This is a genomic window from Pseudomonas sp. SAS7 (assembly GCF_052112345.1).
Taxonomy (GTDB): Bacteria; Pseudomonadota; Gammaproteobacteria; order Pseudomonadales; family Pseudomonadaceae; genus Aquipseudomonas; species Aquipseudomonas putida_Q.
Genome location: NZ_JBEGGO010000015.1, coordinates 113909 through 168125 on the forward strand (window position 1 = coordinate 113909; position 54217 = coordinate 168125).

The following is a 54217-nucleotide window of genomic DNA, read 5'->3' on the forward strand; positions in this document are numbered from 1 at the left end:
TGCGGATTGCCAAGTAGTCCGTTGAGACCGCGAATGTTGAAATGTTCGACCACCGTCTCGGCGGTCTCGGCCCCGAGCGAGGCACTTAGAAAGGTTGCTGCGTCAGTATCATCAAAGGGCTCAAGATGCAGCTCCAGCGGCTCCTCTGGATATTGCTCGCGAATAGCCTCTAGCCCAGTGGCGCTACGCCAGTCCGCGACACGGCACGATAGAACGAAGTGAGGGCAGCCTAGTCGTCCGAGCTGGCGTAGCACTAGGTCCACCGCATCGCCCTCCTTTTGGGCGCTCACTTCATCAAGCCCATCAATCACCAGAGTCGTGGCGTCACCTAGTAGTGTTCTCGGGTCATGACGATTGATCAGCTGACGAGCGGTGCAGCGTGCATGGCCTGGAGCATTTGCAAACCATTCAAGCAGATACGACTTTCCCATGCCCGCTTCACCGAGAATGAGCAATGGTTCGGTCCGTTTTCGCAACTCGCCCTGAGCCAGTTTGGTTCGGCCATTTTCGGTTTCACACCATAGCGTCCGCTCAATCATCTCGTGCACCAACAAATTTGCGCATTCACTCACGTCTTACCGAAGCCTCACTTGGAGCCTGCCTAGCTAGCCAGATACTATCCTGATGAAATCTAAAATTCTCCACTGAGCAGCCTCAGTATCGCGCACGACCGCCCTTAGCTGATAGCTGCCGGCGCAGCATTGCGGGCACCTCCGAAGGCGCTTGCCACCTGGGTTTCGCATGGCGCGCCCTTTCTCATTGTCCGCTATCGTCGACTGAGTTAAACGTACGTCGGCGCTGATAGACTGTTTCTTTTACCTGGCAATAGGCTCGAGTGAGATGGATATCAAAGAGTTTTGCATCGCTCATAAATTTGACATGAGCAAGTGTGAGATCGCGTTGGGCGGTGGCAGTTTTGGAATGGCTGACTTGAAGACTTCACCGGCCGAGTTCCTATCATTGGCGGAGGACGATTTTGAACGAGGCGGCTTGGCGGCTCTTGTCAACGCAACGACCAATGCGAAACGTGCCATTGTCAGCCAGCTCGATCAGTTGTTGATCTCTTTTGGCTACCAGCCACTTAGATGGAACGTGCCCAAAAAAATAGAACGTATCAGAGCGCTCGGGCTAATGACACCAAGCTTGTTGCGCAAAGTCGTCGACATGAGAAATATTCTTGAGCATGAGTACGCAACGCCTGAGCTTGGAAAAGTTGAAGAAGCATTAGATATCGCGAGTCTCTTTGTGATGTCCGCTTCGGCTATGTTTATTCCGTTTGACGACGTCTTGGAGTTTTCACATCCTGACTCAACTGTGATGACTGGGACCGTCACACATATCACTGCGGGATTGAACCGTGAGTCTGGCAGGGTTTTCTACACAGTCTACGCGTACGAGCCTGGTGAGTATGGCGGACGTTGCGTTGGTCAATGTGAGATCGAATCAGGGCATGTCTTATTCGAAGCGATGGTGAAACTTTCTGCATCGCTGATGCTTCGATACAAGGTAAACCAGGCGCTCAGTGATTTTGAGTCCGCCTTTGCGTAACCATGAATGCTCGTTAGCTCAGGGGCTGAGCTGCGAGAGACAGCTATCGATCCAAAGTGGACGGTCAACATAGGCAGAAGCCGGCCAAGAGCAGACAACCAACTACACTTTATTGAAGATCTCGCTACAAGCAATATTTGACCCTAGCGCCGTATCTTGTTAAGCAGAATAAGTAGTTTCCTTTTTTGAGCCGACGGATGGAATATTCATGACGCAAGAGAAGCACGGAATCCAAATCTTTGATGAGAAGGGACGCCCTGTCCTAGAAATTGGACCGCATCTCGTTCGAGAGAATTCTGAGTTTGCTGAGAAAATAGGCATAATCGCCGCATCATGGGCACAGGTAGAGGTTAATTTGAATTGCCTATTCGCAGTCCTATTAGATACAACTCCCGACGAGGCCGCGAATCAGCTCAAAAAATACAGAAGCGCAGCGAGAACGGCAGTTGGAGCAAGGAAGCTCGCTGCGGAATACCTGACAGGAGCAGAGCTTGAGTCCGTCACAAAAGCTCTTAACTAACTCGATTTGGTACGATTACGACGTAATCGAGTGCAGCATGACGTATGGGCTAAGAAAGGTGACGACAATCAAACAATGTTTGCCATTCACTCGGATCAATACCTCGCTTTCACTACCAACGTTGTAGCGACAACAGAATTAGCGATCCCTGAAGGCAAAAAAAGTGAGAGGGTCATAAATCTAGCGAACGAGTTCGCAGCAACAATAACAAAAGGCCACACCATTAGAGACCTTCAAGAAATCGACCAAGAGTTGAACCTTGCAAGCAAGACTCTCATGGAGGCGATGTTCTTCCGTATATCCCAGCGCTTGAAGGAAAAAGGTGCTGCGCTCAGTCAGCGTTAAATGCTCGACGACAGTCCGCTTCTGGCCGGTGGCTGCCTGTCGCGACCGGCAGCTATGGGTCGTCAGCGGCCACGCGCGAAGGGCTGCTTTCGACCCTTTGCAGACGATCGGGCCCGTTTACAAAACGCAGTCTATTGTTCTGACCATTGGCGATTTTTAACGTATGTCCAGCCCTCGCCCCCACGTGCGAGCGTGAAGCCTCGAGCCCCAATCTCGATTAATAGACGCCTACATTCTTCAGGCTCGGCACCTGTGACTCTAGAAAGAGTCTCAAGTGAGCGTCCTTCTGGGAAATTGGAGTTATCAAGCATTTGTCTTAGCAGGGTTTTTCTTAGATTGTCCAGAGAGTTAGCTCTACGATTTTGATACCAATGGAACACAAGGTTTCCCGCTATTGACAGAACAGAGCCAACTACTACACCAATAAAGCCAACAAGTGCCGCCCAGAACTGTGCGTCGCTTGCAATTTTTAGTGCAGCTTCCTGTGCAATTTGTTGGTCGAGCATACACACTGATCCTTAGTCTTCGGAATAGACGTGTCCGAATATAAGCGAAAAGTCATCATGCCGCCTATCCCTTGGATAGTCGTTGCACTTTTAGATCTGTCGCATGCCAACTACAATCCGGTCGCCCATGAATTCCTTGACCTCTTGGACTGCTCTTCTTATTTAAAAAGCCAACAAGGTGAAGGGCCGCATCTGGCCGATTTCTGCCCTTCGCCAATGGTTCGGGTTCAGAGCGCTCATCCACGACCGGCACCTATCGACCCTCAGCGGACAGCGCCAGCAAGGTTTCATGACTACGCGTCACCGCCCGTTGCAGGCGTTGGTACTCCGCCAGGTAGCTTCGAGCTGCGCGGGGTGATCACGCAATGCCGCTTCCTATTCGTCCTCCAATTGCCGCACTTGGGCCTGCGAGCGGCGATCATTGGGTCCTGCCGCGACCCGCCGTAACGGGAAACTGACCTGCAGGCTGACCATGTTGCTGAGTTCAGGACTGCGGCGTTGGTAATCAACTTGCCAGCCCCCAATTTGACTTTTCTCGGCGATGGCCTGCTGCACCTGAGCTTGGGCTTCACGGGTCATGGCCCCGTAGGCGGCCAGCTCCGGATGAGCGAATTACAGGCTTATTTGGAATCGTCCTCAAACGAATGTGCACCAGGGCGTGAGGTAGCTGTCATATCGCGGCCATGATGGCATACTGACTTCATCTGGGCTGAGTAGAAGGAGCTGGGGGATGAGTTTTTTCAAGGGAAAGTTTGAGTCCCTGTCCAATATGGTCTCGGACGCCGTAGCTACCGGCAAAGAAGCATTGAGCGAAGCGAAAGATAAAAGTGTTGAATATTCTCAGAAGATGTCTGAAAGTGCTGTCGAGGCATATTCGTCGACTAGACAGTCCCTGTCTGAAGTTGTAGAGACCGCTTCTAGTAGTGCGCTTGTTGTTGCTACAAAAGAAAAAGTTACTCTGGTGTCGGACGGGACAGTAGCGGTATACGAAACGGCTAGTTTTAATATCGGTCTGGCCTACAACAGTTCAAGCGAAGCATTTGGCTCTTACATTGGCTTGAGCTCAGAAAGGGTCTCGTCCTACTTTAAAAGATCAATTGAGGTGGACAAAGATACCGATCAAATAATTGCTGAGATCCAAGGCCGGCTTCCTGCACGGCCAAAAGATGTTGATCATATTTTTGAACAAACTAAATAGGAAGCTTTGCGCAGGGCTATCTCGTCGTTTTGTCTGGTTCCCCTAGTGTCCGGCTTAGATGAGCGTAACGAGGAGAAATACTCTGATCTGTCTGTTGAGTACAAAGATCATCCAGCACCTCATCGATTGACTGCCCACATAAACTTCATGGAGCTGAAGAAGCAAAGGGATAGTGCAAAGGTTGCCTGGGCAATGCTGGAGAATGGTTACGATACCAGTCGCCACAATACTTTATTTCCCACAGAGGCGGATATCGAACATATCATTCCAAAGAAGGCCATATACGACGATCTGATTCTTCGGATTGCAAATAACGATAAGGGTATCGTCGATGCAATGAACTTCAAGCAGAACCTTATGTTTGCGGATGAGCCGTTCAATGGATCTAAAGGTGATACGGATCTCCTAGAGTATATAAAGCAGAACGGGACGCCTGATCCAAGTGACCCAGATAAAATAGATTTTGTAATCGGTGTGCATAAGAAGTCAGTGCGAATTAGTAAAAGTGATGCAGAGGAAAAGTACGAGGCAGCACAAAAAGAACTTGCGGCCATCAGGCGTGAGGCGATGAAAGAAATTGGGTTTAGTGTTGCTAATGCTGGTGCTCGCATGGCGGCTCAGCAGGTAGTTGGAGTAATAGTTGGGGAAACAGTCGATATATTTGTAGATGAGATTAAGGATATTACTCAGCGGGGCCTCATTACGGATAAGCAGGGGGTGCTGGACGGCTTAGAAGAGCGTAGCGCAAATTTGTATTCAAAGCTAAGTTCGCGCTTTGAAGAGCGAAAGCTCGTGGAGCAGGCTAGAGCCGCTGGCGTGGAAGGCGGGATTGCCGGCGTTCTTAGTGCGATCCCTCAGATACTGATATCTATGCTTGTGAAGTTGCCAGCGCTTGTTCTCTCGATTATTCGTGAGTGTACACTTTCAACTGTCCGATGCGTGAGAGTTCTATTAAGTAATGCGGAGGACAAGTATGATAAAGTTTCCGTTGTGTTGTTCGGCGCTGCGAGTACTGTCATAGGTCTATATGTTGCAAATTTCCTCTCTAAGGCGCTGGTATCAGTGCCGCTGCTCAATTTATTCAATCACTCTGTAGCTGATGTATTAACGGGTGTTCTTGTGACAGCTGTGCCTCTGGCTGCCATTTATGTTTTTGATCAGAACAAAACTAAGTTTATTTTTACAAAAAAAGATGAACATCTAAGTCCGGATGAAGATCCAGAGCCTATCTTGTCACCAGCATGAACAGGGAATGTCTCTTGTGGTGTGGAATGAGTAAAACACCATAAGAGACATTTGAATGTCCGTATCAACTAGAACGCTGCGCTGCCAAAAATATTACGATGATCGAGAGTTAATCAGGGCTGTCCGAGGCGGCACCGAGACCCTTCGAGCCGCAGGAACGAAATACCTACCCAAGGAGCCAGGTGAGTCAGCAGGGTCATACCGCAGGCGCCTTGCCCGACCGTTCCTCACAAACTACACCGACAAAACGGCCTAAACCCTGGCGACCAAGCCGTTCACGCGCCCCATTGTCGTCACAAGCGAGTGTTACCAGAAGTTGGCCGATGAGTACGTCAAGGCAGTCGATGGCAAGGGCACAAGCCGAGTGGCTTCTGTCGTGACTCCTATGCCACGACGGACTTGTTCGGCCACACCAAAGAAATCACTCAGGTGGAACCAGACCTTCTGACTCCTGACAGCATTGACATGCTGATCCATGAAGTGAAGCAGGAAAGAACTAGCTTTGGAAAGCTGAAGTCGAGCATTACCCTGGACAAGCTCGCGCAGGTGAGTGAAGGTTCTGCAGAGCCTGCAAAGGACTTGATCTTGAAGCTGAGCGCGGAGCTTGCTGACCTGCAGCGAGATGGCGGTCTAACAGGTCTGAAATTTACTGGGAGCGTCGCACAGGAAGCCCGTGCTCCAGTTGCTCGACGAAGCCCCCGAGGTGCCAGGGAAGCTATAATGCCAAACGGGCGTGCCAGTCTGCGAGAGTTCTTAGGCGTAGCAAAGCGTCATCCTCACTTCACTCCACATATCCTTCAATGAACGCGATGTTGGCTGGTCACGATTAAGAACCCTATGCAACTTCCAGGTAACGCCATGCTTGTCAAAGCAGGGGAAGTTATTTGCTTGTATTCGGGCATAATTGAGAGCTATGCACGAGAGGGCCCCTTTGTAGCAAGTTTGGTTTCGACTTTGATGCTTTTATTGCGTAGGCAGTGGTCCCTTGCACCAAAACATGGGAGGTTTCAAGCTTGTTGGGGGGAATGCCAAATTTGCTTCTCCAAGCCGGCCTAGTTACCAAACTCCCGAGTAGGAGCATCTACTTGGGAGCAATGGCAGAAGTCGACATTAGGGAAAAAGGGGCGATTGGGGAAGTGATTAGCCTTCCAACGGCTGAAGCAGGTCACATAACTGGATAAACAAGTCGACAGAGGTGTGCGAAAATTGTCGTACATCAGTCGCAAAATTCATTCCCATTACTAGCTCTTACAGGGGGTTAGGTGGGCCGTAGGTCAGTGTAAGCCCATTATCGCTGTCACCGTAGCTCGTAACGTAGTCGAATTGCTTACGCCACGCTTCATTATCCCATCTCTCATTTATCTCGCTCTGGATGTTGAAGCCGATACGTGCCGGGCGTGCAGCGCTGTGATAGATTAGCCTTGCTACTGCCTCATCATCAGGGTGTCGAAAACGATTGCCGTCTGTTGAAATGATCCAGTGATCGCACACAACGCTCTGAACTAACTCGCAGGAGACATTTTTGCTGCTGCCATGATGAGGAAGTTTGAATGCATCCAGTTTCATAGGCTCCGTTGCATTAATGCTTTGGATTGCTTCCACTAAGTCTGATGCAAAAGCATCTCCGCCAAGTAATACCCGGCCACCTTCATATTCAATCAGCAATGCAATACTGCTACCGTTTGCTCGACTGTTGTCTGATTTGGTTCGCTTGTTGGCGAGTTTTATTAGGCTTAAGGTGTCTGTCAATGTGAGTTGCTTAGATGCGCCTAAGGCCTCAAGTTCGCAATCTTCATCGTCTTCTTTGTCATTGTATTTGGCAAGCGCCTCCCGCCATTCTTTTTGCCAAGTCGGTAGCAGCTGCTTGAGGCGCTGTTGCGTAGGCCCTAACACCGTAACCTTCAGTCCGTCCGCTAACTCTACCACCGGGGCCGCTTGGTTAGGATCTCTGCATACCGGCCTGCCACCAAATTGCAAATTCCATGGTTTGTCTTTGAGCCACTCACTTAGCTTTTCACCTTGCACTGCACCCAATTTCTCAAGCGGACCGGAACTAGTGGTGTATTCGAGATGAGCTAAGCCATTGAACCAAAAATCTTTTACAGACATGCCTGGAATAGGGGCACTGTCAACCAGTGCTGAAAGTACGCCATTGATGTGATCGCAATCAATGTGGGTGATGACTACAAGCTCAAAATTTCGCCTGTCTTCAGGAAGGGCTTCTAGCCGCTTACGTAGCGAAAGTCCTGTTTTCGCCGTTCCCATATCGACCAGTATTTGGAAGGCCAAATCCTGTCCCCATCGTAGCCAGATCGAATCACCTTCACGAGCCGGGAGGAATTGAATCTCAAGCATTGCTATTGTCCGTGAAGGTTTTGCACAGGTAAATTGAACTCCAATCTACTTCGGGTGCTATTTTGGCAATGTTCGTTAGCGCTTTTTTGCAAAGGGCACTGTTCTCAGTCTCGGGTGCGTAACGAAGCAGGCTCATCAGTATGGAGAATGATTCGGTGTAAAGAATTCGCTCCTGGCTTGCCTCGTAAGCCAATTGAATGGCCCTTTCGCGCTCGCATGGTTTCGCCATCAAGATGCTGGAAAGTAATATTTTGGCGTCAGGTAGCCAGGAAAATTGAGCGATGATTTGTTCTAACTGACTCTGGTACAAACCAAGCCTTCCAGCTTTTTTTAGTACGAGCGCAGCTAGTATGGCACCAGTGGGATCTACATATCTTTTCATTAAGGTCGTGACTGCGCTGCCTGCAAGCCTTGCGGCAGAGCCGATCTGCCCAGAAATGAACATGCTTTCCAAGGCTGCCGATAAACTTCTGCTTTGGGAGATATTTATCTGCAACTTTTTGTTAGGGTACTGAGTGGACGTTTTAATATGGCAGGTAACGGAAAGATGGTGGTCGCCGGCGCTAATTGGAAGGCTTACGTCGTATACATCTTCACCTTTTTGAATGATAGCATATGCTACCTGCTCCATTTCTTCCCGGTGACGGACGATCCAAAAACCATTTTCAGGGTAGATTGTAACATTTCGACTGGCACGAACTAACTTGACATCTTCGGTCGGACTTTCAAGGCTCTGTAGTTTTTCAGCTGACATAAAGCTGAAAGCTAATGCTGGAGCCGCTGGCTGGACAGACAAATTTGGCTTGAGCGAAACATTAGCGGTCTTTGATTCGGTAACTTCCACCGTATGTTTCTGTCGATTTCCATCTTCAAGTACGGCGCTCACTTCGTAGATGCCTACGGGAAGGTCAAAAAGACGCTGATTGGGTGAAGACTCAATCAATACGAGCTCGTCATTCCTAATTTCGATTGGGGTAGCCGTTCCACCATAGTTGACCTTTGAAAAAACATCAACCTTTAGCTGTCCATATTTTGTGCTCTCGGAGATCATTGTAAAGGTAGCTCCATCTCGCTAGCAGGTGGCTCAATGCTATAGGGATCCATTCGAATGTCTGGCGGTGAAGCTGTAGTTACCTTGACTAAATATAACCCAGCGCGAACCTTTGTTTTGGTAGGCCAGCTTGTTAACGTGTGGCCTATTTTATTTCCTCTGAAACTGAGTTCGGCTGAGTAGTTGCTTGGGTTCTTGGTTTGACAAATGGTAACAGTGAGATCTACGTTGGGAGGAGAAAGGCATTCATGGAGGCAGGAGTTTATAACCCGGCCAGTAACATCGACTTTTTGTAATCTTCCATGTGCGGTGGCCAAAATTTCGACAGCGGATGGTAGATACTCTATAAGGCTCGTAGTGGATACGCGCCATGTTGGGTCGTTTGGCTTGTCTGTTTTTGCAGCGTAACCTTCCTTTAGTCCTACCATCAATGCTTCATTAAAGAGCGTGACTTTATTAGGCCTGCCGTAGGCGGTTTGACCACTGGAGGAGGACAAAAACATGGGCGAGGTATTAGTCGGCTCGCCTCGGTTTATATCTAGCTCGAATATTCCGCCTAGTTTGTCGTAGTCTTCGGTGTCTGGTGCTAGACCCCGGCACAAGTCCAAGAACCAGAACTGCGTATTTGCGTTACCCTCATAATTCATCGCTTTATGGATCGCGGTCATGTCAACCGCACCGGCATATTTGCTACGTTTGTGGCTCGGGCTTCCGAAGTCGCTCAGCAGTAATACGGCACCTTCGTTCGTAAACTGAACGCCATGTCCAGCGACATAAATAATTGCCATGTTCTCGGAATGGCTCTCGGTAGCATTCATGAAGTCGAGAATGGCTTGTTCAACGTTCGCACGGGTTGGTGCGTGATAGCCTTTCATCAGGCTCTGAACCGCAGGGTGGATGACTTCACCCGGCGCTGGTGCAAGGAGCACCCTCAGGCTGCGCAAAGGAAGCTCAGGCATATTGTGGCCGTCCAAGAGCCAGCCCGCGAACTCCGACGCCGAACGGGCGCCAGACGATAGCTGCTTTAATCCTAGATGTGCGTTATCGGGGTTTACGTCGTCACCGCCTTCCAGGAACTGGTAAGCGCTGATGCCGATCACCAGGGCGTGGGTGCCAGGCTCCGTCAGATCCTCAGGTATTAACAACGGCATGTGGAAGCTCACTCATCCTTAGATGCCACAAACCCCCATCATATCAAACAGCTAGCATCATTAGGAGTTGCTTCCACGCACCCTCGCTGCAGTTGGCTTCCGCTGAACCAGGAGGGCCTCAGGGAGCGTTACGAGTCTGGGCGCGCTCCGCCATCTCCGAGAAGCTCATAAGTAGCAAACCTAGGGCAGCCAGGAAGCTAGCAACCCAGCCGGTCGAGGCACCAGTCGGCGGCGATAGGGAGACGATGCGGTTGGCGAGCGTGCCTGTAGATGCCAGTTGGGGATGCGGCGCGAAGTAACAAGCCAGAGATTCACAACTCGGATCGACGATCTCTGGACGGTCTATTGCACATAGCGCGGTAGCATCTGGCAAGGCTAGGTTTTTAATTTCTCTAGCTCTGAGCAGCCATAGAGGTTGCCTTCAGTCAACCCGCTATATCCGGGTGGTCGGAAATGGTCAGGCTCCATTCTTCGTTAGCGTCCAGCGAACTCACCTTCCGAACTCCCGCTTCAAGGGCGATGGTGTCCGCGTACTTTTAAGCGGACGCGATCGCCCTTATCGCCAGGATTTCCATGCGCACAACCTAAGCAATTGTGCAGCCCTATCATTCAGAGGGGCGGTTTTGGGCCAAATGCAAACCTTGGCGAGGGTCTGCTTTGGGTCCAGGCTGTGTGAAAACGTTCGACTGGATCCGGTTGGTTAGAAAACGACCAGTATTCCGCGCTCCTGCGCGAAATCTGTGTTAGCTGAATAACCAAGCCATTACAGATTTCACGTACGCTCGCGCTCTTCAGCGATCCGTTTGCGTTTTCACACAGCCTGGATCGAAAGCAGTCGTCCGCGACAGACCATTATCGACCGAAAGCAGACGTTCTGGTATGGATGCCTGAACCACAGGCAGTTCTTCATTAACAGCATTTCCTAAACCTAGGTTGATTCACTAGATATCCGGGAGGCAAGCGCGATTCTCGCTGCCTCGTAAAAGCATACCTTTGTCCGATCGTTCGTAAGCTGAAACTCCCAAGGCTTGGTGTCACAAGCCTCAGGAAAATTGGCGTTAGTTTGAATTTCACATGCTCTACTGAAGGGGCATCGGGTTTCTGGGATATCAGCTGTGGGGACGATTGCGTTAATTGTAAAGTGCTGCTGCACATAATGAACTGCTGCTTGAAGGACGCTGAATGCTTGCAGCTTTTCATCTGATTCGTCAGCGATACTACCTTTCAAGCCTATCCAAGAAATGACGCTCGCTGAACCTGGCTTTTCTTGGCAGACTTGTCGCTCGAGTATGTTCAATGATTTCCTAAGAAAATCTTCCGCTGTCATTTTGGACTGAATAAAAACCCCTTCCACGATTGGGGATTTCTGGCGATTTTCGAGAGACTTTTTAATAAGCTTGCAGTAGATTTCTACGCCAGTAGACAGCGTCTTGGATTGGGATAGAATTTTCGATATAGCCGGAAGTTGATCTTCAATTATGCCATTCGCATATTTTCTGAAGTGGCAAAGTGCCTGGTTTAAATAGTTCGAAAAACCACTCCTTAGACCTTCTTGGAGCTCCATTCTTACCACGCTACAAGCTTTGATCAAACCTTCAGATGGTGAATGGTCAAGCAGTGCGAAAGTGCCTAGAACTATGCGTTCTTCAGCCGTGCTTGGTTGACCGATGAGGAAATCTATCAGAGGGCGGAAGGTTAAATAAGGATAGCTGGGAGTTTGGTGATCCAAAAAGTCATCAGGTATGCCTGCATGTCGCCTGATCTCGCGCTCAATCTCGTACGCTACGCCCTCGGATATGAAGTCAAGACCGGGCTGTATCTCAATATCCAGTGAGTGGTCGTCTGAAAAAACTGCTCTAGATTTGATAGTAAATACGTTTACCTTGGCCACGATTTCGGACGAATGAGTAACTTCGTGAATAGCTAAAGTTGGCTGTTTGAAATCCCAAGACCTCACAGATGGCCAGGAATAGCCCTTGGGTATACCTCGAGTTACTCCTCTCATGACATTCATAACCTTGAATGCGGAGATTACATCGTCGTCAACTGCCGACTCACTAGACACCAATATCCGAGCATTTCTATCAGCATTTTTTATGAACGGATGTATGAGCCAAAAGCTGCTCACCAAAGACATCGCTCCTGCGTTCGTAGAGAGGTTGTGCAGGTGATGTGTGTATTCGTGAGCATGCAGCGCTACCGCGCCGGGAAGGGGATCGCCATATTCTGGCTCCAGATCACCTTCTGAGCTTATCCGTGTGAATAGTGCGTTGGGGCGGTAGGTGCCCATGGTTCCCGCTTGGAGAGTTTCCTGGATGTGGTGTTTAGACATTGGTCGTCCTAATGCTGATCTATACAAGTATATCGGCATCCGGCGGACATTGATGAGTGTGAGATGCTCCAACCCCTCGAACTGAGGCGCAGATAGAGGTACCAACGCCCAGTTCGCAAAGTGAATGGCTGCTATTGGCCGATAGCTGCCCCTCGCGACCGTCCGCTATGGGTCGAAAGCGGTCAGTCGCGACTATCTATCTGATCTTAGTTTGGCATTTGAGGATCCACGGCTTTTCTAAACGACGAACTAGCAGCCGCACCGTCAGCAGGTAGTAATATCGAGTTGCCTTGCATCGCCTCGCTAGTCGGTGGTCGAGAAACCAAACAACATGCTTTCTCTGCCAAGCCCACGGTAACTCTCGCTGCCAACGCTGTGCGATTTCTGCTTGGATGATCTTCGCCTGACGTACATGGCGTTGCCGGGTTGCGTGCGAGCCGCTCAGAACGCCAGCCAAGAACAGGTCCATGTCAAAGCGCTTGCTCATAACCGTCCTCCAATGTATGCAGCGACCACGTCGATACGACCGTGCCCCAGCTCATAGCTAATTTGCCTCCGGGCCTCGCGATCAAGGCGCTCAGCTACTTGGAAGCATTTACCGCCGTTGACAGGCGCGCGGTGATGGGTGATTTGCTGATAGCGCTCACAAGCGTAGGCCGCTCGTAGTTCGTGGAAGCCTTTGAGGTTGTGGCCATGCAGGATGTCCCGCGCAGGACGGAGGATTTCCTGCAGAAAATTCCGGCAGCTTTCGTTTGGCGCAATCAGGTTGCGGCTACCCGTAGGCGACACCTGCCGTGCAAACTCAAGTGCACTTCGAACATGGTCATCCACTGCAATCCAACGGGGCGCCGAGGCGCCGGCGCGGCCGCCTTTGGTGCCATCCTGAATGTTAATCCTACCTAGATTGCTAGCCTCACGGCTCAACCGTGGCAGGTCAGCCAAGATGGCCTCACGCAAGCGCATACCGGTGGCTCGCGCCAACAGAACAATCGCGGCAGCCCGCAGCTGATGACGGCTGCAAAGCGCATCGACGATCTGCTTAACCTGTTCGCGGTCTTGGCCTTGCGGCACCAATTGGCGAACCCCTGTGCGCTGCATGCCCAGAGCTTTGCTCGGGCTGGACAATTTCACGCACTGATCACCGCGAAGCGCTGCCATGGTCCTGTTAACACTGGATAGCCGATTTTGTGCGGTGCTGACGGCGAGGTCACCGCGCCTAACCACGTCGCGCAGATACGCCGCATAGTCCGCCAATACCTTCCGATCAATCTGCCGCGCATTATTGATACCGGGCCCTTTTTCGGAGCGGCACCACTTCACGAATGCCTGCCACCGATCACAGTGCGCCTTGACCGTGCCGTAATGGCCACCGCCAAACATGTCTTTCAACGCCTGGGGTCCTGCGTAGCTCAATTGCCTGCCATAGCCGAAATTACGACCATCGCGTCTACCCACCAGTGCCATGTCGGTCACCTCATCGTCCGTTCTCCGATCCTCGCCCCACGTCATCCCGCCAAGAATGCTGAGTGTTATCAGGGATCAAGGCCCCTGCGACCTGTGGGGAGTGTCCTCTACGCGGGACTGGCGGCTCCTTACGACCGGGAGCAAGGGCATCTCATGATCTGGCCTCCTGAACACCGTTACCGGTGGGCGGGTGGAGGCAGCACTGGCTGACGAGACCAGCGCCTGAAGATCCTGAGCCATGTGCAAGCAGCAATGCGATGACCGGGGCATGCCTGACTGTCAGTCAGGTGCAGTCCATTCCCTGGTCTGCGGCACCATCATCTACATGGCTGTTGCTGGTGACATCGGCGTTTGTCACGCCGATTGTCACGAGGGGGAATGCCGCAAAGCCATGTGCGATCAGGGCTGCAGCAGTTGTAGAAGTGCCCGTCTCTTTTCAGGAAAAGAGACGGGCACCAGTTGGCGCAAGATTCGGCCAAGCGGATAGGTTGCTGCAGGGCAGCGAGGTACGGTGTATCTGGCGCACGAGCGCTATATGTGTAAGAGCATCCATCACATGGGTAGTGACCGGGAGAGCTGCCGGACGCGAATCGCCCTTGGGGAGAACCACCGCGAGAGCGGCGTGACCTTGAAGGCTCGGGTCACCTGGGTGCTGTCAACGACAGCCTTTGCACTGTCTTTTCTACGCCCGCAATCCGAGAGGGTCAAGCGACTCGCCCGCGGGATTTTGCGGTTTAAAATGGCATTAGGCGTGTACGGAATCCGGTGGTTTCCAGTAGCCGATTGGGTGCTTTTGATTTTTTAGGTGAGGTCCATCCAAACAGGGCGGCTTTGCAGCCCTGTTTGGATGGACCCGCATGGAAAGCGGATTACCGAAATATCAAAGCCGTGCGCTCACTCGACTGCGCCACGCCTCGCTCTTAGGCTAGAAACGTTTGCCCCGGTCTGATTCGCGAACTCATGCGGCGAGATATGCTCCTGCCGGTTCGCTTCGAGGTAACGGCTCCACCAACTCATGATCATTCGCCGTTCCTCCAGGAACTCGGCCTTGTGGATATACGCCGCCCGAACGTTGTTGCGCTCCCTGTGGCTCATCTGCCGCTCAATAGCCGTCTCTGACCAAAGTCCGGATTCGACCAAAGCACTGCACGCCATGGACCGGAAGCCATGCCCGCAGATTTCGGTCTTGGTGTCGTAGCCCATGTTCCGCAGAGCGCTGTTGACCGTGTTTTCGGACATAGGCTTCCACGAGCGAGCGTCGCTGGTGAACACCAAATCGAAGTACCCCGTGATCGCATGAATCTGTTCGAGCAACGCCACCGCTTGCGGTGACAGAGGTACCAGATGGATGTCGCCCGCCATCTTCGTGCCTCTGGTCGAATACGGGACGCCGTCCAACGCAGGCCGCGTGTCAGGTATCTCCCATATTCCGCGCTTCAGGTCGAATTCACTCCAGCGTGCGAAGCGCAATTCGCTGGACCGGACAAACACGTGCAGCGAGAGCATGACTGTCAGCCGAGTGAGCGTGCGTCCCTTGTAGTTCTGGATGCGATCCATCAACTCAGGCAGACGTGACAGTGGGAGTGCAGGCCGGTGCGTAACCCGTGGCGCGCTGATGAAGCCCTCAAGGTCATATGCAGGGTTCACCGTGATCAACCGCAGTCGTTTCGCCTCACGCATGATGCTCTGAAGGTAGTTTTGTACCCTTAAGGCCACATCGATCGTGCCGCGCTTCTTGATCGCCTCAAGCGGCTGCATGAGGTCGAAGGTATCCAGATCAACGACGGCGCGTGCGCCGAGCAGCGGGAATACGTGAGTTTTCAAACGACTGAGCACGGTCCTCGAATGGCCAGGCGCCCACTTCACGGACATTTCCTTATGCCAGTCCAAGGCAACGCGCTCGAATGTGTGGCCTCTGACAACCGCCTCTGCCTTGGCCTGCTGCTTGGACGCAATCGGGTCGATGCCCTCAGCCAGCATCCGCTTAGTCTCCAGACGCTTCTGCCGAGCATCTGCGAGACCAATGACGGGATAATTGCCAAACGAGGTCAGCCCCTCTCGCCCATCCGGCTTCACATACCGGAAGCGCCAGCCTTTGCGGCCATTGGGGTAAACGAGGAGGTAAAGACCGTCACCGTCGAAAAGCTTGTAGGGGCGGTCAGTAGGTTTGGCCGATCGGCATGCGGTGTCGGTCAGGGGAGCAGTAGTACGAGCCATAAGGGTAAACCCCTTTATCGAATCGACTTTATTCCAAACATTACCCCTAAATCGGCTGGCAGCTGTCGGATTCCGACGGAACGCCATAACGAAAAAACCCGCCAGAAGGCGGGTTTTACGGGGATTCCAGAGATTTTGGTAGCCTTCGCTGGAACCTGAACTGGTGCCGGAGACAGGAATCGAACCTGCGACCTTCGCGTTACGAGTGCGCTGCTCTACCGACTGAGCTACACCGGCGTGTAGCGCAACGTACCACTGCTCACACCCGCAACGCAAACCCCTGTTTCCGCTAGTTTATTGCCCTACCCTCAAGCCCCCTTGCACCCGTTGGGCGCCAGGTCTTCCTCGATGTCGGTGGTGCACGCCCAGCCGTTGGCCGAACGGGTCAGGGTCAGTGCCTTGCCCAGCACGTTGGCCGGCGCATCCACCAGCGTGCAGGCAATGCTGCCGCTGCCATCTGCCGCCTTGCCGCTAGCGGTGATCGCACAATGCGCCGTTGCCGGCTGGCCGCCCAGTTCGGCCACGGCCGCTACGTCTTTCCCGTCATTCAACCGCAGGTCCATCGCCGTTTTCAGCGCGCTGATCTCCAGCAGCCCGGCTGCGGCCTTGGAGCGTGCCTGGTGGTTGGTGTACATCGGTAAGGCGATGGTCGCCAGAATGCCGATGATCGCGACAACGATCATCAGTTCGATCAGGGTGATACCGCGTTGCCCTTTCATGAACATCTTTCCTTTTTGATTCGCTTACACATTGAGGTGGGTTGCGCCCCAACCGGCAGCGGCGCAGTAGGCCTGAACAGACACCTTTTGTCACCCCTGCCCGCTTGGGCGTCATCTTCGCTGAACTACTCTAGTGAGCATCACGGACGCGTGCCCTTGCATGGACGCGGCAAGCTGTTTCCAGGCTTGTCGCCGGGGCAGAAAAAGGACCTTTGCATGACTTCAACTTCACTGCTTTACCGCTGGCACGGCACCGACGCCAACGGCACGCCGGTCAGCGGCCAAACGCCTGGGCGCAGCCCGGCTTATGTGCGCGCCGGGCTGATTCGCCAGGGCATCACGGTGGCCAGTTTGCGGCCGGCCAGCGGGCTGGGGTTCAGTTTGCCGAAGCGGCGGGTGAAGGCGGACCCGGCGGGGTTCAGCCGGCAGTTGGCGACCTTGCTCAAGGCCGGGGTGCCGCTGTTGCAGGCGTTCGAGGTGATGGGGCGCAGTGGTTGCGATGCGCCGCAGGCGGCGTTGCTGGATAGATTGAAACAGGATGTGGCCTCGGGCCTGGGGCTGGCGGATGCGTTGCAGCGCCACCCGGCATGGTTCGATGCGTTGTACTGCAACCTGGTGCGGGTAGGTGAGCAGTCCGGCACGCTGGACCGGCAGCTGGAGCAACTGGCGGGCATGCTGGAACAGCGCCGGGCGCTGGGCAAGAAGGTGCGCAAGGCGATGGTCTATCCGCTGCTGCTGTTGCTGACTGGGCTGGGGGTGTCGGCGATCTTGTTGCTGGAGGTGATCCCGAAATTCGAGAGCATGTTCTCGGGCATGGGCGCGGAGTTGCCGGCATTTACCCAGTGGGTGATCGACTTGTCCACAGGGCTGAGCCGGTTTGCGCCGCTGTTGCTGGTGATGGGGGTGGTGCTGGGTTTTGCCGTGCGCCAGCTGTATCGGCAGCATGCGCCAGCGCGCCTGTGGATATCTCGGCGGGTGCTGGGCTTGCCGGTGTTCGGCAAGTTGCTGAGGGAGGCGGCGTTGGCGCGGTTCGCGCGTAGCCTAGCAACCTCGTACGGCGCCGGGGTGCCGTTGCTGGATGCGCTGGGCACGGTGGCCAGGGTGACGGGGGGCGAGCTGCATGAGCAGGTGGTGTTGCGGCTGCGCCAGGGGATGGCCAACGGGCAGGGGCTGAACCAGGCGATGGCAGGCGAGTTGCTGTTCCCACCGCTGCTGGTGCAGCTGACGGCCATCGGTGAGTCCAGCGGCACGCTGGACCAGATGCTGGAAAAAGCCGCCAGCCATTACGAGGAACAGGTCAGCCAGGCGCTGGACCAGTTGACCAGCCTGCTGGAGCCGGCCATCGTGCTGATCCTGGGCCTGCTGGTGGGTGGCCTGGTGGTGGCGATGTACCTGCCGATCTTCCAGTTGGGTAGTTTGATCTGAACATGACTTTATGGAATTTGCTGGCTGAGCAGCCGGCGTACTTCCTCACCCTGGCCACGGTGCTCGGCCTGCTGGTGGGCAGCTTTCTCAACGTGCTGGTGTATCGCTTGCCGATCATGCTGGAGCGCCAATGGCAGCGTGAGGCGCAGGAGGTATTGGGGCTGCCGCTTGCGCAGCACGAACGGTTCGACCTGTGCCTGCCGGCATCCCGCTGCCCGCATTGCGCGCATCAGATTCGCGCGTGGGAGAACATTCCGGTGCTCAGCTACCTGGCCTTGCGCGGGCGGTGCTCAGCTTGCAAAGCCCGTATCAGCCCGCGCTACCCGCTGGTCGAGATAGCCAGCGCGCTGCTGTCGCTGGTGGTGGCCTGGCGCTTTGGCGCTTCGGCCGAGGCGTTGCTGGCATTGCCGCTCACCTGGTGCCTGCTGGCCCTGAGCCTGATCGACGCCGAGCACCAACTGTTGCCGGATGTGCTGGTACTGCCGATGCTGTGGCTTGGGCTGATCGTGAACGCCTTTGGTCTGTATGTGCCACTGGCCGACGCGCTGTGGGGCGCGGTGGCCGGGTACCTCAGCTTGTGGACGGTGTACTGGGTGTTCAAGCTGGTCACCGGCAAGGAAGGCATGGGCTATGGCGACTTCAAGCTGATGGCGCTGATCGGGGCGTGGGGCGGCTGGCAGGTGCTGCCGTTGACGCTGCTGCTTTCGTCGGTGGTGGGGGCGCTGGTTGGCCTGTGCCTGCTGCGTTTGCGCCGGCATGCGATGGGCACGGCTATACCGTTTGGCCCTTATCTGGCGATTGCGGGGTGGATTGCTGTGCTCTGGGGTGATGAAATGTACGCCTCATACATGCAACTGCTTGGATACTGATGGCCACTGCAGCCTTTACCCCCTGGATTCTCGGCCTGACCGGCGGCATTGGTAGCGGCAAGAGCGCCGCTGCCGAGCGTTTTGTCGAGCTTGGCGTGCACCTGGTCGACGCCGACCAGGCGGCGCGCTGGGTTGTCGAACCTGGCCGCCCGGCCCTGGCCAGCATCGTCGAGCGCTTCGGCCCGGGTGTGCTGCAGGCTGACGGCCAGCTTGATCGCGCCGCCCTGCGCCAGCTGATCTTCGCCGACCCGGCGCAGCGCAAATGGCTGGAGCAACTGCTGCACCCGCTGATCGGGCAAGAAATTTTCAGCTACCTGGCCAAGGCGCAGTCGCCGTATGCGGTGTATGTGTCGCCACTGCTGATCGAATCGGGGCAGTACCAAAAGACCCAGCGCGTGCTGGTGATCGATGCGCCGCAGGAGCTGCAAATAGCCCGTACCCTGGCGCGGGACAACACCAGTGCCGAACAGGTGCAGGCGATTCTGCAGGCCCAGCTGGCCCGTGAAGAACGCCTGCGCCATGCCGATGATGTGGTGGTCAACGACGGCGACCTGGCCGCGCTGCATGAGCAGATTGACCGCCTGCACCACTTTTACCTGACTTTGAAAGGAGGCCAGCCATGAGCCAGCCGTTGACCGTCGATTGCCCTACTTGTGGCGCACCTGTGGAATGGGCCGAAAAAAGCGCGTTCCGGCCGTTTTGTTCGGACCGTTGCAAACTGATAGACCTGGGGGCCTGGGCAGCCGAGGAGCACAAGATTGCGGGGTCGGAAGAGTCCGAAGATGAGCTGTATTCGGGGGACCTGGAGCCGCGGCACTGAGCTGATTACAAGTTGGCTGCGCCGGCCCTTTCGCGGGTGAACCCGCTCCCACAAATACGGTGTGGGCCCGAAACCTGCGCAGTACCTGTAGGAGCGGCCTTGTGTCGCGAAAGGGCTGCGAAGCAGCCCCGGCATTCTTTGAGTTAACACCGAATCTGGGGCCGCTTTGCGGCCCTTTCGCGACACAAGGCCGCTCCTACAGAGATCGCGTCAGGTTTTAGAGGTGATGGCAGAGCCGCCGCATGATCACCGCTCATCCTCCTTCCAGGGCGCCTGCAGATACCGTGTGCGGTTGAAGGTTTCCAGCCATTCCGGGCAAAACACCACCAGCGCACTGATCACCATGCCGTTGATGAACGCCTCGGGGAACATCATCAGCCACAGGTAGCCGACAAAGTCGCTTAGCCACTCCGGCAGGGCAAAACGCCCGTCCAACCACAACAACCCTAGCGCCGCCGGTACGCAAATCAGCACGGTGAGCGCTGCCGGGAAGAACCCCGAACAGAAGATATAAACGAACAGGTTTCGCGGCTGGGCACGCTCGACCACTATCGCGCACACCTCGGTAATCAGCACCGGCAAGCCAATCAGCAACAAGCCATTCACCCCCAGCGCCGCCAGGTCCTGGCGCCCCAGTGCCAGCAAACCAAGCTGGGCCAGGAACCCGCCCAGCACCGCCAGCGGCCAGTCCAGCAACAGGGTGACCGCCGTCATGCCAATGAAGTGGTACGACACCCCGGTATCAAAATCGCGCCTCACCAACCACAGCGCAAACAGGCAGAACACCGTGCCAAACAGCAGATGCTGGCGGCGCCGGTCGGTGAACAGTTCAACCCAGCGAACCCGGCTTACCGCCCAGATCAGCAATGGCACATAACCCAGCCAGCCAAGGCTTAACGTGGTACCGGACAACACCTGCGCGCTGATCACCTGAACAATACCCATTGCACCCATGTGGATAAGATCGAGTCTACACCCATTCTCCCTTTCCTTCGGCAGCGGTGGGTTGGCGCCCTCATTCCATACAGCAAGCATCGGTCATGCCGGAAGAAATCGGGCGCACCTGTGCAAGCGTTGCCGATACTGCGCTGATTCCCACGCTTAAACAGCATCTTACCGTCATCGATTAGCGGCTAAGCTTGTCTGCATGGATGACTCAGACTACCTGCGCCTGCTTACCATCCAGGCCGAACAAGCCAATGCCTTTCTCTCCAACGCCCGCAAGTGGGAGCGGGAGCGTTGGGTGTGCCAGCGACTGTTGCAGGGGTTGAACATCCCCTACCGCAGCGAAGACTTCACCCCGGCCGGGCAAGAGCCGCCAGATGTACTGTTCCGCGATGCGGCTTTCGAGGTGTTTTTCGTGCTCGACGAGGGCCGTCGGCTTAACGATGAGTGGCGCGAAGAGCTACAGCGCCGGCGCAGTGCGTTTTCCCTGGCACAACTGGTGCGCCGTGAAGCGCGCCCGCGGCGCATCAGTGCCACCGAGCTGCTGGCGCGCCTGGCGCCGACCTTGCGCAAGAAAGCGCACAACTACCGGGAACGCGGGCTGGAGCTGAACGAGCTGGACATCATCGCCTTCGCCAGCCTCAAGCGCGAAGTGCTCGACCTCAACACCCACTTCCCGCCGCCCACCGAATACCTGCGCCAGGGCTGGCGCTCGTTGTCGCTGGTGGGCCCGACGTTTGCCCGGGTGCTGTTCGCCCACCCCGATGCGCCAGACTTCCTGCGCGGCAACCTGGGGCGCAGCATTGTTTTTGATGTGGGCATCAGTCTTTGATCCAGTGCAGCGAGTGTTTGCGATGGCGTACACTCGGCGCCAGAGATAGAAAGCATTATCATTTGTTTCAAAGCGCCTGTACGAACGCTGTAGCGTTTGCGCAGTCACAAACGTCTACCTGACGAGGCCCACCATGACCAGCCGCCTGAACCCGGAAGATCAGCGTCGTGTCGATGAGTATCTGCGAGCCCCCCAGCACCAAGTCGAGCGCAGGCCCTTCCGGCCGTGGCTGCTCCTTGTGCTGGTGGTGGCCGTGACCATCGGGTTGGGTCTCATCAGCCGCCTGCTGAGTGGACTGGTGCTATGAGCTGCTTCGCGCTCGCCCTCCCCTCGTGCAGTTTGCGGCCGGCCCCCAGGGCCACGAATTCCGTAAACCTTATGAGATATCCCCATGACTCATCGCATCGTGATTGTCGGCGGCGGCGCCGGCGGCCTGGAACTGGCGACCCGCCTGGGTAAAAGCCTGGGCAAGCGCAAGCAGGCCGAGATCACCCTGGTCGACGCCAACCTCACGCACATCTGGAAGCCACTGCTGCACGAAGTGGCCGCCGGCTCGCTGAACTCCTCGGAAGACGAACTGAACTACGTGGCCCAGGCCAAGTGGAACCACTTCAACTTCCAGCTGGGGCGCATGAGCGGCCTGGACCGTGAGGGCAAGCAGATTCAACTGGCCGCCACCCTCGATGATGAGGGCCGCGAGCTATTGCCTGCGCGTACCTTGGGCTACGACACGCTGGTGATTGCCGTGGGTTCCAACACCAACGACTTCGGCACCTTGGGCGCGGCGCAGCACTGCCTGTTCCTCGACACGCGCAAGCAGGCCGAGCGCTTCCACCAGCAGTTGCTCAACCACTACCTGCGCGCCCACGCCGGCGACGTAGCCAGCGAGCAGATCAGCGTAGCCATCGTCGGCGCCGGTGCCACCGGTGTGGAACTGGCGGCCGAGCTGCACCACGCCGCCCACGAACTGGCGGCCTATGGCCTGGACCGCATTCAGCCCAAGGACATGCACATCACCATCATCGAGGCAGGCCCGCGCGTGCTGCCGGCGTTGCCGGAGCGCATCAGCGTGCCGGTGCACAAGACCCTGGAAAAACTCGGGGTGAAGGTGTTGACCAACGCTGCCGTCAGTGAAGTGACCGAGGACGGCCTGAAAACCAAGGACGGCGAGGTGATCCAGGCCAGCCTGAAGGTGTGGGCGGCGGGTATCCGTGCGCCGGGCTTCCTGAAGGACATCGATGGGCTGGAAACCAACCGCATCAACCAGCTGGTGGTGCGCCCTACCCTGCAGACCACCCGCGACGACAACATCTTCGCCTTCGGTGACTGCGCTGCCTGCCCGCAACCGGGTAGCGACCGCAATGTACCGCCGCGTGCCCAGGCGGCGCACCAGCAGGCTTCGATGCTGGCGCAAAGCCTGAAGGCGCGGCTGGAGAACAAGACGCTGCCGACCTACGAGTACAAGGACTACGGCTCGCTGGTGTCGCTGTCGCGCTTCTCGGCGGTGGGCAACCTGATGGGTAACCTGATGGGCAGCGTGAAGCTGGAAGGCTGGCTGGCGCGGATGTTCTACGTGTCGCTGTACCGCATGCACCAGATGGCGTTGTACGGGTTCTTCCGCACGGCGTTGATGATGCTGGGGAGCAAGATTGGCCGGGGTACCGAGCCACGCCTGAAGCTGCACTGACAGGCACCCGCTCCTGCAGGCCATGCATTGACCTGTAGGAGCAGCCTTGTGCTGCGAAGAGGCCATTACCCGCAGAGAAAATCTTTTACCGTACCGGCCCTTTCGCAGCACAAGGCTGCTCCTACAAGGGCCTGTATTGCGGTAAGAGGTGGGTTAAATTTGAGGAAAAAGAAAAAGGGCATCTCTTTCGAGATGCCCTTTATTCATGGTGGGTCGTGTAGGATTCGAACCTACGACCAATTGGTTAAAAGCCAACTGCTCTACCAACTGAGCTAACGACCCAAAAATGGTCGGGGTGAGGGGATTCGAACTCCTGACATCCTGCTCCCAAAGCAGGCGCGCTACCGGACTGCGCTACACCCCGGGTCTTTCAAAAAAAAGGGCATCTCTTGGAGATGCCCTTCTTTACATGGTGGGTCGTGTAGGATTCGAACCTACGACCAATTGGTTAAAAGCCAACTGCTCTACCAACTGAGCTAACGACCCGGAAAATGGTCGGGGTGAGGGGATTCGAACTCCTGACATCCTGCTCCCAAAGCAGGCGCGCTACCGGACTGCGCTACACCCCGAGATGGCTCCGCGACCTGGACTCGAACCAGGGACCCAATGATTAACAGTCATTTGCTCTACCGACTGAGCTATCGCGGAACTGAACTTCGGTACAACTTACCGATTTGCTACTCCGAAGGCTGTGTTCGCTTCGGACTCTTTAGCTTCTTAGCTTACGCTTTGTCGCTGCTGAGGCCGGCTATTCTACATTCTTCGTTTTGCTTGTCAACCACTTTTTTTCATTCAACTTACTGATTTGTAAGTTGTTTTGCGGTCACCGGTGTTGCTGGTGATTCGCTTAGTGCCTGACAACGCGGCGTATATTAGGGTCACTCGAATTATGATGCAAGCAAAAATTTCAAAAATTTCAGCAAGTTACCCTGAATCCCCCGAAAGCCCCGGTTTTACTGGGCTGTGCCAGCCTCTTCGCGGGTAAACTTGCCGCCACAGGAGCCCGACAGCGCCTGTGAGAAAGCAAAAAAAAAGCCCCGCAAAAGCGGGGCTCATGGTGAAACACATTACCCAAAGACGATTTCGTCGCCTTCCACCGTGGCGGTAATCGACGTACCCGGCACAAACTGGCCTGCCAAAATCAGCTGCGCCAGCGGGTTTTCGATCCAGCGCTGGATAGCCCGCTTCAGCGGCCGTGCGCCGTACACCGGGTCGTAACCCACGGCAATCAGCTTGTCCAACGCTTCCGGGCTCAGGCTCAGCGACAGTTCGCGCTCCAGCAGACGGCTGCGCAGGCGGCCCAGCTGGATCTCGGTAATGCCGGCGATCTGCTCGCGGCCCAGTGGCTCGAACACCACCACTTCGTCGATACGGTTGATGAACTCCGGGCGGAAATGCGCGCCCACTGCATCCATCACCGCCGCACGCTGTGCCTCGCGGTCGCCTACCAGCTCCTGGATCTGCGCCGAGCCCAGGTTGGAGGTCATCACGATCACGGTGTTGCGGAAGTCCACGGTGCGCCCGTGGCTGTCGGTCAGGCGGCCGTCTTCCAGCACCTGCAGCAGCACGTTGAACACATCCGGGTGGGCTTTCTCCACCTCATCCAGCAGCACCACCGAGTATGGCTTGCGCCGTACGGCCTCGGTCAGGTAACCGCCCTCTTCATAACCTACATACCCTGGTGGTGCACCGATCAGGCGAGCCACGGAGTGTTTCTCCATGAACTCGGACATATCGATGCGCACCATCGCCTCTTCGGTGTCGAACAGGAACTCGGCCAGCGCCTTGCACAGCTCGGTCTTGCCCACACCGGTGGGGCCGAGGAACAGGAACGAACCGCTTGGCCGGCTCGGGTCGGACAACCCTGCACGCGAGCGGCGCACGGCGTTGGCCACGGCGGTAACCGCCTCGTTCTGGCCGATCACGCGCTGGTGCAGCAGCGCTTCCATTTTCAGCAGCTTCTCGCGCTCGCCTTCCAGCATCTTGGACACCGGGATGCCGGTCCACTTCGACACCACTTCGGCAATTTCTTCCTCAGTCACCTTGTTGCGCAGCAACTGGTTCTCGGTCTTGCCGTGCTGGTCGACCATCTGCAGGCTGCGCTCCAGGTCGGGGATTACCCCGTACTGCAGCTCGGCCATGCGGCTCAGGTCGCCTTTGCGACGGGCGGCTTCCAGTTCCTGGCGGGCCTGCTCGATCTTTTGCTGGATCTGCGCAGAGCCCTGCACTTCGGCCTTTTCCGATGCCCAGATTTCTTCCAGGTCGGAATATTCACGCTCCAACCGCTCGATTTCTTCGGTCAGCTTCTCGAGGCGTTTTTTCGCCGCTTCGTCTTCTTCCTTCTTCAGCGCCTGCGATTCCACCTTCAACTGGATCAGGCGGCGATCAAGGCGGTCGAGTACTTCCGGCTTGGAGTCGATCTCCATGCGGATGCGGCTGGCCGCTTCGTCAATCAGGTCAATCGCCTTGTCAGGCAGCTGGCGGTCAGTGATGTAGCGGTGGCTGAGCTTGGCGGCTGCGATAATGGCACCGTCGGTGATGGCCACCTTGTGGTGCACTTCATAGCGCTCTTTCAGGCCACGCAGAATCGCGATGGTGTCTTCCTCGCTCGGCTCCTCTACCAGCACCTTCTGGAAGCGGCGCTCCAGGGCGGCGTCCTTCTCGATGTACTGGCGGTACTCGTTCAGCGTGGTGGCGCCGACGCAGTGCAGTTCGCCGCGCGCCAAGGCTGGCTTGAGCATGTTGCCGGCGTCCATGGCGCCTTCGCCTTTACCGGCGCCGACCATGGTGTGCAGTTCATCGATGAACAGGATGATCTGGCCTTCCTGCTTGGACAGCTCGTTCAGCAGCGATTTGAGGCGCTCTTCGAACTCGCCGCGGTACTTGGCACCGGCAATCAGCGCGCCCATGTCCAGCGCCAGCAGGCGCTTGCCCTTGAGGCCATCAGGCACTTCACCATTGATGATGCGCTGGGCCAGGCCTTCGGCGATGGCGGTTTTACCCACGCCAGGTTCACCGATCAGCACCGGGTTGTTCTTGGTACGGCGTTGCAGCACCTGCACGGTACGGCGGATTTCGTCGTCACGGCCAATCACCGGGTCCAGCTTGCCTTCTTCGGCACGCTTGGTGAGGTCGACGGTGTACTTGTCCAGCGCCTGGCGCGACTCTTCGGCGTTGGCATCATTCACTGCCGCGCCGCCACGCAGGTTGTTGATGGCGTTTTCCAGGGCTTTCTTGCTCACGCCCTGGCTCAGCAGCAGCTTGCCGAGCTTGCTGTTCTCGTCCATGGCAGCCAGCAACACCAGTTCGCTGGAAATGAACTGGTCGCCCTTCTGCTGGGCGAGGCGGTCGGCCTGGTTAAGCAGGCGTGCCAGGTCCTGCGACATGTTCACGTCGCCGCTGGGGTTCTGGATTTTCGGTAGCTGGTCGAGCTCTTTCACCAGTGCCTGGCGCAGGCTGTTGATGTCGAAGCCAACCTGCATCAGCAGCGGCTTGATCGAACCGCCCTGCTGTTCAAGCAGTGCCTGCATCAGGTGCACGGGCTCGATGGCTGGGTGGTCCATGCCAACGGCCAGGGATTGAGCATCGGATATTGCTAATTGCAGCTTGCTGGTCAAACGGTCTATTCGCATGGTGTACCTTCCTTTAAAGGGCAGGTCGGAGCGATGGACAGCGCCTGTTTATAAAGAAACCTGCCTGAGATGACCTTATAGATAAGGCTGATTCTGGAAGATTCAAGCGTAGCGGGGTTGACCGGGGTCAGCTTTTGGAATGCTGGGGCCGCTGTGCGCCCCTTTCGCGACACAAGGCCGCTCCTACAAGAGATCGCATTCCCCTGTAGGAGCGGCCTTGTGTCGCGAAAGGGCCGCACAGCGGCCCCAGTTTCTTGAATTCAGCGAGGTTGCAGCCACACCAGGGATGCAAACCGCCCACCCTGCGGGGTACGGCGATAGGAGAAGAACCGCGCATCACTGACCGTGCACAAGCCACCGCCATAAACAGCAGTCACCCCACGGGCAGCCAGGCGAATACGCGCCAGCTCGTAGATATCCGCCATCAGCTTGCCTGGCCGTTCGCCGTCGACGAATGCCCGAGCGGCTTGCGGGTGCACGGCGGTAAAGGCATCACGCACTTCCAGCCCTACTTCGAAAGCCTGTGGGCCAATGGCCGGCCCCAACCACACCAGCACTTCTTCAGGCGGCAGTGCCAGGCGGTCCAAGGTGGCTTCCAGCACGCCGCCCGCCAACCCGCGCCAGCCCGCATGCGCCGCCGCCACGCGAGTACCGGCCCGGTCGCAGAACAGCGCAGGCAGGCAATCGGCGGTCATCACGGTACAGGCAATGCCAGGCTGGTCGGTCCAGCTGGCGTCGGCCTCGGCCACCACGGCCGGGTCGGCATCCGCCACCACCAGCCCATGCACCTGCTTGAGCCAGGCCGGCCGGATGGCGAACGTGTCGCTAAGGCGACGGCGGTTCTCGGCAACGGCAGCAGGGTCATCCCCTACGTGGTCGCCAAGGTTGAAGGTTTCGTAGGGCGGCAGGCTGACGCCGCCCTGACGGGTGGTGACACAGGCGCGAACCGAGGCCGGGGCAGGCCAGTCGGGAAACAGCAGCGACTGCGTCAGGCCACTCATCCGATAAAGCTCTCGCGGTCTTCGCTCAGCAGCGACAGCAACCAGAGGAAGTCATCGGGCAGTGGCGACTCCCACTTCATGATTTCACCGGTGATCGGGTGAGCCAACGCCAGGAAGCGCGCATGCAACGCCTGGCGCGGGAAGGTTTTCACCGCCTCGACCATGGTCGGGCTGGCAGCCGGTGGAATGCGGAAGCGCCCACCGTACGTCTGGTCGCCGACCAGCGGGAAGCCAACGTGGGCCATGTGCACACGAATCTGGTGGGTACGGCCGGTTTCCAGCTTTACCCGCACGTGGGTGTGCGAGCGGAACCGCTTGAGCACCCGGTAGTGGCTGACCGCCGGCTTGCCGCCGTCGGTGACTGCCATGCGCTGGCGCATGCCGCCGTGGCGGCCGATCGGGGCATCGATCTTGCCACCGGAAGTGACCACGCCGATCACGATGCATTCATAAATGCGGCTGACCTTGCGCGCCTGCATCTGCTCGACCAGCTTGGTCTGCGCCTGCAAGGTCTTGGCCACCACCATCAGGCCGGTGGTGTCTTTATCCAGGCGATGAACGATACCGGCGCGCGGTACGTTGACGATGTCTGGCACGTGGTGCAGCAGCGCATTGAGCAGCGTACCACTGGCATGGCCGGCGGCCGGGTGCACAACCAGCCCGGCAGGCTTGTTGATGACCATGATGTGGTCGTCTTCGTAGACGATATCCAGCTCGATATCTTCTGCGATCCACTCGCCCTGGGCCTCTTGTTCGGCCTGCAGTGCTAGCAGCGAGCCACCATAGACGGTGTCTCGAGGGCGCACAACGGCGCCATCGACCGTCAGGCGGCCCTCTTTGATCCACGAAGTAAGCCGCGAACGCGAGTACTCAGCGAACAATTGGGCGGCGACCTGGTCGAGGCGTTGGCCGCCCAGTTCGGACGGTACCTCTGCGCTAAGTTGAATGATCTCGGACATGCTCGATTCGGCGGGCGCACAGCCTTTGGTTTCGGCTGCGAGCTTGTGGTTAAATACGGCTTCTTTTGTCCCGGGGTTGGCCGGGGCGCTCATCATAACAGGACGGCACCGCCCAAGACAGCGGCCGTCAAAGGGACGCAAGCCGCCATGCAAGTGAAACACCTGCTGCTGATCGCCATCCTCGGGCTTACCGCGGCCTGTTCCTCTAATAAAGAGGTCATTGACGAGAACCTCAGCGAAGCCGAGCTGTACCAGCAGGCGCAAGCTGACCTGGACAACTCCAGCTACACCAGCGCCGTGAACAAGCTCAAGGCCCTGGAATCGCGCTACCCGTTCGGTCGCTATGCCGACCAGGCGCAGCTCGAGCTGATCTACGCCAACTACAAGAACTCCGAGCCCGAGGCTGCCAAGTCGGCTGCCGAGCGCTTCATCCGCCTGCACCCGCAGCACCCGAACGTCGACTACGCCTACTATCTCAAAGGCCTGACCTCGTTCGACCAGGACCGTGGCCTGCTGGCGCGCTTCCTGCCGCTGGACATGACCAAGCGTGACCCAGGTGCCGCCCGCGACTCGTACAACGAGTTCGCCCAGCTGACCAGCCGCTTCCCCAACAGCCGCTACTCGCCCGACGCCAAGCAGCGCATGATTTACCTGCGCAACCTGCTGGCCTCGTATGAAATTCATGTGGCCGACTACTACCTGAGCCGCCAGGCCTATGTGGCCGCCGCCAACCGTGGCCGCTACGTGGTAGAGAACTTCCAGGAAACCCCATCGGTCGGCGACGGCCTGGCGGTGATGGTCGAGTCGTACCAGAAGATGCACCTGGACGAACTGGCCGCCAGCAGCCTGGAAACCCTAAAGCTCAACTACCCGGACCACCCGAGCCTGGCCGATGGCGAGTTCCAGCCCAAGCAGACCGAGTCTGACGGGCGCGGCTGGCTGTCCAAGGCCACCCTGGGCCTGATCGAAACCGATACGCCGCTGCCGCCGGGCGAAACCCGCGCCAACCAGGACGTGGTCAAGCAGTTCCAGGACGCGCGTGACGAGATGCCGCAAGAGCTGCTGCCAAAAGACGAAAACGGTGATCCGATCGTGCCGGAAGGCCCGAAAGAAGCCGAAAAAGACCGTTCCTGGTTCAGCTACATGACCTTTGGTCTGTTTGATTGACCCACAGCGGTACATGAAAGGGAGGCCTTGGGCCTCCCTTTTTTATTGGCCGCGCCCTAGACTGTCAGCTTCTTCAACCGACAAGCTGGACACCATGGTTCGCCTACTTTTCTGGATCGCCCTGATCGCCGCCGCGTTCTGGCTGTGGCGCAAGTTCAAAGTCAGCCAACAGTCGCACCCTGAGGCGAAACTGGACGCGCCACTGCAGATGGTGCGCTGCGCCCATTGCGGCGTGCACCTGCCCAACGACCGGGCGCTGCAGCAGGGCAAAGAGTGGTACTGCAGCCAGGCGCACCTGCAACAGGGGCCTGGCCGACAAGGCTGAACACAGCCCCTGTAGAAGCGGGTTCGCCCGCGAATGCATCGATAGCTTCAGTGCAGCATTCGCGTGCAAACCCGCTTCTACAGGAAGCGCGGTGATTTGCTTTGCCACATATCCCTGCCCGACCCTTTCACTCCATTTACGACCCCTCTCCCACCGCCAGCATTGACCCACCCGGGCAAAACTCGCTAAATCCTATTTATCCGCATAAATATGAAAAATAGCGAAATGCTCAAACCCAAACGCAAGCGCCAGAAGCTGTCCGATGTGATCGTCGAATCGGTCAAGCGCTCGATCGTCACCGAAGCGCTGCATCCCGGTGACCGCCTGCCCACCGAGCGTGAGCTGATGGAGCATTTCGAGTGCTCCAAGGGCACCGCCCGCGAAGCGCTCAAGGCGCTGGAGGTGGAAGGCCTGGTCAGCACCCGCACCGGCCCGGCCGGCGGCGCCTACCTGAACGAAGTGGGCACCGAGCCGGCCAGCCGCGCGCTGCGCAACTACCTGCACTTCCAGCATCTGGACGGCGAGCAGGTGTACCAGCTGCGCAAAGTCATCGAGGTAGAGCTGGCAGTGTCGGTGATGGGCAAGCTGAGCGAAGCCGATTACGCCGCGCTGCAGGCCAACATCGATTTTTGCAGCGCGCCGGAGGACAGCGAGGAAGGCCAGCGGGAACAACGCCTGGCGGAGCTGGAATTCCACACCCTGCTGGCCGATCGCTGCAGCAACCCGTTGTTGCGTTTCATGGCGGTATTTCTCAACGACCTGCTGCGCGATCTGGTGGTGCTGAAGAAGGCGTACCTGCCCAAGCGCCAGCAGTTCGCCGCCGCCAACATCGCTTACCACAAGCAACTGCTGACAGCCCTGCGCGCCAGCGACGAACCCGCCGTACGCCGGCTGATGCACGAGCACATGTGTGACGCCGAGCACCACATGACCGCGCTGGAAGGCGAGGTTGCCCGTAACTTCCTGCTGGAGTTCGACCACCACCACTGATGCCCCTGGACAGAGGCCTGCACACAGGCCCGGCCGTACCCGCTTTGTCATTGCCACTCCTGCCTAATAACCACAACCAAGGAGTTACTCATGCAAAGACGTACCCTGCTCAAGGCAGGCCTTGCCCTGGGTGCCTTAGGTAGCCTCCCCTTGGGGGCGCACCGGGCATTCGCCGACCAACCGCTGACCTTCTATGGGCTCAAGTCCATGTCGGGCGCCTTCGCCAGCTACGGCAAGTACGCCGACATGGGCTCGCGCCTGGCCATCGCCGAGTACCCACAGTTGCTCGGCCACCCGCTCAAGTACAAAGTCATCGACACCGAAGGCAACGCCGGCAAGGCGGTGCGCAAGGTACAGGAAGCCATCGGCCAGGATGGCGCACGCTTCTTCCAGGGCTGCACCCTGTCATCCTCGGCACTGGCAGTGTCGAAGGAAATCCACAAGGCCGGCGGCGTGTTCATGACGCCCGTGGGCGCCGACGAAATCACTGGCAAAGACTGCAATGCCTCCACCTTTCGCTGGTCGGTGCCCACCTACGGTGCCATCCGCGAAACCCTGGTGCCGATGATTCGCCAACTGCCCCAGGCCAAGCGCTGGTACACCATCACCCCGCAGTACGTGTTCGGTGATGCCCTGCTGGACAACGCCCGCAAAGTGTTCGCCGAGCTTGGCGTAGAACACATCGGCAACAGCTACCACTCGCTGCAGGAGCAAGAGTTCTCCGGTTACCTGACCAACGCGATTGCCGCCAAACCCGACGTGCTGGTGCTGCTCAATTTCGGCAGCCAGGCCTCCAACGCCCTGCGCCAGGCGGTCAATTTCGGCATCAAGGACCGCATGAAAGTGCTGATGGTGTGGTCGGCCGGCCTCGACCAGTTCCAGGAACTGGGCAGCGACGTGCTCGAGGGTGTGTACCTGGGCGCGCAGTACTGGCACCAGGTCGACACCCCACTGAACAAGCAGCTGGTGGCCGCCACCCGCAAGGCCTATGGCATCAACCCCAACTACCCGCTGGCCGCCGATTACATCGGTACCAAGGTCATGCTCGAGGCCATCGTCAAGGCCGGCAGCCTGGACGGTGCCGCCGTGTCTGCCGCATTGCAGGGCATGCGCTTCCAGGGCCCGACCGGCGAAGAACTGATCCGCCCGGGTGACCACCAGGTACTCAAGGATTACTACCTGCTGCGCGGCAAGCCCCAGGGGCAGATGCGCGATGAGGACGACCTGGCCGAAGTCATCAGTTCGGGCCGCTCGTTCGTCGAGGTCGACCACACCGGTTGCGCCCTGGCCTGAAGCCACGGCGTTAGTCACCAACACTCGTACAGGCAGCCGCCCCGCGCGCTGTCGAGGGCACGCTCATGCTCGATTTGTACCTGTTCCAACTGCTCAACGGCCTGGGCCTGGGGATGATCTACTTCCTCATTGCCGTTGGCCTGACGATCATTTTCGGCCTGCTCAACTTCGTCAACTTCGCCCACGGCGCGTTCTTCCTGCTGGGCGCCTACCTGTGCTACACCGCCGTGGCCATCACCGGCAACTTCTGGCTGGCGCTGCTGATTGCGCCACTGGCAGTGGCTGCGCTGGCCTGGGCGGTCGAGCGCCTGTTGATCAAGCGCATCTACCACCTGCCGCACACCTTCCAGATCCTCGTCACCCTCGGCATCGCGCTGATCATCCAGGAGGCTTCGGTGCTGATCTGGGGCCCGGTGGGCAAGAACATTGCGGTGCCGCCGGAGCTGCGCGGGGTGCTTATCCTCGGTGACTTCATCTACCCCTACTACCGCCTGTTCCTGATCGGTTTCGCCGCGCTGATCGGTATTGGCCTGTGGCTGTTGCTGGAGCGCACCCGCTTCGGCGCACTGGTACGGGCCGGAAGCGAAAGCACCGAGACGGTGTCGCTGTTGGGTACCAACATTTTCCGTCTGTTCTCGCTGACCTTCGCCCTGGGCGTGGGCCTGGCGGGCGTGGCGGGTGTGCTGTTCGCGCCGCTGCGGGGCGCGCAACCCTTCGTCGGCCCGGAAATCCTCGGCATTGCCTTCGTGGTGGTGGTGATCGGCGGCATGGGCTCGTTCGGCGGTGCGCTGGTTGGCGGCCTGCTGGTGGGTGTGGTGCAAAGCATGATGACCAGCCTCTGGCCGCAAGGCGCCAGCCTGATGATCTACGGCGCCATGGCCGCCGTGATCCTGGTCCGCCCCTATGGCCTGTTCGGGAGAGCCTGAGATGAGCGAGAAAAACCCATTGCCGGTCGCCAAGGGCCGTACCCCGGCGCTGCTGTTGCTGGTGGTTGCCAGCCTGGTGGCGCTGCCGCTGTTGTTGCCATCGGCCACCCTGGCCACAGAGATCCTGATTTTTGCCCTGGCCGCACTGGCCTGCAACCTGCTGCTCGGCTACACCGGCCTGCTGTCGTTCGGCCAGGGCATCTTCTTTGGCGTGGGCGCCTATGGCGCGGCGCTGTTGATGATCCACCTGCAGTGGGGCATGTTCGCCGCGCTGCTTGGTGCAGCCGTGTTTGGCGCCTTCCTGGCGCTGCTGGTGGGCGCACTGGCAATCCGCCGCACGGGCATCTACTTCGTCATGCTGACCCTGGCCTTCAGCCAGATGGCCTACTTCCTGGCCTATACCCTCAGCGGCTGGACCGGCGGCGACAACGGCCTGCTCGATGTGCCCCGGCCAAACATCGAAATCGCCGGCCATGTACTGGTCGACCTGGCCGACCCGCGGCACTTCTATGTGTTCGTTGCAGTGCTGTTCCTGTTGATTTTCGCCTTCGCGCTGCGGGTGATTCGCTCGCCGTTCGGCAGCACCCTGCTGGCCATCCGTGAGAACGAGACCCGCGCCGCCGCCATCGGCTACGACACCCGCCATTTCAAGATCCTGGTGTTCATGCTGTCGGGCGCCATCACCGGTATCGCCGGGGCGCTGTACGCCATGCTGCTGCACTTTGCGCCGCTGTCGAACATCGACCTGATGATGAGCGAGAACATCCTGATCATGACCATCGTCGGCGGCACCGGCTCCTTGTTCGGCTCGCTGCTGGGGGCCGGTGCCATCGTGCTGCTGGGCGATGTGCTGTCGGAGCTGTGGCCGCGCTGGCTGATGCTGCTGGGGGTAATCCTGATCCTGGTGGTGGTGTTCATGCGTGGCGGCCTGTGGGGGGGCCTGACCGAACTGGGCAAGCGCCTGTTCGCCACCCGCAACGCCAACGACAAACCCCAGGCCAAGACCAAGGAGACCCTGTGATGAGCGACTACCTTCTGGAAACCCGCCAGCTGGAGCTGGCCTACGGGCCGTTCAAGGCGGTCGCAGGCGTCGACCTGAAAGTGCGCACCGGCACCATCCACACCGTCATCGGCCCCAACGGCGCCGGCAAGACCAGCCTGTTCCACTGCCTGACCGGTGAACGCCAGGCCACTGCCGGCAAAATCCTGTTCAACGGCCAGGACATCATTCGCAAGCCGTCCCACGGGCGGGTGGCGCTGGGCATGGCGCGTTCGTTCCAGCTCACCAGCCTGTTCCAGAACCTGTCAGTGCGCGAGAACCTGCGCCTGGCGGCCCAGGGCCGTGATGGCCTGGGCGCGCTGAACTTCTGGCGCAGCGTCGAGCACAAGCGCAGCCACTGGAACACCGCCGACCAGGTACTGGAGCGCCTGAAACTGAGCGCCCGTGCCGACACCCTGGCCGGCGAACTGTCGCACGGCCAGCAACGGGTGCTGGAGGTGGGCATGTCGATCTGCGCCAAGCCCACCTTGCTGATGCTCGACGAGCCCACTTCGGGCATGGGCATCGACGACATCCCGGTGATGACCGACTTGATCAGCGACCTTGGCCGCGACCATACCGTGCTGCTGATCGAGCACAACATGAGCATTGTCATGTCGATCAGCCAGCGCATCACGGTGATGAGCCACGGCCAGATCCTGGTCGAGGGTACCCCTGAACAGGTGCGCAACGACGAGCGCGTACGCACCGCCTACCTTGGAGAGGCCGCCTGATGCTCAACGTCGATTCGATTCACGCCTACTACGACAAGAGCCACGTGCTCGAAGGTGTCTCGCTCAAGGTCGAGGCCGGAGAACTGGTAACGCTGCTCGGGCGCAACGGTGCCGGCAAGACCACTACCTTGCGCAGCATCCTCGGCATCGTCCGCCCCCGGCAGGGGCAGGTCAGCTTCAACGGCCAGCAGCTGGTCGGTCGCGAAATTTTCGATATCGCCCGGCTCGGCATTGCTTTGGTGCCCGAGCACCGCGGCATCTTCCGCCAGCTCAGCGTGGAAGAGAACCTGAAGATTGCCGTGCGCAAGACCAGCCGCTGGCAGCTGGAGGACGTGTACGGCATGTTCCCGCGCCTCAAGGAGCGCCGCCGCAACGGTGGTTTTGCCCTGTCCGGTGGCGAGCAGCAGATGCTGGCCATCGCCCGCGCCCTGCTCAACGGCCCCAAGCTGCTGATTCTCGATGAACCTACCGAAGGCCTGGCCCCGGTGATCGTCGACGAACTGGTGAAAATTCTGCGGCGCATCAAGGACGAAGGCCTGTCGATCCTGCTGGTGGAACAGAACCTGATGGTTTGCGATGCCCTTGCCGATCGCCATTACGTGCTGGAACAGGGGCGGGTCGCCTACCAGGGCAGCGCGGCGCAGTTCCGTGAGGACCCGAGCATCAAGAACCGATACCTGGCCCTGAGCGCCTGATCCAGGCCTCGTTTACCTGTGCCCGCGAAGAGGCCGGTACAAGCAACTGAATACTTTTCAGGAGAGATCAAACATGAATACCCGCATCGATCCCTCGCAGCACCTGCTCGGCCAAGGCTCCCTGGTCAGCCGCGAGCGCCTTTGGCAATCGCTGATGGACCTGGCCCGCCTCGGCGCCACTGCCAAGGGCGGCGTATGCCGCCTGGCCCTGACCGACCTCGACCGCCAGGCCCGCGACCTGTTCGTGCGCTGGTGCGAAGAGGCCGGCTGCACGGTCAGCGTCGACGCCATCGGCAACATCTTCGCCCGCCGCCCCGGCCGCAACCCTGCCCTGCCGCCCGTCATGACCGGCAGCCACATCGACACCCAACCCACCGGCGGCAAGTTCGACGGCTGCTACGGCGTCATGGCCGGCCTTGAGGTGATGCGCACGCTCAACGACCTTGAGCTGACCACCGAAGCCCCACTGGAAGTGGTGGTGTGGACCAACGAAGAAGGCTCGCGCTTCCCGCCATGCATGATGGGCTCGGGCGTGTTCGCCGGTAAGTTCGGCCTGCAGGAAACCCTGGACAAGGTCGACGACCAGGGCTTGTCGGTGGGCGCGGAGCTGCAGCGCATCGGTTACGCCGGCCCGCGTGTGCCGACCGGGCATGCCGTCGGTGCGTACTTTGAAGCGCACATCGAACAAGGCCCGGTGCTGGAAGACCAGCGCACCACCATCGGCGTGGTCCAGGGCTGCCTGGGGCAGAAATGGTTCGACCTGGTGCTGACCGGCGTCGAGGCGCATGCCGGGCCCACCCCCATGCACCTGCGCAAGGACGCCCTGGTCGGCGCCGCCGAGGTAGTGGCTGCGGTCAACCGCACGGCCCACGCCCACCAGCCGCATGCCTGCGGCACGGTCGGCTGCCTGACCCTGCACCCGGGCTCGCGCAATGTCATCCCCGGCCAGGTACAGATGACCATCGACCTGCGTCACCTTGACCCCGAACACCTTGGCGCCATGGTCGGCGAAGTGCGCGCCGCCATCGAAAGCAGCACGGCACAGCACGGGCTGAGCTACGAGCTGACCCCGACCGCCGATTTCCCGCCGCTGTACTTCGCCGAGCAGTGCGTGGACGCTGTGCGTCAGGGCGCGCGCGCGCTGGGCCTGAGCCACATGGATATCGTCAGCGGCGCCGGTCACGATGCGATCTTCCTTGCCGAGCTGGGCCCGGCCGGGATGATCTTCGTGCCGTGCGAAGGGGGCATCAGCCACAACGAAATCGAAAATGCCGCGCCGCAGGACCTGGCCGATGGCTGCGACGTCCTGCTGCGCGCCATGTTCCAGGCCGCCAACCCGGGAGCCCGTTGAGATGACCCAGAAAACCGCGATTGGCGAGTTCACCGCCGTAGAGCTGCTCGAACTGTACAAGCGCCGCCAGTTATCACCGGTGGAGGTGGTCGACGATGTGCTGGCGCGCATCGACCGGCATAACCCGGCGGTCAACGCCTACTGCCATGTCGACGGCGAAGGTGCACGCGCCGCCGCCCGTGCCAGCGAACAACGCTGGCAGCGTGGCGAACCCTGTGGCCGGCTGGATGGCGTACCCGCATCGATCAAGGACCTGACCCTGACCCGTGGCATGCCCACCCGCAAGGGGTCGCGCACCACCTCGGGTGCCGGGCCATGGGATGTCGATGCCCCCTTCAGCGCGTTCATGCGTGAAGCCGGCGCAGTGCTGGTGGGCAAGACCACCACGCCGGAGTTTGGCTGGAAAGGTGTGACCGACAACCCGCTGTACGGCATCACCCGCAACCCCTGGGATACCAGGCTGACTGCCGGCGGTTCGTCGGGGGGGGCTGCGGCGGCCGCCGCGCTTAACCTCGGGGTGCTTCACCAGGGCAGCGATGCCGGTGGCTCGATTCGCATCCCCTGCGCCTTTACCGGTACTTTCGGCATCAAGCCCACCTTCGGCCATGTGCCGCAATGGCCGGCCAGCGCCATGACCGTGCTGTCACACCTGGGGCCAATGACGCGCACTGTAGACGACTCGGTACTGATGCTGGACTGCGTAGCCCGCCCCGATGTGCGTGACGGGCTGGCCGGTGCGCCCCGGCATGCGCCGTGGTTGGGCCAGCAGCAAGACCTGAGCGGGTTGCGCATCGCCTACAGCGCCAACTTCGGTTATGTGCAGGTCGACCCACAGATCCAGGCGCTGGTGGCGCAAGCGGTGCAGCGCCTGGCGCGCCTGGGTGCGCAGGTCGAGGAAGTGGACCCGGGCTTCAGCGACCCGCTGGAAACCTTCAATACCCTGTGGTTTGCCGGCGCGGCACGCCTGGCAAGCACGCTGAGCGATGAACAGCGGGCGTTGCTGGACCCCGGGCTGCGCTGGATTGCCGAACAGGGGGCACAGATCAGCCTGGCCGAGTACACGCAGGCGCTGGAGGCTCGGGCCGATCTGATTGCCAAGATGAATGCCTTCCACCAGCGCTATGACGTGCTGGTATCGCCGATGCTGCCGTTGGTGGCGTTCGCGGCCGGGCACAACGTGCCGCCTGGGTCGGGGATGGCGCAATGGATGGAGTGGACGCCGTTCAGCTACCCCTTCAACCTGACCCAGCAGCCGGCGGCTTCGGTGCCCTGCGGGTTTACCCGTGAGGGGTTGCCGGTGGGCCTGCAGGTGGTGGCTGGGCGCTTTGCCGATGAGCAGGTATTGCGGGTGTGCAAGGTGTATGAGCAGCATTACCCGAGCCGACACTTGCAGGCACCGCGTTGAAATCCCGGGGCTGCTTTGCAGCCCCGGCACTCTCAGCCCAGACGCCCTTCTGGTGCATACGGCGCCGGGTCGATGATCGGCTCGGCCCCGGTCAGCAAGTCGGTAAACAGTTGGCACGAAGCTGGCGCGAGCACCAGCCCGTTGCGGTAATGCCCGCAGTTCAGCCACAGGCCCTTGTGCCCCGGCACCGGCCCGATGTAGGGGATGCCTTCCGGTGACCCAGGCCGCAGCCCGGCCCAGTGCCCCACCACGGTGGCACCTTCGAGCCCTGGCAGCAATTCCACCGCCGATGCCTTCAGGCTTTCCAGCGCATCTTCGGTCGGGGTCTTGTCGTACCCGGCATGCTCCAGCGTACTGCCCACCAGAATATGGCCATCCCGCCGCGGGATCGCATAGCGCCCTTTGGCCAGCACCATGCTCGGTAAAAAGTCTTCAGTGCATTTGAACAGGATCATCTGGCCCTTCACCGGCTCCACCGGCAGTTCAAGGCCCAAGGTACGCAACAGGTCGCCACTCCAAGCCCCGGCACTGAGCACCACCTCATCCGCCGCCAGCACGCCTTCAGCGGTCTGCACGCCGGTCACGCGCCCGCCCTGCTGAACGAAGCCCGTGATCTGGCAGTTTTCGCGCAAGGTGACGTTGGGCAGCGCCAGCAGCGCCGCCTTCAGCGACTTCACCAGGCGCGGGTTGCGCACGTTGGCTACACCGGCCATATAGATGGCGCGCTTGAATCCCGGGCCCAGCACCGGCACCGCGTCGTAGGCCGCCGAGATATCCACGGCACTGAGCGGCCGCTGCTCACGTTCGGCCCAGGCCAGCGCTTCGGCTTCGTCATCCAGGTCGAGCCAGTACAAGCCCGTGGTGTGCACTTCGGGGTCGATACCGGTGCTGGCGAACAAACGCTCGCCCAGCTGTGGATAAAAGTCCTGCGACCAATGAGCCAGGGCCGTCACGGCCGGGCTGTAGCGCCAGGGGTACAGCGGCGAGACGATGCCACCACCGGCCCACGACGACTCACGCCCGACCTCACCCTGGTCACACACCACCACCTGCCCGACCTTGGCCGCCAGGTTGAACGCCGTCAGCAGGCCGATCACCCCGCCGCCGACCACCACTACTTGCTTGCTCATCTGTCGATCCAACACCTGAAGTAAAACCGCGATGCACCGGGCATCATTCAACCTTCAGCTTCCCCAGCAGTGCTCGCTGCCGCCAACGGCACCCGGATTGCGCTGCACGCCGGCGTGGTCCAGCTGGAAGTCGCCACAGCCATCCTGCGCCATCAGCCCATGGGGCAACCGCCGGGCGCGCAGCGTGAAGGTGTCGCTGTCGCGCTGGGCCTGCAGGCTGTAATAGCGGGTACCGTCGGGCAAGGCCGGGTCGCCCTCGGCATATTGGCCGGTGCGTACGCGGTGGCGCTCCAGGCGCAGGGCGGCATCATGCAGCAGGCCAGCCACTTCGCTGCGTGCGGCTCGCCGAAGCTGGTCGCTGTAACTGGGGTAGGCAATGGCTGCCAGAATGCCGGTCACGGCCAGCACAATCAACAACTCGATCAGGCTCAAGCCTTGCTGCATGTCAGTCTCCTCTCAATCTTTGCCGCCAGGTGATGCGCCGGGTTGTGTCGCCGGCCACGGCGTAAACGGCTTCCAGCACGTGGCGTGACTGGGTTTGCTTGCTGACGGCCGTTATCCGGAACAAGGTGACAAGCAGCTCGTCCGACATATGCGCAGCGCAGGTGCTCGTGCCCAGGTTCTGTACATGGAAGTAACCGCTCGGTGTGCCCTGCCACTGCCCGGCCAGATCGTGCGGTCGAGCTGGCGGCAGGCAAGCGGTACACCGATCAGGAGGTGCCCGCTTGAGCTCGCCCTCACCTGCTTGCAACGCGGCCTCGGCCTCTTCGAACGCCAGCAGACCATCGCGCATGTAGCCAGCCATTCGCGTCTCCACCAAGGCCTCGCGCAGGGCCGAGGCCGCCAACAAGCCGAGCAGCAAGCTCAGCACCAACGCCAACAGCAGCACGACACCGCGTTGACGCTTCATGGCCCCGGCACCGGGTTGCGCAGTGCCACGCTCAGTTCATGGCGCTGTTCGAGTTTGAGCGTGGGCTCGTACAACGTGAGTGCGATATCTACCCGCTCTCCTCGGGGCGTTTGCACACGCTCGAAATGCACCTCTCGCACATTCTCCACCAGCGGCTGGAAGCTGGTTTTTCGTCTAAAGCTCAGGGTATCGCCGTTACGCTGGTAGACGTACTTGCTAACGGGATATGCCAGTGGGTAGGGCTTGCTCGCGATTTGCCCATCCTCCACAGATACCTTTTCAAGGCAGTCTGTCTGCACGAACCAGTCAGGTGCTCCTGCCTGCCCGGGCAGCTCTCCTACAACCAGGCTCAGCGTGGAGGGTGCCACCTCCAGAGGACGAGCGAACGCCTGCTGTGCAGTGGAACTCTTGAAGTCGTCAGGTTGCAGGCGCAAGCAACCGAACATTCCGGCCATGCGAATATCCTGAGCCATACGCAGCAACGCCTGACGTGCCTCATCCTGCATGCGCACCGCAGTACTTTGCAGGCGCCAAGTCTGGTGTACCGAAGCGAAGAGCTGGCTGGCCGCAGCCAGCAGCATCAAGCCGATGGCCAGCGCCATCACCACCTCAAGCAAACCGAACCCGCTCTGACGGCCCTTCATCGCCGCCGCTCATGCTCGCTGTGCGCCGCCAAGGCTTGCAGGCCCTCGCGACGCGCGCTGTCCGCAGCCTGCAATGCCTGCAACTGTATCGCTGCCGTTGCGAACATGCCCACGGCCACAACCACGACGGCCAATAATACTTCCAGGAGCGTCATGCCCCGTTGCCTCGCGTGCATCCCTGCACCTCCTGCGACTTTTCCTGCAATAGCCCTGAACCTGGCCGACTAGACCGCTTGGCCAGCGAACGTGAAGCTATAGCCAAGCACTTCCAGGGAGGAATGCACGGTGAAGCAACGAGGCGTAACACTGATACAAATGTTGTCGGCCTTGGCCGTGGCCATCTTGCTGACACAGCTCGGTATGCCGGCCTACGCCAGGATGAGCGACGACCTACACCGGGCAGCCGCTGCCCGTGATTTGGCACAGGCACTGCGCAGCGCACGCAGCCACGCCATGCTGCAAAGCCAGCCGGTGCTGGTGCAGGCGTTGGACGGTAACTGGGGAAATGGTTGGCGAGTGGTGCTGGAACATAACCAGCAGCTGCTGCGCGAGCATCGCCTTTCGAGGCCGCTCAAGATTACGAGCAATCGCGGGGAGCTGTTCAAGTTCAGTGCACTGGGCGTTCCAATGACGTTGAACAACAGCTGGTTGGGAACAACGCTGGAAGTGTGTGAACGCTCATCTGCCAGTAGCCGATATCAAGTGGTGCTGGCATCGACCGGGAGAGTCAGATTGGATACGAAGGCCCAGAGCAACTCTCGCTGCTAGCGCGCTCGCCGCAGGAGCGGCCTTGTGCCGCGAAAGGGCCGCAAAGCGGCCCCAGCGATATCAGCTTTGGTGCCGAAACCCTGGGGCTGCTTTGCAGCCCTTTCGCGACACAAGGCCGTTCCCACATTGAGAGCTGTGCAGCCCGGTCAGATCAACGAGCGAACCCGCAGCTCTTTGGGCATCGAGAAGGTGATGTTCTCTTCACGCCCGTCCAGCTCTTCAGCGCCGGTAGCGCCCCAGGCCTTGAGCTGTTCGATCACGCCACGTACCAGCACTTCGGGGGCCGAAGCACCGGCAGTGATGCCAATACGCGCCGCCTGTTCGAACCAGCCCTGTTGCAGGTCCTCGGCACCATCGATCAGGTAGGCCGGGGTGCCCATGCGTTCGGCCAGCTCACGCAGGCGGTTGGAGTTGGAGCTGTTCGGGCTGCCGACTACCAGCACCACGTCGCACTCGCCCGCCAGCTGCTTGACGGCGTCCTGGCGGTTCTGGGTGGCGTAGCAGATGTCGTCCTTGCGCGGGCCGCCGATATTCGGGAAGCGCGCACGCAGGGCGTCGATGACGCGGCTGGTGTCGTCCATCGACAGAGTGGTCTGGGTCACGAAGGCCAGGTGGTCAGGGTCGCGCACCTGCAGCTTGGCTACATCATCTTCGTCTTCGACGAGGTAGATGGAACCACCGTTGCTGGCGTCGTACTGACCCATGGTGCCTTCGACTTCCGGGTGCCCTTCGTGGCCGATGAGAATGCACTCACGGCCGTCGCGGCTGTACTTGGCCACCTCGATGTGCACCTTGGTCACCAGCGGGCAGGTGGCATCGAACACTTTCAGGCCACGGCCAGCTGCTTCCTGGCGCACGGCCTGGGAAACACCGTGGGCACTGAAGATGACGATGACATCGTCCGGCACCTGGTCCAGCTCTTCGACGAAGATAGCGCCGCGGTTGCGCAGGTCTTCGACCACGAACTTGTTGTGCACCACTTCGTGACGCACATAGATCGGCGGGCCGAAGACTTCCAGCGCACGGTTGACGATCTCGATCGCCCGGTCGACCCCCGCGCAGAAGCCGCGAGGGTTGGCGAGTTTGATTTGCATGCTCGGCTCCAGGCTTACAGGGCCTTCACCTCGAGGATCTCCACCTCGAAGGTCAGGGTCTTGCCAGCCAGTGGGTGATTGAAGTCGATGGTCACCTGGTCGTCATCGAACGCTTTGACCACACCCGGCAGCTCGGCGTTGGCGGCATCGTTGAAGATGATCAGCAGCCCGTCGGACAGCTCCATGCCCTCGAAGTTGGACCGCGGCATGACTTGCACGTTCTGCGGGTTGGGCTGGCCGAAGGCGTTCTCCGGGGCCACTACCACTGTGCGCTTGTCACCGGCCTTGAAGCCGAACAGCGCGCTTTCGAAGCCCGGCAACAGGTTGCCATCGCCAACCTTGAAGGTGGCCGGGGCTTTGTCGAACGTGCTGTCGACGGTGTCGCCGTTTTCCAGGTGCAGCGCGAAGTGCAGGGTGACTTCGGTGTTCTGGCCGATACGGGTGTCAGTCATGGACCGGATCCTCGGACTTCTTGCTCTTGAACATATCCAGCGCCAGCATCACCGCACCAACGGTGATGGCGCTGTCGGCCACGTTGAAGGCCGGGAAGTAATGGCGGTTTTGCCAGTGCACCAGGATGAAGTCGACCACATGGCCCAGCACGACGCGGTCGTACAGGTTGCCAATGGCGCCACCCAGCACCAGCGCCAGCGCCACGGCCAGCCAGGTTTCGTTGCGCCCCAGGCGCTTGAGCCACACCACCAGTACGGCACTGACCACCACGGCGATCAGGGCGAACAGCCAGCGCTGCCAGCCAGCGCCATCAGCGAGGAAGCTGAAAGCGGCGCCGGTGTTGTAGGCCAGGGTCCAGCTGAAGTAGTCAGGGATGACCACAATCTGCTGGTACATGGTCAGGGCGTTGTTGAAATACAGCTTGGTGGCCTGGTCGACGACCAGCACCAGCAAGCTCAGCCAAAGCCATGCAAGGCGCCCAAAGCGCCCCACTGCCGGGTTAGGCATAGTGACGCACCTCGCCCGAACCGGTCAGGTTATCGACGCAACGGCTGCAGATTTCCGGGTGCTCCGGGTGGCTGCCGACGTCGGCGCGGAAGTGCCAGCAACGGCCGCACTTGGCGTGGCCGGACTTGACCACTTTCAGCTTGAGGCCTTCGACTTCTGTGGCCACGGCGTCTGCCGGCGCCTGCACGAACGGCACCACGCTGGCGGCCGAGGTGATCAGCACGAAGCGCAGCTCGTCGCCCAGCTTGCCCAGGTCGGCGCTCAGCCCTTCGTCGGCGTACAGGGTGACTTCGGCCTGCAGGTTGCCGCCGATGACCTTGGCGGTACGCTGGTTTTCCAGCTCCTTGTTCACCGATGCCTTCACCGCCATTACACGGTCCCAGTAAGCGCGGTCCAGCTCGGTGCCTTCTGGCAGCTCGCTCAGGCCCTGGTACCAGCCGTTGAGCATCACCGACTCGTTGCGCTCGCCCGGCAGGTACTGCCAGATTTCGTCAGCGGTGAACGCCAGGATCGGCGCAATCCAGCGCACCAGCGCTTCGCTGATGTGGTACAGCGCGGTCTGGCAGGAACGGCGGGCGACACTGTTGGCGCCGGTGGTGTACTGGCGGTCCTTGATGATGTCGAGGTAGAAGCCGCCCAGCTCCTGCACGCAGAAGTTGTGCACCTTGGAGTAGACGTTCCAGAAACGGTACTCGCTGTAGTGCTCTTCCAGCTCGCGTTGCAGCAGCAGGGTACGGTCCACGGCCCAGCGGTCCAGTGCCAGCATGTCTTGCGGGGCCAGCAGGTCGCGGGCCGGGTCGAAACCGGACAGGTTGGACAGCAGGAAGCGGGCGGTATTGCGGATACGGCGGTAGGCGTCGGCGCTACGCTGCAGGATCTGCTCGGAAACCGCCATTTCACCGGAATAGTCAGTGGCCGAAACCCACAGGCGCAGGATGTCGGCACCCAGGGTGTTGTTGACCTTCTCCGGCTCGATGGTGTTACCCAGCGACTTGGACATCTTGCGGCCGTTCTCGTCCACGGTGAAGCCGTGGGTCAGCAGTTCGCGGTACGGCGCGTGGTTGTCGATGGCGCAACCGGTGAGCAACGACGAGTGGAACCAGCCACGATGCTGGTCGGAGCCTTCCAGGTACAGGTCGGCGACCGGGCCGGTGGCGTGGCCGATGTCGTGCGAGCCACGCAGCACGTGCCAGTGGGTGGTGCCCGAGTCGAACCACACGTCCAAGGTATCGGTGATCTTGTCGTACTGGCCGGCTTCTTCACCCAGCAGTTCGACGGCATCCAGCTTGAACCAGGCTTCGATACCTTCCTGTTCAACGCGCTTGGCCACCGCTTCCATCAGTTCGACGGTACGTGGGTGCAGCTCGCCGGTCTGCTTGTGCAGGAAGAACGGGATCGGCACACCCCAGTTGCGCTGACGCGAGATGCACCAGTCCGGGCGGTTGGCGATCATCGAGTGCAGGCGCGCCTGGCCCCAGGCCGGCACGAACTTGGTCTCTTCGATGGCCTTGAGCGCGCGCTCACGCAGCGGCTCGCCAGTGCCTGGCTGCTTGTCCATGCCGACGAACCACTGCGCGGTGGCGCGGTAGATCAGTGGGGTCTTGTGGCGCCAGCAGTGCATGTAGCTGTGGCTGATGGTTTCGGTGTGCATCAGCGCACCGGCTTCGCTCAGCTTCTCGACGATGGCCGGGTTGGCCTTCCAGATGAACTGGCCGCCGAAGAACTCCAGCGATTCGACGTACACGCCGTTGCTTTGCACCGGGGTGAGGATGTCGTCATTAACCATGCCGTAGCGCTTGCAGGTGACGAAGTCGTCTTCACCATAAGCAGGCGCGGAGTGAACCACACCGGTACCGGCGCCCAGTTCGACGTAGTCGGCCAGGTAGACAGGCGACAGGCGATCGTAGAACGGGTGGCGGAAGTTGATCAGCTCCAGAGCCGAACCCTGGGCAGTGGCGATGACCGAGCCTTCCAGGTTGTAGCGCTTGAGGCACGACTCGACCAGCTCTTCGGCCAGCACCAGCAGACGCTCGCCGGTATCGACCAGGGCGTACTTGAACTCCGGGTGGATGTTCAGCGCCTGGTTGGCGGGGATGGTCCACGCAGTGGTGGTCCAGATCACGATGGCGGCTGGCTTGGCCAGCGCCTCCAGCCCGAAGGCGGCAGCCAGCTTGGCCTCGTCGGCAATCGGGAAGGCCACGTCGATGGTCTGGGATTTTTTGTCGGCGTATTCGACTTCCGCTTCAGCCAGGGCCGAACCGCAATCGAAGCACCAGTTCACAGGTTTGAGGCCCTTGAACACGAAGCCTTGCTTGACCATCTCGGCCAGGGCGCGGATTTCACCGGCCTCGTTGGCGAAGTTCATGGTCTTGTACGGGTTGTCCCAGTCACCCAGTACACCCAGGCGAATGAACTCGGTCTTCTGCCCTTCGATCTGCTCGGCGGCGTACTCACGGCACAGCTCGCGGGTACGATCGGCAGAGAGGTGCTTGCCGTGGGTAACCTCGACCTTGTGCTCGATCGGCAGGCCATGGCAGTCCCAGCCCGGAACATACGGCGCATCGTAGCCGGCCAGGGTCTTGGAGCGGACGATCATGTCCTTGAGGATCTTGTTCAGCGCATGACCGATGTGAATCTTGCCGTTGGCATAGGGCGGGCCGTCGTGCAGGACGAACTTGGGACGATCCTTGCCAATTTCGCGCAGCTTCTGGTACAGGCCAATGCTGTCCCAGCGCTGCAGGATCTGCGGTTCGCGCTGAGGCAGGCCGGCCTTCATGGGGAAGGCGGTGTCCGGAAGGTTAAGCGTGGCTTTGTAGTCGGTCATTTCAGGCTCTTCGTTAGCGGTTGAGCGTGCCAATGTGCACGTGCGGCGGCGATATCCGCATCGATCGCCGACTTCAGCGCCTCCAGGGAGGCGAATCGCTGCTCTTCACGCAGCTTGTGGTGGAACTCCACCGTCAGACGCCGGCCATACAGGTCGCCGGCATAATCCAGAAGATGAATCTCCAGGTGCGGGCGCCCATCACCGGCAACGGTGGGACGCACGCCAATATTGCCTACACCCGGCCAGGCCTTGCCGTCGATTTCGATGCTGGCCAGGTAGACCCCGGACAGCGGCACGCGGCGGCGCTTGAGCTGGATGTTGGCGGTAGGTGTGCCGAGCTGGCGGGCCAGCTTCTGGCCATGCAGCACACGGCCGGTGATGCTGTACGGGCGGCCCAGCAGGTGCTCGGCCAGCTCGAAGTTACCTTCGGACAGGGCCTTGCGCACTTCGGTGCTGCTGACCCGCAGGCCGTCCTGGATTACCGTGTTGGCGGCCTCGACGGTGAAGCCGTACTGCTTGCCGGCCTCGATCAGGAAGGCGAAGTCGCCGGCGCGGTCGCAGCCAAAGCGGAAGTCATCACCCACTTCGAGGTGGCGCACGCCCAGGCCGTCGACCAGGATGGCCTTGACGAAGGCATCGGCGCTGAGCTTGCTCAGGCGCTGGTTGAACGCCAGGCACAGCACCCGGTCGATGCCTTCGGCGGCCAGCAGTTCGACCTTGTCGCGCAGGCGGGCCAGGCGCGCCGGCGCAGTATCAGGGGCGAAGTACTCGCGCGGTTGTGGTTCGAAGATCACCACGCAGGTCGGCAGGCCCAAGGCCTGGCCGCGCTCGCGCAGGCGCGCCAGGATTGCCTGGTGGCCGCGGTGAACCCCGTCGAAGTTGCCAATGGTGGCGACACAGCCCCGGTGCTCGGGGCGCAGGTTGTGAAGACCTCGAACCAGCTGCATAACGCGCTTCTTGCTCATAAAGTGGCCGATTATAACCACACCCGGGCGCCGGTGACAGGCAGCAACGCCCAAGGGCGGCGTGGAATGCGAAAAACCGACGCCTGACCCGCCTGAAGCCTCAATGCAGGGCCTTGCGAGCGAAATGCCTGGGCCGGAAGCCGCACAGGTACAGGCAGCCGAAATACGTCACGACACCTGCCACAATCAACGCCCCAAGCCGCAGGAAGCGCTCAAGCATGATGCCCTGCTCCCAGGCCGGCATATAGTGCATGCCCGCCAACAGTACCGCCGACATCAGCACCACTGCCAAGACAAGCTTGAGCAGGAACATTGCCCAGCCTGGCTGTGGCTCGAACAACTGCTGGCTGCGCAGCTTCCAGAACAGCAAGCCGGCATTCAGGCAGGCACCCAGGCTGATTGCCAATGCCAGACCGGCATGTGCAAGCGGGCCGACCAGGGCGAGGTTGAACAACTGGGTACAGACCAGGGTGAAAATCGCAATCTTTACCGGCGTGCGGATATTCTGCTGCGCATAGAAGCCGGGTGCCAGCACCTTGACCAGAATGATCGCCAGCAAACCTACCGAATAGGCCATCAGCGCCCGCTGTGTCATGGCCGCATCAAACGCACTGAACTTGCCATATTGAAAGAGCGCAACGGTCAGCGGCTCGGCAAGGATGGCCAAGGCCAAGGTGCACGGCAGCACCAGCAGGAAGCACAGGCGCAGGCCCCAGTCGAGGATCCGCGAGTATTCCTCGCGGTCCTTGTTGGCGTAGGTCTTGGCCAGGGTCGGCAGCAGGATGGTGCCCAGGGCCACGCCCAGCACGCCTGAAGGCAGCTCCATGAGGCGGTCGGCGTAATACATCCACGACACCGAGCCGGCCACCAGGAACGAGGCGAAGATGGTGTTGATGATCAGCGAGATCTGGCTCACCGATACGCCGAGAATCGCCGGCAGCATCTGCTTCAGTACACGCCACACCCCCGCGTCCTTCAGGTTAAGACGCGGCAGCACGAGCATGCCGATCTTCTTCAATGCCGGCAGCTGGTACAGCAACTGCGCCAGGCCACCCGCCAGCACGCCCCAGGCCAGGGCCATGATGGGCGGGTTGAAGTACGGCGTCAGCAGCACGGCGAAGGCGATCATCGCCACGTTCAACAGGGTTGGGGTGAAGGCCGGTACCGAAAAACGGTTCCAGGTATTGAGGATCGCACCGGCCAGGGAAGACAGCGAGATCAGCAATATATAAGGAAAGGTCACCCGCAACAGGGAGGTGGTCAGCTCGTATTTTTCTGCGTTGTCGACGAAGCCCGGGGCTGTTGCCCACACCACCCACGGCGCCGCGAGGATGCCGATGGCAGTCACCAGGGCAAGGACCAGGGTCAGCAGGCCGCTGACATAGGCAATGAAGGTACGCGTCGCCTCCTCGCCCTGCTGGGTCTTGTATTCGGCCAGGATCGGAACAAAGGCCTGGGAAAACGCACCCTCGGCGAAAATGCGCCGCAGCAGGTTGGGCAGTTTGAACGCGATGAAAAAGGCATCGGTGGCGACGCCGGCACCAAAGATGCGCGCCAGGATGGTGTCACGCACGAAGCCCAGCACCCGGGAAATCATGGTGATCGAGCTTACTGCAGCCAGGGATTTGAGCAGGTTCATCGAAAAGATTCACGCCAATGGCAGAGGACGCTGCCAGACAGCGTCCGAATGTGCGATACTCCCGCGCCTTCGCAGGGGAGCCAAAAATTCCCGAGTGTACAGGTCGCGCAGCAGAAAGGAATCTTTCCCTCTTGTTGGCGCACCGCTCGGCGGAACCTTGCAGGTGGCCTTGACAATCGATCTACTGATCGGCATGATTCGCGGCCTATTTTGTTTGCTATTTACCTAAAGTCTTTCGAGGAGCTCGACGGTGGCCAACACACCTTCCGCCAAGAAACGTGCAAAACAGGCTGAGAAGCGTCGCAGCCACAACGCCAGCCTGCGTTCCATGGTCCGCACCTACATCAAGAATGTAGTTAAAGCCATTGACGCAAAAGACGCCGACAAAGCGCAAGCCGCTTACGTTCTGGCTGTACCTGTAATCGACCGTATGGCCGACAAAGGTATCATCCACAAGAACAAAGCTGCTCGTCACAAAGGCCGTCTGAATGGCCACATCAAGGCGCTGAAAGAAGCTGCAGCTGCCTAAGCGACGCGCTATTCGAAAAACCGACCCTAGGGTCGGTTTTTTGTTGCCTGCGATTTAGACACCAGCACCAACACGCTTTGTGTAGGAGCGGCCTTGTGTCGCGATCGGGCTGCACAGCAGCCCCAGCAATATCGGCATCGACGCTAATACCGAGGGGCCGCTGCGCAGCCCGATCGCGACACAAGGCCGCTCCTACACAAAGCAGGGCGGCGTTGGCCTTTGAGTTACTTGGCTATCTGAATCTTCGGCGCCCACTGCAGCCATTCATCCTCGGCCTTCTCGAACAAGGCAAAGGTCTGCTGCGGCCGTGCCGGGTTGCCCATCTGCTCGCCATCCGGCGTTGCAAAGGCGATACCGCCATCAATCAGGGTCTCCACCGACTCGGTACGCACGGTAGCCCCCTTGAACAGCCCCCAGTCGAAACCGAAGCCACTGCTGTTCCAGAAGCGGCTGCCACTGCGCACCAGGGCCGCATAGCGCGGCTCGATGAGGATATGGATCAGCACGCGGTCAGCGCTCTGCCCCAACTCGAAGCCAGTCACCTTGCCGACCGCAACCTCACGATAAGTGACTGGCACACCTGGCTTGATCGATCCACGGCGCGGGGCGCTGAGGGTCAATGGCAAGCCGACTTCCGGCCCCGCCACTTGCGGGGCATCGGCCAGGGCAATGAAATCGCGCTGTGGGCCACGGTCCTTGGCTGCCGGCTGCACCTCCAGGTACTGCCCGCCAATCAGCGTGTCGAGGTTCTCGGTGCGTACCAGGCCCAAGGCTGGCTTGACTACCCAGAACTGCGTACCGGCACGGGCGATACGGTTTGCCGCCTCGGTGATACGTGCCCGCAGCAGCACTGCCTGCAAGTCATCGGTCAGGTCGACGCTCTCGATACTGCCCACATCCAGGCCACGGAAGCGGATTGGCGTACCCGGCTTCAGGCCATCTGCACGGTCTACACGGACGGTGATCAAGGTACCCGCGCGGTTTACCGCTTCCTGGCTGTCATGCAGACGGAAGCGTGGAATGTGGCGTTTCAGCGCCACATCGGGCCGTGGCGTGTCGAACGCAATACCGCCGGCCATCAACGTTTGCAGCGACTCACTCTTGATCTTGATGCCCGACAGGCCGCCGGTCAGGGTAATGCCACTGACGTTCCAGAAGCGCGACGAGCCGTTGACCAGCTTTTCGTATTCCTTCTCGATATGCACACCAATCAGGATACGGTTGCTGTTACGAGCAAACTGGTAGCTCTGCACGCTACCCACCTTGACCTGGCGATACATCACCGGGCTGCCGATTTCCAGAGAACCCAGGGTATCGGCGAACAACACCATGTGCAGGCCTGGCGCCTTGAGGTCAAGCGGCGGCGCCTTGGCGCGGGCCTCGAACTCACGCTCGGGCCGTTCACCCTTCTCACCCGGGCGAATGGCAATGTAGTTACCTTTGACCAGCGCCTCCAGGCCGGTGATACCTGCCAGGGAAATCGACGGCTTGACCACCCAGAACTGCGTGCCCTCGACCAGGTAGTCTTCAGTCAGCGGGTCCAGCGTCAGCTCGGCCGATGCGCTGGACAGGTTGTCTTCCATCTTCAGGGCTTTCAGCGAGCCCACCTGAATACCCTTGTACATGACCGGCGTGCGGCCTGCCTGCAGGCCCTCGTAATCGCTCAGCTTCACCTTGACCCGGATACCCGCCTGGGCTGCGTCGAAGTCTTCATAAAGGCGGAACGGCAGGCTCGGGTCGGTAGGCGGGCTGTCCTTGCGGTATTCCGGCGTGGCAAAGGCGATACCACCGGCCACAATGCTCGACAGCGACTCGCTGCGCACCTTCACACCTGACAGCGAAGCATCGATGCTGACGCCGCTGGCGTTCCAGAAACGCGTGTGCTTGCGCACCAGGCTGGCGTAGGCGGGCTCGATGAACACCTTGATCTCGACGGTGCTCTGGTCCTCGGACAGGCGATAGCTTTTAACCCGACCCACCTGGATCTGCTTGTAGAAGATCGGGCTGTCACGGTTGAGCGAACCCAGCCTGTCGGCTTTGAGGGTGAGATGCAGGCCAGGCTCCGAATCCGAGAGCGGCGGCGCAACCTTCAGGGCGGTAAAGCGCTTGGTACGCTCGCCCTCCCCCGGGCTGACGGCGATGTAGTTACCCGACACCAGTGTTTCAAGGCCGGTAATACCCGCCAGGCTGACACTCGGCTTCACCAGCCAGAAACGCGTGCCTTTGGTCAGGTGTGGTTCGGCGTCCTTGTTCATCTCGATGGTGGCGATCACCCCCTGGTTGTTGCCCTCGGCGTCGAGTACCAGGCTCTTCACTTTGCCTACCGGCATGCCCTTGTAGATGACTTCGGTCTTGTTGGCGACGATACCTTCACCCGACTCGAAGCGAACTTCAATTTCCACGCCGGCCTTGCTGTAGGCCTGCCACGCGAGCCAGCCACCGATCATCAGGGCGATCAAAGGCAGGATCCAGATGGCCGACCAGTTCGAGGCTGGGCGGGTTTTAGCCGTTGGCAGGTCACTCATGGTCGTCATCCGACTCCGTGTTATCCCAAATCAGTCGGGGATCGAAAGTTAAAGCGGCAAGCATTGTCAGGATCACCACAGTTGCGAAGGCGACAGCGCCCAGGTTGGCTTCGACACTGGCGATTCGGCCGAAATTCACCACTGCCACCAGGATGGCGATGACGAAGATATCGAGCATGGACCAGCGCCCAATGAATTCAATGAAGCGGTACATCAATATCCGTTGCCGCGCTGAAAGCGGCTGGTGACGCTGAACGGAGTACAACAGCAAGCCGATGCCCACCAGCTTGAAGGTGGGCACCAGGATACTGGCAATGAACACCACGGCGGCAATAGGTACCATGCCGTGCTTGAGCAGTGTGATGACGCCGGACATGATCGTGTCGGGGCTGCCCTGGCCGAGTGTACTCACGGTCATGATCGGCAGCAGGTTGGCCGGGATGTACAGGATCGACGCGGCAACCAGCAGCGCCCAGGTACGCACGATACTGTTAGGGCGACGAGCATGCACAGTGGCGCCACAGCGTGTACAAGTCTGCGAAGTGCCATCTGGCACTTGCTTGTTCAGTTCATGACATTCATTGCAGACAACAATGCCTGCATCAATCGCCCGCATGCAGGTCCTCCCCCGATAGCGCACTCCAGATCTGGTGTGGTGACATCACCACTTCCAGCCATACCTGGACCAGTAACAGGCTGATGAAGCAGAACAGCCCCAGGCCCACGGTGAGTTCTGCCAGGTCCACCAGCTTGACGATGGCCACCAGCACACCCATGAAGTAAACCTCGAGCATGCCCCAGTCACGCAAGTGGTGATAGATGCGGTAGAACAGCAGGCCGAAGTTGCGCCCCACGTTCAAGCGGATACTCAGCAATACCACCAGCTGGCAAAGCAGTTTTGCCAGGGGGATGGCCATGCTGCACAGGAACACGACCATCGCCACCCCACGCATCTGCGAGTTGTACAGGCCCAGTACGCCACTCCAGACAGTATCGTCCGAGGTCTGGCCAAGCAGGTGCAGCTGCATGATCGGCAGAAAATTGGCAGGTATGAACAACAAGAGTGCGGTCAGTACCAGGGCCAGGCTGCGGTTGACTACATTGTGCCGGTGGGCATAGAGCTCGTAGCCACAGCGTGGGCATTGGGCTTTTTCATCGTGCTGGAGCACAGGCTTGCGCAGCAGCAGGTCGCATTCGTGGCAGGCGACAAGCTCGTCCAACGGTAATTGGGCCAGGGCTTCGTGTTCGTCAGAATTGGGCATATGGCGCTTCTGGATAGGTGCGTGGGCCTATTCTAGTGTTCTGGCTCGAATTGTGGGAGGCGACTTACCACAGATCCCTGTAGGAGCAGCCTTGTGCTGCGAAGGGCCATTGCAGCCGAAGATGATCTTTAGCCTTACCGGCCTCTTCGCAGCACAAGGCTGCTCCTACAGGGCTTCGGGCAGGGCTGGCAGTTTTTTGCCCACAAAGACAAAACCCCTAA

The 54217-nt window shown here is 59.4% G+C and carries 54 protein-coding genes and 6 tRNA genes (1 of these 60 only partly in view); 25 read left to right on the plus strand and 35 right to left on the minus strand.

Annotated features, from left to right (window positions below; genetic code table 11):
• On the minus strand, window positions 1–539 hold the 5' end (the start) of the coding sequence (locus ABI582_RS22230) for an NACHT domain-containing protein (RefSeq protein ID WP_442120273.1). Its footprint begins 3388 nt before the window's first position; 539 of the gene's 3927 nt are visible here — the first part of the coding sequence; it begins with the start codon at window positions 537–539; its stop codon lies beyond the left edge, outside the window.
• A gap of 301 nt (window positions 540–840) precedes the next feature.
• Here ABI582_RS22230 and ABI582_RS22235 point away from each other — a divergent pair, with 301 nt between their 5' ends.
• From ABI582_RS22235 to ABI582_RS22245, 3 genes are all read left to right on the plus strand, one after another.
• Complete coding sequence (locus ABI582_RS22235; RefSeq protein WP_442120274.1) at window positions 841–1548, plus strand: hypothetical protein; 708 nt, start codon at window positions 841–843, stop codon at window positions 1546–1548.
• A gap of 208 nt (window positions 1549–1756) precedes the next feature.
• Window positions 1757–2068 carry a hypothetical protein gene (locus ABI582_RS22240; protein WP_442120275.1) on the plus strand — a complete coding sequence of 104 codons (312 nt, stop codon included), beginning with the start codon at window positions 1757–1759 and terminating at the stop codon, window positions 2066–2068.
• Window positions 2069–2098: 30 nt separating this feature from the next.
• Window positions 2099–2413, plus strand: coding sequence for a hypothetical protein (locus tag ABI582_RS22245; RefSeq protein ID WP_442120276.1), 315 nt, complete (start codon window positions 2099–2101; stop codon window positions 2411–2413).
• Between the two features lie 131 nt (window positions 2414–2544).
• On the opposite strand, the gene ABI582_RS22250 is transcribed toward ABI582_RS22245, so the two are convergent.
• Window positions 2545–2919 carry a hypothetical protein gene (locus ABI582_RS22250; RefSeq protein WP_156340939.1) on the minus strand — a complete coding sequence of 125 codons (375 nt, stop codon included), beginning with the start codon at window positions 2917–2919 and terminating at the stop codon, window positions 2545–2547.
• Between the two features lie 375 nt (window positions 2920–3294).
• Complete coding sequence (locus tag ABI582_RS22255; protein WP_442120277.1) at window positions 3295–3498, minus strand: hypothetical protein; 204 nt, start codon at window positions 3496–3498, stop codon at window positions 3295–3297.
• Between the two features lie 151 nt (window positions 3499–3649).
• Between ABI582_RS22255 and ABI582_RS22260 the strand changes: the two genes are divergently transcribed.
• Window positions 3650–4117 (plus strand): hypothetical protein, encoded by a 468-nt coding sequence (locus tag ABI582_RS22260; RefSeq protein ID WP_442120278.1) that lies wholly within the window; start codon window positions 3650–3652, stop codon window positions 4115–4117.
• Window positions 4118–4162: 45 nt separating this feature from the next.
• Window positions 4163–5362 (plus strand): hypothetical protein, encoded by a 1200-nt coding sequence (locus ABI582_RS22265; protein WP_442120279.1) that lies wholly within the window; start codon window positions 4163–4165, stop codon window positions 5360–5362.
• A gap of 1248 nt (window positions 5363–6610) precedes the next feature.
• Here the strand turns inward: ABI582_RS22265 and ABI582_RS22270 are convergent.
• Genes ABI582_RS22270 through ABI582_RS22280 form a run of 3 tightly spaced genes read right to left on the minus strand, consistent with a single transcriptional unit; the run spans window position 6611 to window position 9919 of the window.
• Complete coding sequence (locus ABI582_RS22270; RefSeq protein WP_442120280.1) at window positions 6611–7717, minus strand: ComEC/Rec2 family competence protein; 1107 nt, start codon at window positions 7715–7717, stop codon at window positions 6611–6613.
• Window positions 7710–8768 (minus strand): hypothetical protein, encoded by a 1059-nt coding sequence (locus ABI582_RS22275; protein WP_060513020.1) that lies wholly within the window; start codon window positions 8766–8768, stop codon window positions 7710–7712. Before ABI582_RS22275 ends, ABI582_RS22270 begins: the two co-directional genes overlap by 8 nt.
• The gene (locus ABI582_RS22280) at window positions 8765–9919 is read right to left on the minus strand and encodes a caspase family protein (protein ID WP_442120281.1); all 1155 of its coding nucleotides are present in this window, start codon (window positions 9917–9919) and stop codon (window positions 8765–8767) included. The genes ABI582_RS22275 and ABI582_RS22280 overlap by 4 nt, the downstream gene beginning before the upstream one ends.
• 283 nt (window positions 9920–10202) lie before the next feature.
• On the opposite strand from ABI582_RS22280, the gene ABI582_RS22285 reads away from it, so the two are divergent.
• Complete coding sequence (locus tag ABI582_RS22285) at window positions 10203–10274, plus strand: hypothetical protein (protein WP_442120300.1); 72 nt, start codon at window positions 10203–10205, stop codon at window positions 10272–10274.
• A 573-nt stretch (window positions 10275–10847) separates the two neighbouring features.
• Here the strand turns inward: ABI582_RS22285 and ABI582_RS22290 are convergent.
• From ABI582_RS22290 to ABI582_RS22315, 6 genes are all read right to left on the minus strand, one after another.
• The gene (locus tag ABI582_RS22290) at window positions 10848–12251 is read right to left on the minus strand and encodes a hypothetical protein (protein ID WP_442120282.1); all 1404 of its coding nucleotides are present in this window, start codon (window positions 12249–12251) and stop codon (window positions 10848–10850) included.
• A gap of 196 nt (window positions 12252–12447) precedes the next feature.
• Window positions 12448–12738, minus strand: a complete 291-nt coding sequence (locus tag ABI582_RS22295) for a hypothetical protein (protein WP_442120283.1) — start codon at window positions 12736–12738, stop codon at window positions 12448–12450.
• A complete protein-coding gene (locus tag ABI582_RS22300; protein WP_442120284.1) occupies window positions 12735–13715 on the minus strand; it encodes an integrase domain-containing protein in 981 nt (326 codons plus the stop codon). The genes ABI582_RS22295 and ABI582_RS22300 overlap by 4 nt, the downstream gene beginning before the upstream one ends.
• A gap of 894 nt (window positions 13716–14609) precedes the next feature.
• Window positions 14610–15932, minus strand: coding sequence for a tyrosine-type recombinase/integrase (locus ABI582_RS22305; RefSeq protein ID WP_442120285.1), 1323 nt, complete (start codon window positions 15930–15932; stop codon window positions 14610–14612).
• 161 nt (window positions 15933–16093) lie between these two features.
• Window positions 16094–16169 (minus strand) — tRNA-Thr (locus ABI582_RS22310).
• Window positions 16170–16240: 71 nt separating this feature from the next.
• Window positions 16241–16651 (minus strand): pilin, encoded by a 411-nt coding sequence (locus tag ABI582_RS22315; RefSeq protein WP_442120286.1) that lies wholly within the window; start codon window positions 16649–16651, stop codon window positions 16241–16243.
• A 216-nt stretch (window positions 16652–16867) separates the two neighbouring features.
• Here ABI582_RS22315 and ABI582_RS22320 point away from each other — a divergent pair, with 216 nt between their 5' ends.
• From ABI582_RS22320 to yacG, 4 genes are read left to right on the plus strand one after another with little or no spacing between them, the layout of a single operon-like run.
• Window positions 16868–18076 (plus strand): type II secretion system F family protein, encoded by a 1209-nt coding sequence (locus tag ABI582_RS22320; RefSeq protein ID WP_442120287.1) that lies wholly within the window; start codon window positions 16868–16870, stop codon window positions 18074–18076.
• Window positions 18077–18078: 2 nt separating this feature from the next.
• Window positions 18079–18945 carry a prepilin peptidase gene (locus tag ABI582_RS22325; RefSeq protein ID WP_442120288.1) on the plus strand — a complete coding sequence of 289 codons (867 nt, stop codon included), beginning with the start codon at window positions 18079–18081 and terminating at the stop codon, window positions 18943–18945.
• Window positions 18945–19568: a dephospho-CoA kinase gene (coaE, locus tag ABI582_RS22330; RefSeq protein WP_234229742.1), complete on the plus strand. Its 624-nt coding sequence runs from the start codon at window positions 18945–18947 to the stop codon at window positions 19566–19568. Before ABI582_RS22325 ends, coaE begins: the two co-directional genes overlap by 1 nt.
• The gene (gene yacG / locus ABI582_RS22335) at window positions 19565–19765 is read left to right on the plus strand and encodes a DNA gyrase inhibitor YacG (RefSeq protein WP_016501579.1); all 201 of its coding nucleotides are present in this window, start codon (window positions 19565–19567) and stop codon (window positions 19763–19765) included. Before coaE ends, yacG begins: the two co-directional genes overlap by 4 nt.
• Window positions 19766–20011: 246 nt before the next feature.
• Here yacG and ABI582_RS22340 read toward each other — a convergent pair whose 3' ends face one another.
• Entirely contained in the window at window positions 20012–20719 is a 708-nt protein-coding gene (locus ABI582_RS22340) for an energy-coupling factor ABC transporter permease (protein ID WP_442120289.1), read from the minus strand.
• Between the two features lie 193 nt (window positions 20720–20912).
• On the opposite strand from ABI582_RS22340, the gene ABI582_RS22345 reads away from it, so the two are divergent.
• The 3 genes from ABI582_RS22345 to ABI582_RS22355 all read left to right on the plus strand — a co-directional run bounded on the left by ABI582_RS22345 (window position 20913) and on the right by ABI582_RS22355 (window position 23229).
• On the plus strand, window positions 20913–21542 hold the full coding sequence (locus ABI582_RS22345; RefSeq protein WP_019473259.1) for a DUF1780 domain-containing protein: 630 nt from the start codon (window positions 20913–20915) through the stop codon (window positions 21540–21542).
• A 133-nt stretch (window positions 21543–21675) separates the two neighbouring features.
• The gene (locus ABI582_RS22350) at window positions 21676–21849 is read left to right on the plus strand and encodes a DUF3094 family protein (protein ID WP_013970765.1); all 174 of its coding nucleotides are present in this window, start codon (window positions 21676–21678) and stop codon (window positions 21847–21849) included.
• Window positions 21850–21933: 84 nt separating this feature from the next.
• A complete protein-coding gene (locus tag ABI582_RS22355; RefSeq protein ID WP_086978260.1) occupies window positions 21934–23229 on the plus strand; it encodes an NAD(P)/FAD-dependent oxidoreductase in 1296 nt (431 codons plus the stop codon).
• 206 nt (window positions 23230–23435) lie between these two features.
• Here ABI582_RS22355 and ABI582_RS22360 read toward each other — a convergent pair.
• The 8 genes from ABI582_RS22360 to rluD form a co-directional block, all read right to left on the minus strand.
• Window positions 23436–23511: transfer RNA gene (locus ABI582_RS22360), tRNA-Lys, on the minus strand.
• Between the two features lie 5 nt (window positions 23512–23516).
• Window positions 23517–23593, minus strand: a tRNA-Pro gene (locus tag ABI582_RS22365).
• A gap of 46 nt (window positions 23594–23639) precedes the next feature.
• Window positions 23640–23715 (minus strand) — tRNA-Lys (locus ABI582_RS22370).
• A gap of 6 nt (window positions 23716–23721) precedes the next feature.
• Window positions 23722–23798 (minus strand) — tRNA-Pro (locus ABI582_RS22375).
• Between the two features lie 3 nt (window positions 23799–23801).
• Window positions 23802–23877: transfer RNA gene (locus ABI582_RS22380), tRNA-Asn, on the minus strand.
• Window positions 23878–24296: 419 nt separating this feature from the next.
• Window positions 24297–26861, minus strand: a complete 2565-nt coding sequence (gene clpB, locus ABI582_RS22385; protein ID WP_442120290.1) for an ATP-dependent chaperone ClpB — start codon at window positions 26859–26861, stop codon at window positions 24297–24299.
• A gap of 260 nt (window positions 26862–27121) precedes the next feature.
• Window positions 27122–27862, minus strand: coding sequence for a peptidoglycan editing factor PgeF (gene pgeF, locus ABI582_RS22390; RefSeq protein ID WP_442120291.1), 741 nt, complete (start codon window positions 27860–27862; stop codon window positions 27122–27124).
• Window positions 27859–28821, minus strand: coding sequence for a 23S rRNA pseudouridine(1911/1915/1917) synthase RluD (gene rluD, locus ABI582_RS22395; protein ID WP_258655052.1), 963 nt, complete (start codon window positions 28819–28821; stop codon window positions 27859–27861). Before rluD ends, pgeF begins: the two co-directional genes overlap by 4 nt.
• A 147-nt stretch (window positions 28822–28968) precedes the next feature.
• On the opposite strand from rluD, the gene ABI582_RS22400 reads away from it, so the two are divergent.
• The 10 genes from ABI582_RS22400 (at window position 28969) to ABI582_RS22445 (ending at window position 38746) form a co-directional block, all read left to right on the plus strand.
• Window positions 28969–29988 carry an outer membrane protein assembly factor BamD gene (locus tag ABI582_RS22400; RefSeq protein ID WP_016501586.1) on the plus strand — a complete coding sequence of 340 codons (1020 nt, stop codon included), beginning with the start codon at window positions 28969–28971 and terminating at the stop codon, window positions 29986–29988.
• Window positions 29989–30082: 94 nt separating this feature from the next.
• On the plus strand, window positions 30083–30313 hold the full coding sequence (locus ABI582_RS22405; RefSeq protein ID WP_016484789.1) for a PP0621 family protein: 231 nt from the start codon (window positions 30083–30085) through the stop codon (window positions 30311–30313).
• 225 nt (window positions 30314–30538) lie between these two features.
• Window positions 30539–31303, plus strand: a complete 765-nt coding sequence (locus ABI582_RS22410; protein WP_258655050.1) for a FadR/GntR family transcriptional regulator — start codon at window positions 30539–30541, stop codon at window positions 31301–31303.
• 90 nt (window positions 31304–31393) lie between these two features.
• Complete coding sequence (locus tag ABI582_RS22415; RefSeq protein WP_012270383.1) at window positions 31394–32596, plus strand: ABC transporter substrate-binding protein; 1203 nt, start codon at window positions 31394–31396, stop codon at window positions 32594–32596.
• A 65-nt stretch (window positions 32597–32661) separates the two neighbouring features.
• Window positions 32662–33522, plus strand: a complete 861-nt coding sequence (locus tag ABI582_RS22420) for a branched-chain amino acid ABC transporter permease (protein WP_258655047.1) — start codon at window positions 32662–32664, stop codon at window positions 33520–33522.
• Window position 33523: 1 nt separating this feature from the next.
• Window positions 33524–34543, plus strand: a complete 1020-nt coding sequence (locus ABI582_RS22425; RefSeq protein WP_338746006.1) for a branched-chain amino acid ABC transporter permease — start codon at window positions 33524–33526, stop codon at window positions 34541–34543.
• On the plus strand, window positions 34543–35295 hold the full coding sequence (locus ABI582_RS22430; protein WP_258655044.1) for an ABC transporter ATP-binding protein: 753 nt from the start codon (window positions 34543–34545) through the stop codon (window positions 35293–35295). Before ABI582_RS22425 ends, ABI582_RS22430 begins: the two co-directional genes overlap by 1 nt.
• Complete coding sequence (locus ABI582_RS22435; RefSeq protein ID WP_258655043.1) at window positions 35295–35990, plus strand: ABC transporter ATP-binding protein; 696 nt, start codon at window positions 35295–35297, stop codon at window positions 35988–35990. The genes ABI582_RS22430 and ABI582_RS22435 overlap by 1 nt, the downstream gene beginning before the upstream one ends.
• 73 nt (window positions 35991–36063) lie before the next feature.
• Complete coding sequence (locus ABI582_RS22440; protein WP_338746005.1) at window positions 36064–37341, plus strand: Zn-dependent hydrolase; 1278 nt, start codon at window positions 36064–36066, stop codon at window positions 37339–37341.
• A 1-nt stretch (window position 37342) separates the two neighbouring features.
• Window positions 37343–38746 carry an amidase gene (locus ABI582_RS22445; RefSeq protein ID WP_442120292.1) on the plus strand — a complete coding sequence of 468 codons (1404 nt, stop codon included), beginning with the start codon at window positions 37343–37345 and terminating at the stop codon, window positions 38744–38746.
• Window positions 38747–38778: 32 nt separating this feature from the next.
• On the opposite strand, the gene thiO is transcribed toward ABI582_RS22445, so the two are convergent.
• From thiO to ABI582_RS22470, 5 genes are read right to left on the minus strand one after another with little or no spacing between them, the layout of a single operon-like run.
• A complete protein-coding gene (gene thiO, locus ABI582_RS22450; protein WP_442120293.1) occupies window positions 38779–39876 on the minus strand; it encodes a glycine oxidase ThiO in 1098 nt (365 codons plus the stop codon).
• 54 nt (window positions 39877–39930) lie between these two features.
• The gene (locus ABI582_RS22455) at window positions 39931–40320 is read right to left on the minus strand and encodes a type IV pilin protein (RefSeq protein ID WP_442120294.1); all 390 of its coding nucleotides are present in this window, start codon (window positions 40318–40320) and stop codon (window positions 39931–39933) included.
• A 1-nt stretch (window position 40321) separates the two neighbouring features.
• A complete protein-coding gene (locus tag ABI582_RS22460; protein ID WP_442120295.1) occupies window positions 40322–40786 on the minus strand; it encodes a hypothetical protein in 465 nt (154 codons plus the stop codon).
• Window positions 40783–41430 carry a PilW family protein gene (locus tag ABI582_RS22465; protein WP_442120296.1) on the minus strand — a complete coding sequence of 216 codons (648 nt, stop codon included), beginning with the start codon at window positions 41428–41430 and terminating at the stop codon, window positions 40783–40785. The genes ABI582_RS22460 and ABI582_RS22465 overlap by 4 nt, the downstream gene beginning before the upstream one ends.
• The gene (locus ABI582_RS22470; protein ID WP_338746000.1) at window positions 41427–41606 is read right to left on the minus strand and encodes a prepilin-type N-terminal cleavage/methylation domain-containing protein; all 180 of its coding nucleotides are present in this window, start codon (window positions 41604–41606) and stop codon (window positions 41427–41429) included. The genes ABI582_RS22465 and ABI582_RS22470 overlap by 4 nt, the downstream gene beginning before the upstream one ends.
• A 109-nt stretch (window positions 41607–41715) precedes the next feature.
• Here ABI582_RS22470 and ABI582_RS22475 point away from each other — a divergent pair, with 109 nt between their 5' ends.
• Window positions 41716–42198 (plus strand): GspH/FimT family pseudopilin, encoded by a 483-nt coding sequence (locus tag ABI582_RS22475; RefSeq protein WP_338745999.1) that lies wholly within the window; start codon window positions 41716–41718, stop codon window positions 42196–42198.
• Between the two features lie 146 nt (window positions 42199–42344).
• Here ABI582_RS22475 and ispH read toward each other — a convergent pair whose 3' ends face one another.
• The 6 genes from ispH to murJ form a co-directional block, all read right to left on the minus strand.
• Window positions 42345–43292 carry a 4-hydroxy-3-methylbut-2-enyl diphosphate reductase gene (ispH, locus tag ABI582_RS22480; RefSeq protein WP_043202385.1) on the minus strand — a complete coding sequence of 316 codons (948 nt, stop codon included), beginning with the start codon at window positions 43290–43292 and terminating at the stop codon, window positions 42345–42347.
• Window positions 43293–43306: 14 nt separating this feature from the next.
• Window positions 43307–43744 carry an FKBP-type peptidyl-prolyl cis-trans isomerase gene (gene fkpB, locus ABI582_RS22485; RefSeq protein WP_019473245.1) on the minus strand — a complete coding sequence of 146 codons (438 nt, stop codon included), beginning with the start codon at window positions 43742–43744 and terminating at the stop codon, window positions 43307–43309.
• Window positions 43737–44252, minus strand: a complete 516-nt coding sequence (gene lspA, locus ABI582_RS22490; protein WP_016501596.1) for a signal peptidase II — start codon at window positions 44250–44252, stop codon at window positions 43737–43739. The genes fkpB and lspA overlap by 8 nt, the downstream gene beginning before the upstream one ends.
• The gene (ileS, locus tag ABI582_RS22495) at window positions 44245–47076 is read right to left on the minus strand and encodes an isoleucine--tRNA ligase (protein WP_442120297.1); all 2832 of its coding nucleotides are present in this window, start codon (window positions 47074–47076) and stop codon (window positions 44245–44247) included. Before ileS ends, lspA begins: the two co-directional genes overlap by 8 nt.
• Window positions 47073–48023: a bifunctional riboflavin kinase/FAD synthetase gene (gene ribF / locus ABI582_RS22500; protein ID WP_403013185.1), complete on the minus strand. Its 951-nt coding sequence runs from the start codon at window positions 48021–48023 to the stop codon at window positions 47073–47075. The genes ileS and ribF overlap by 4 nt, the downstream gene beginning before the upstream one ends.
• A gap of 118 nt (window positions 48024–48141) precedes the next feature.
• Window positions 48142–49680, minus strand: coding sequence for a murein biosynthesis integral membrane protein MurJ (murJ, locus tag ABI582_RS22505; protein WP_049277614.1), 1539 nt, complete (start codon window positions 49678–49680; stop codon window positions 48142–48144).
• A gap of 250 nt (window positions 49681–49930) precedes the next feature.
• Between murJ and rpsT the strand changes: the two genes are divergently transcribed.
• A complete protein-coding gene (gene rpsT, locus ABI582_RS22510; RefSeq protein ID WP_016484776.1) occupies window positions 49931–50209 on the plus strand; it encodes a 30S ribosomal protein S20 in 279 nt (92 codons plus the stop codon).
• A gap of 224 nt (window positions 50210–50433) precedes the next feature.
• Here rpsT and ABI582_RS22515 read toward each other — a convergent pair whose 3' ends face one another.
• Genes ABI582_RS22515 through ABI582_RS22525 form a run of 3 tightly spaced genes read right to left on the minus strand, consistent with a single transcriptional unit; the run spans window position 50434 to window position 53996 of the window.
• Window positions 50434–52734 (minus strand): PqiB family protein, encoded by a 2301-nt coding sequence (locus ABI582_RS22515; protein ID WP_338745997.1) that lies wholly within the window; start codon window positions 52732–52734, stop codon window positions 50434–50436.
• Entirely contained in the window at window positions 52727–53350 is a 624-nt protein-coding gene (locus ABI582_RS22520) for a paraquat-inducible protein A (RefSeq protein WP_338745996.1), read from the minus strand. Before ABI582_RS22520 ends, ABI582_RS22515 begins: the two co-directional genes overlap by 8 nt.
• Entirely contained in the window at window positions 53337–53996 is a 660-nt protein-coding gene (locus ABI582_RS22525) for a paraquat-inducible protein A (RefSeq protein ID WP_442120298.1), read from the minus strand. Before ABI582_RS22525 ends, ABI582_RS22520 begins: the two co-directional genes overlap by 14 nt.
• Window positions 53997–54217 lie beyond the last annotated feature (221 nt).

Coding starts and splice junctions, on each gene's coding strand:
- ABI582_RS22235 (WP_442120274.1), top strand. CDS start 841: ATGGATATCAAAGAGTTTTGCATCGCTCATAAATTTGACATGAGCAAG.
- ABI582_RS22240 (WP_442120275.1), top strand. CDS start 1,757: ATGACGCAAGAGAAGCACGGAATCCAAATCTTTGATGAGAAGGGACGC.
- ABI582_RS22250 (WP_156340939.1), bottom strand. CDS start 2,919: ATGCTCGACCAACAAATTGCACAGGAAGCTGCACTAAAAATTGCAAGC.
- ABI582_RS22255 (WP_442120277.1), bottom strand. CDS start 3,498: ATGACCCGTGAAGCCCAAGCTCAGGTGCAGCAGGCCATCGCCGAGAAA.
- ABI582_RS22260 (WP_442120278.1), top strand. CDS start 3,650: ATGAGTTTTTTCAAGGGAAAGTTTGAGTCCCTGTCCAATATGGTCTCG.
- ABI582_RS22270 (WP_442120280.1), bottom strand. CDS start 7,717: ATGCTTGAGATTCAATTCCTCCCGGCTCGTGAAGGTGATTCGATCTGG.
- ABI582_RS22275 (WP_060513020.1), bottom strand. CDS start 8,768: ATGATCTCCGAGAGCACAAAATATGGACAGCTAAAGGTTGATGTTTTT.
- ABI582_RS22280 (WP_442120281.1), bottom strand. CDS start 9,919: ATGCCGTTGTTAATACCTGAGGATCTGACGGAGCCTGGCACCCACGCC.
- ABI582_RS22290 (WP_442120282.1), bottom strand. CDS start 12,251: ATGTCTAAACACCACATCCAGGAAACTCTCCAAGCGGGAACCATGGGC.
- ABI582_RS22295 (WP_442120283.1), bottom strand. CDS start 12,738: ATGAGCAAGCGCTTTGACATGGACCTGTTCTTGGCTGGCGTTCTGAGC.
- ABI582_RS22300 (WP_442120284.1), bottom strand. CDS start 13,715: ATGGCACTGGTGGGTAGACGCGATGGTCGTAATTTCGGCTATGGCAGG.
- ABI582_RS22305 (WP_442120285.1), bottom strand. CDS start 15,932: ATGGCTCGTACTACTGCTCCCCTGACCGACACCGCATGCCGATCGGCC.
- ABI582_RS22315 (WP_442120286.1), bottom strand. CDS start 16,651: ATGAAAGGGCAACGCGGTATCACCCTGATCGAACTGATGATCGTTGTC.
- ABI582_RS22320 (WP_442120287.1), top strand. CDS start 16,868: ATGACTTCAACTTCACTGCTTTACCGCTGGCACGGCACCGACGCCAAC.
- ABI582_RS22325 (WP_442120288.1), top strand. CDS start 18,079: ATGACTTTATGGAATTTGCTGGCTGAGCAGCCGGCGTACTTCCTCACC.
- coaE (WP_234229742.1), top strand. CDS start 18,945: ATGGCCACTGCAGCCTTTACCCCCTGGATTCTCGGCCTGACCGGCGGC.
- yacG (WP_016501579.1), top strand. CDS start 19,565: ATGAGCCAGCCGTTGACCGTCGATTGCCCTACTTGTGGCGCACCTGTG.
- ABI582_RS22340 (WP_442120289.1), bottom strand. CDS start 20,719: ATGGGTGCAATGGGTATTGTTCAGGTGATCAGCGCGCAGGTGTTGTCC.
- ABI582_RS22345 (WP_019473259.1), top strand. CDS start 20,913: ATGGATGACTCAGACTACCTGCGCCTGCTTACCATCCAGGCCGAACAA.
- ABI582_RS22350 (WP_013970765.1), top strand. CDS start 21,676: ATGACCAGCCGCCTGAACCCGGAAGATCAGCGTCGTGTCGATGAGTAT.
- ABI582_RS22355 (WP_086978260.1), top strand. CDS start 21,934: ATGACTCATCGCATCGTGATTGTCGGCGGCGGCGCCGGCGGCCTGGAA.
- clpB (WP_442120290.1), bottom strand. CDS start 26,861: ATGCGAATAGACCGTTTGACCAGCAAGCTGCAATTAGCAATATCCGAT.
- pgeF (WP_442120291.1), bottom strand. CDS start 27,862: ATGAGTGGCCTGACGCAGTCGCTGCTGTTTCCCGACTGGCCTGCCCCG.
- rluD (WP_258655052.1), bottom strand. CDS start 28,821: ATGTCCGAGATCATTCAACTTAGCGCAGAGGTACCGTCCGAACTGGGC.
- ABI582_RS22400 (WP_016501586.1), top strand. CDS start 28,969: ATGCAAGTGAAACACCTGCTGCTGATCGCCATCCTCGGGCTTACCGCG.
- ABI582_RS22405 (WP_016484789.1), top strand. CDS start 30,083: ATGGTTCGCCTACTTTTCTGGATCGCCCTGATCGCCGCCGCGTTCTGG.
- ABI582_RS22410 (WP_258655050.1), top strand. CDS start 30,539: ATGCTCAAACCCAAACGCAAGCGCCAGAAGCTGTCCGATGTGATCGTC.
- ABI582_RS22415 (WP_012270383.1), top strand. CDS start 31,394: ATGCAAAGACGTACCCTGCTCAAGGCAGGCCTTGCCCTGGGTGCCTTA.
- ABI582_RS22420 (WP_258655047.1), top strand. CDS start 32,662: ATGCTCGATTTGTACCTGTTCCAACTGCTCAACGGCCTGGGCCTGGGG.
- ABI582_RS22425 (WP_338746006.1), top strand. CDS start 33,524: ATGAGCGAGAAAAACCCATTGCCGGTCGCCAAGGGCCGTACCCCGGCG.
- ABI582_RS22430 (WP_258655044.1), top strand. CDS start 34,543: ATGAGCGACTACCTTCTGGAAACCCGCCAGCTGGAGCTGGCCTACGGG.
- ABI582_RS22435 (WP_258655043.1), top strand. CDS start 35,295: ATGCTCAACGTCGATTCGATTCACGCCTACTACGACAAGAGCCACGTG.
- ABI582_RS22440 (WP_338746005.1), top strand. CDS start 36,064: ATGAATACCCGCATCGATCCCTCGCAGCACCTGCTCGGCCAAGGCTCC.
- ABI582_RS22445 (WP_442120292.1), top strand. CDS start 37,343: ATGACCCAGAAAACCGCGATTGGCGAGTTCACCGCCGTAGAGCTGCTC.
- thiO (WP_442120293.1), bottom strand. CDS start 39,876: ATGAGCAAGCAAGTAGTGGTGGTCGGCGGCGGGGTGATCGGCCTGCTG.
- ABI582_RS22455 (WP_442120294.1), bottom strand. CDS start 40,320: ATGCAGCAAGGCTTGAGCCTGATCGAGTTGTTGATTGTGCTGGCCGTG.
- ABI582_RS22460 (WP_442120295.1), bottom strand. CDS start 40,786: ATGAAGCGTCAACGCGGTGTCGTGCTGCTGTTGGCGTTGGTGCTGAGC.
- ABI582_RS22465 (WP_442120296.1), bottom strand. CDS start 41,430: ATGAAGGGCCGTCAGAGCGGGTTCGGTTTGCTTGAGGTGGTGATGGCG.
- ABI582_RS22470 (WP_338746000.1), bottom strand. CDS start 41,606: ATGCACGCGAGGCAACGGGGCATGACGCTCCTGGAAGTATTATTGGCC.
- ispH (WP_043202385.1), bottom strand. CDS start 43,292: ATGCAAATCAAACTCGCCAACCCTCGCGGCTTCTGCGCGGGGGTCGAC.
- fkpB (WP_019473245.1), bottom strand. CDS start 43,744: ATGACTGACACCCGTATCGGCCAGAACACCGAAGTCACCCTGCACTTC.
- lspA (WP_016501596.1), bottom strand. CDS start 44,252: ATGCCTAACCCGGCAGTGGGGCGCTTTGGGCGCCTTGCATGGCTTTGG.
- ileS (WP_442120297.1), bottom strand. CDS start 47,076: ATGACCGACTACAAAGCCACGCTTAACCTTCCGGACACCGCCTTCCCC.
- ribF (WP_403013185.1), bottom strand. CDS start 48,023: ATGCAGCTGGTTCGAGGTCTTCACAACCTGCGCCCCGAGCACCGGGGC.
- murJ (WP_049277614.1), bottom strand. CDS start 49,680: ATGAACCTGCTCAAATCCCTGGCTGCAGTAAGCTCGATCACCATGATT.
- ABI582_RS22515 (WP_338745997.1), bottom strand. CDS start 52,734: ATGAGTGACCTGCCAACGGCTAAAACCCGCCCAGCCTCGAACTGGTCG.
- ABI582_RS22520 (WP_338745996.1), bottom strand. CDS start 53,350: ATGCGGGCGATTGATGCAGGCATTGTTGTCTGCAATGAATGTCATGAA.
- ABI582_RS22525 (WP_442120298.1), bottom strand. CDS start 53,996: ATGCCCAATTCTGACGAACACGAAGCCCTGGCCCAATTACCGTTGGAC.